The organism is Mediterraneibacter flintii, assembly GCF_055387595.1.
On the sequence record NZ_AP031405.1, the window covers coordinates 2,996,198 to 3,053,868 of the forward strand.

A 57,671-nucleotide genomic window follows, 5' to 3' on the forward strand; every position below is an offset into this window, starting at 1 on the left:
TTGCCTCCGCCTGTAGGGTCTTCCACCTTTACATTCGGCATAGACCCTACTTCCACAATCTCATTCCTGGAAATCATAACTGCTCCCTTCGCACCCTGCCGCAGAAAAATCAATTCCAGTCCCCAACCTTTCAAACATTCAATGACTGCCTCGCAAGAATCTGTCCCAAACAGGTTTTTCGCCTCCGTTATATTGATAGAGAACGCATCCATCTGTTTCGCGATTTTTTCCACTTTTTCCAGGTTTTCTGGAAATGCAGCATCTGCTGCAATCTCCCATATCACTTTGCCTTTATAACCTCTATGGGCTTTCAATGTCTCTGTCCAGAACAATTCATCTGTATTCTTAAAAATGTAGACACCGTCGAACGCATCGAACACAGACTGCATTTCCTCCCCCGTAGTTTCCAGTTTCTGAAAATGAGTAAGTCCGTAACGAGGTGTTTCCTCTCGTTCGCCGTCCTCAAAATACTGAATCAATGTCCAAGGTGATTTTTCATCTTTTATCTTCATTCTATCCATGGAAATGTGGTTCTTTTCATACCATGCTCCGTGAATGGTGCGGTAGTCCTCTCCTACTCCAGTCACAATCTGCACATCATTCTCCCAGAGCCGAATCCCACACATAGCATAGATTCCAGCACCGCCAGGAACGATTCTTTCTCTGCCGTCTGGGAAATGAATCTCATCTGTCGCCACCGCGGATATTACTGCATACTTCATTATCTATCCTCCCCGCCTGCCACAATAAAGCTGTCGCAGGTCATAGTCCCGCCGGAAATCATAAAACCTGCCCCACCTTCTGTATACGTGTCATCTTTGACTTCCAGTATCGTCTCTCCGTTCACGTCCAGCCGCAGGATATTCTGATACGCGGAGAATTTTAGACGGTAGCCTTCGTCCTCCACGTAAGAGTAATCCACTTCGCCGAGCACCTTCTTCTCACGATCCTTCACCAGTATAATCTGTGCTTTCTTCCAGCCACCTAAAAGCGCGGCATAAAAGCGTCTATGTCCCACGCTCCTTAACACCATACCGCCTTCCTTGTGAAGGCTGTAATAGAGCTTCGACTCCACACTGTAATCTTTCCACTCTTTGCTTCCGATAGTGACTACACCATCATCCTCCACATTAGATACGCAGTACGTTCTCTTAAAGTCCGCTGCAAACTGTACTGCAGAGCTGGCAAATCCAGCTAACCACAATGGGTTGGTATTCCAAATGGAATTCATAAGCATTCCACGCTGTGCAAAATCTGTCGGAGCTCCGTTCCAGTCTATCTTATGCAGGATGACCGCGCCGTCAAATCGGGCGTCACTTAAAATCTGATACCCCAGTTTAAAAATAGACATTCCTTTTGTATCCGGTATCTGCCAGATGAACTCCTGTTTTTCCTTTCCTATCTGCCATTCTTCCCCGTATTTTACCTGTACCACATTGTCGATATCATAATATAGAATATACGGACGTACACGGATGTCCTTCCTGTCTTTACTCTTTTCTTCCAGGCTTATCTCGGTATGTACAACCTGTGAAGAATACAGTGTCGGAGATGCCACCGTAGAAAAATTCTGCGCCAGCTTGGAAAAATCGATAAAGACCTGAGTCGCCACATTGCCGGTCACTCCCTTTGCCACATGTACACATTCCACACGCAGTCCATTCTCTCCTGATATTTCATTCTCATTTAAAATCCGCACATCTGCCGCATCCAACGTGTGATATTCACACTTCAAAAAGCCCTGGGTGCTTCCTGGATATTCAAAAGTGTAGCGCTCTTTGGATGGTATATACTCCTCTCCTGCCATCTTCGCCGCTGTGAAAGCAATTTTCTTTGTCTCCAGTACCGCGTCAGTTACAACAGAACCGCCATCGGATGTCACTACATACATGGAATCGGAAACCGGACCTCTGAAATCTGCTCCCGCGTTGATTCCCTCGATTCCCAGACGGATTCCATTAAGCGCGCCCACATTGCCTGCATTACAGTCTGTATCCCATGCCGCAGAAGATGCAATGGTAATAGACTTCTGGAAATCATCTCCGCCTAGGATAATAGATGCAATGACCATCACGTGGTTTGGCACCATATGGCAGCACCCCGGATATACTTCATATCCATATTTTGGATCCAAATAGGCGCGTACCTTTCTCCAGTCTTTTTCCTTCGAACAGATGTCCCTTACATCCGCAATAATTGCCTTTAATTTCTCGTTTTCTATATAGGCAGACGCTTTATCGAGAAGGACATCTATATCTTTTTCTTCAAAAGCAAGGGCCTCCAGAGCTGCCAAGTGGCATGCTGCATCCACTGCCAGCCCGTCATGACTGACACTAGCGGCCGCGCGTACTAGCTTCACTGCTGTCTTGGGATCGTTGGGGCATGCCATCGCAATAGCATCTATGAATATCTGCGCGCCGATCTGCTCTGCCAGAGTCTTTCCATTGACTGCGATAGAACCACTCATAGGAGCCTCAATCCCATTTTTCAGATTCAAAAAAGCGGTATGTTCTGTAGAACGACCCAGACCTCCCCACCAGAGGATCGTCTTGTTCTCTATGATATAGTTAAGCCATGTCCTTCCAAATTCCTCCGCGGTAGTCTCTTTCTTAAAGCCATTGTCCGCAATGGCACGGAAAAAGGCGAAAGTACCGGAAATATCATCATCCGCCACGATCAACGGTACTCCCACTTTGTTATGTACATAGTAGGAGACTTCTCCGAAAGTATCCTGTATCTTCTGATAACTCCAGCCCTCCACAGGTCTGCCTAAATAGACACCAAGGATTTTTCCCAGAACTCCCGCATAGATTTGGTTTTCATACTGTTTTATACTCATTTCACTCTCTCCTGTCAAAAAATCATACCCTAAAGGGCATACCGTAATACATTCCCTTCGGGAGGGCAGGCTTCGCCTGATAAGGTATACCCTAAAGGGCATACCGTAATACATTCCCTTCGGGAGGGCAGGCTTCGCCTGATAAGGTATATATATTCAGAGTCTTGTCACTGAGAATCCATCACCTAGGATTGCACCGGAATCCACCACATACCCTGCCTGTCCGCACTGGTATGTACTGTCCTTCGCGCGAACAACCGGTACATCATCTACAAGGAGTTCCAGACAGTCCCCTTTTACTTTGAAGGTCAGTCTGTAAGTCTGATCTATCTGATAGTCATAGGGTATCTCTGCCAAAGTCTCCCGTTTCTCATTCTTCTGACGATAGATTCTGGCAACTCCTTCTGTGAATACCGCGCCGTAATACTGGCGGTGTCCCTTTGCCCTGGCTACGAGTCCGGCAAGGCTTTGTTGTGAGAAGGTGATGACAGAAGACACCGCATAGTCGTCCCAGTCACTAGTTCCCGTCGCTACCACTCCGTTTGCATATTCATGGCAGATAGAGAAAGTTACGGTATAATCCGGATTAAAATGATCCGCCGAGGAGACAAAAGTCTTCAGCCATGCTGTGGTAGTCGTCCACGGAGTCAGAGTCGGTGTCATCTCCATAGAGCGTCCCATCTTATAGCAAATTGGTGCATTGCTCCAATCCAATGTTTTTAAAATAATACTTCCGTCTAAACGGTCTTCACTAGTCAGACAGATTCCCAGACGGTAAATGGCATGTCCTTTTGTGTCCGGCACTTCCCAGATAATTTCGTTCTCTCCGCGTTTCAGCGCCGTCTTTTCTCCATAGCACATGTCCAACTCATCCTTCTCGTCAAAATACTGAATAAAGAATCGGAAAACAGGATTTTTTTCTTCCTGTGCCTTTACAATCGCCTTCACCTCTTGCCCGCTGTAGAGAGTCGGGGAACAAAGCACATCAAAGTAGCTGGTTCCTTCCTTACCCTTGGGCTTTAAGTCGATAAAAGTATCTACACAACAAGAAGCGTGCACGCCCTTTCCCAGACCTGTATAGGAAATCCGGCATCCATATTCGCCGGTCGTCTCATAACTATTCTCAATACCAGAGAGCACCTGTTCCTCCACATTGCCGTCAAAAGGGACTACCCCCTGTACACTGCCTGGGTATTCAAAAGCATACCGTTCCTTAGGAATGGTGATTTCTTCCCCTTCCAGCGCTGCAGCGGCACGGACAATCTTTCTTGTCTCTAAGACCGCATCGGAAATAGTCTCCCCGCTGTCACTGGTCACCACATACAGCCTATCTGCCACAGGTTTCCGGATGTCCGCCCCTTTCTCAAACCCGTCGAGCCCCAGACGGATACCGTTTAAGCAGCCTACATTTCCAGAGTTACAATCCGTATCCCATCCGGCAGAGCAGGCAATCATACAAGATTTTGCAAAATCATCACCGCCCATGATGAATGACATAAGAAGAGTCAGGTGATTCGTCACCATAGGACAGTTTCCAGGATATTTGTCATATCCGTGCTCTTTAGCTATCCATGCTCTTACTTCCTGCCAGTCCTTCGCCTCTCTACACCTTCTGCGTAGTTCTGCGACCAAATCTTTGAAAAATGTATTGTCTATATATTTCAGCCCCTCGTCCAGCAGACGATCCACGTCTTTTTCCTCAAAGGCTAAAGACTCCATGACTGCCAGATAAACTGCTGCATCGACAGCAAGCCCGTCGTGGCTGACACTGGCTGCCCTTCTCGCCATCTCAGCCGTTCTTTCAGGGTTATTTGGATTCACGAGCGCCCATGTATCAATAAAAATTTCTGAGCCAATCTGCTCTGACATACTTTTTCCATTTAACTTTTCGCTTCCGCTTTCCGGCGCTTTGATACCATTTTTCAATCTTATGTATGCTGTATGCTCTGTACTCCTGCATAGACCGCCCCACCAGAGAATCGTCTCATTTTCCACAATATAATTGAGCCAGGCATTTCCAATCTCCTCCGCGGAAATATCCGGATCATATCCTGTGTCTTCCAGAGCACGGAAAAACGCGAAGGTACCAGAAATATCATCGTCCGGTACAATCAAAGGGGCTCCTGTCTTATGGTTCTTATAGTAGTAAATTTCACCGAAGGTATCTCGAATCTTTTCAAAGGTCCAGCCTTCCACCGGCCTTCCCAGATAAACACCAATGATCTTTCCAAGTACTCCGGCATAAATGCTATTTTGATACTGTTTAATACTCATGTCATCCTCCTTTTATGTTTCAGTCTTATTCTATGCAGGACTCTGGATGTTCACATGACAATACCTGCATGTTGCACAAATCTCTATCCTTTTACCGCGCCGCTGACCATACCGTCTACAAAGTATCTCTGTGTACAGAGGAAGAATACAATAATTGGCCCAATCAAGGTAAACGCTGCTGCCATCATAATTCCCATGTCAGAGCCGTAGGACCCGTTCATGGCAAGGAAGCCTAATGTAGCGGTAAAGTTTTTCGCCCCTTGCAGGAAAGTCGAGGAAATCAGATATTCATTCCAAGATTGCAATCCCACCAGAATTGCCACCGTAATGAGTCCAGGCGATACCACCGGACGCATAATATGCCAAATAACCTGTCGTGTCCCCGCCCCATCAATACGTGCCGACTCTTCTAACTCCCTCGGTACATTGAGGAAGTAAGTCCGCATAAGGAATACAGATAGGGGCATGTACAGAGCCGCCAAGATAACACTGGTCGCCGGTATATTTCCAATCAAGTTCAAATTCGCATATACGTAGTAGAGTGGGAACAAGAACAACTGGATCGGTACTGTCATCGCCATCATAAAATACATCAGAACTGCTCCACTCCCCTTGATACGTTTGCCGGAGAGTACATATCCCGCCAGACTCGCTGTAATCAGGATAATGATAACCGTACAGCCGGTCAGTTTGATACTGTTGATAAATCCCACAGAGAAGTTGCCGGTCTCCCACGCCGAAATATAGTTTTCCAGGTGAAGCACCACCGGAATAGAAAGAGGATTTGCCACAATCTCCGCGTTTTCTTTAAAGCTGTTTATAAATACCAATGCGATTGGTGCAAGACATATCACCGCCAGAATCAGAAGGATGATATGGATCGCCAGGTTTACACCGATTTTTTTCTTTCTCGAAGTCGCCGCCATAACTCTTTTCTCCTCCTATCTTCTGTCTTCTCTTCTGCTTATCCGCGCATAGATAAAGGACGCGATCAATCCGAAGAAACTAATGAATAGTCCGCATGCCGCTGCTTTGCCTACTTTCATGGAACTAAATGCAAAGGTATACGCGTAAGTTCCAAGCACTTCCGTCGCATGGGCAGGCCCGCCCCCTGTCATCAGCTTAATGTAGTCGAATGCCAGGAAAGAACCGATGGTGATCATGACAAACATCAGGCTCACAGTGGACATGATATTCGGAAGATATATATAACGGAAAAGCTGCCAGCCGTTACATCCTTCCACTCTCGCCGCCTCTACCTGGTCGGTAGGGGTTTGCCGTAATGCCGCCAGATAGATGACAGTCAGATAGCTCCAATAGTGCCATATATCTACCGCCGCACATCCGTAAATGGCCGTCTTAACATTTGCAAGCGGAGAGCCAATGTCTATTCCTAAGTTCCGAAGCACAGAAATCACACCGGATACCGGACTAAAAATAACATTTAGCCAAAGCATTGCGTTGACTGACGGAGCCAGCACATAGGGTATCAAAAATGCCACCTGATAAATACTTCTTGTCCTTCTTCTAGAAAGCAGCAGCATCGCTGCCAACATACCGATGCAGACAGGTATCGTCAGAAAAAGAATTGTCCAGATGATATTGTTCGTAATTGCTTTATAAAAAATTTTATCGTGGAACAACTCAATAAAATTCCGAAATCCAATAAAGTTAATTTCCGGAGATAACCCGTTCCAATCCGTAAACGAATATATAACCGTCATGATGCCCGGTACTAAAATGATACACACACTGATGATGAGCGCCGGAGCTATCAGGACATAATTCCAATTAAATTTTCTTGTCTTCATTTCTTCTCCCATCTTTTCGTGAGTTCTGCTCTGTGCAAAAAAGAAGGCTGCTTTTGAGTCCCCCTCTTCAGCAGCCCTTTTGTGTATCTAGTTTACTTCATTGCAGGCGCTGGAATCGGTGGTACCAGTCCCTTTTCGAACTCTTCTGCAAATGCATCCTCCAGCGACTGTACATAGTCATCAACGGTCGTTGTGTCATACCACACCTCATCAATGTTAACGATTCTAGTCTGTGTATCTGCCGGGAAGAATACATTGTCGTAGTAACCAAAGTTCCCCTGGTTTACGGCGTCAGATACACTCTGGACAACAGATACAAATTCAGACGACAGGTACCCCATCTCGCTTGTATCAACTGTTGAAAGGTCTTTTAACGGGGTTCCCCAGTATCCTGGCCATGCCGCTGTCATCTCCTGCATGAATTCGGCATTCATCATCATGTCAATGATTTTCGCCGCCTCATCCTTATGAGATTGTTCTGCATTGGCATTGATGGAAAGTGTACATGCTGCTCCCAGTGTATACGTTGTCTCCGGTACTTGCTCTGTAGCCGGGAACGGAATGAATGCAATATTTTCTTCTTTGTCATCTGTGAAGTAAGAAGCTGCCCATTGGAACGCGATGGATGGTCCTACGAAGAACGGAGCTTTCTCTTCGGACAGAAGCTGCAAGGATTCACTGAAGTTTAAGTTCACATAGTCATCTCCGGCAAGATATCCTTTGTCCCACCAGTCTTTAGATTTCTGGATTGCCGCTTTTACATCGTCATTGACCCAACTTTCTTCTCCTGTCAAAACTTTGTACATCGTTTCCGGTCCTGCAATGTGTGTCAGAAACAGAGAGCCATAGTTTTCATTAACCGGCTGCCAGCCTTTATTTCCTGTAACGGAAGCGTACATCCCCTTTTCCAGAGCCTCATCCATGATAGCTTCCATCTCTTCAATCGTCGTTGGAACTTCCCATCCATTGTCCTCCAGTACTTTTTTGTTATAGAAGACACCCATGGTGCTGACACCGTTTACCAGGCTGTACAGATTACCATTTACTGTTCCAGATTCATAGTACGGTTGCAGGATCTTGTCTTCCCATCCATATTGTTCGGAGTACGCATCTAAGTTTTCCAGTTTTCCTGCTTCTACAAGGGGCATTACAAATGCCGGACCAGATCCGTATACAATATCAGGCCCCTGGTCTGCTGCCAGTGCAGTTGTCATGTCGGAGTCTACCGACGGACGGAACTCTACGACAAGCTGATACTCATCCTGTGAGGCATTGTACTTGTCCACCAGGATTTCCTTCATTGCTTCCTGCGCATAAGGCTCTGCGCCCCAAAACCACATAGTAATCTCTTCTCTGCCTTCTAATTCTTCATCTGTCAGGACCGTGATATCTTCCCCTTCTGTCTCGCCTCCATCTTTTCCACCATCGTCCTTGGACGTGGATACCTTACATCCCGCCAGCATGGTCATCGCCATGGAAGCTACGAGAAACATCGCAATCATTTTCTTTTTCATAAATTGCATTCCTCCTTTTTAATTTTGATAAACATTTATCATATGTTTATCATTTTTCTTATTTATTAACCAAATTATAGTTTAATTTTTACCTTTTGTCAATTTCATTTTTATTTACACTCATTTATGTTTTAGATATTTTTTCTGTTTTTTATTATATTTTTTAATTATTTTCTGTTAATTATATTTTAATTTAATATATAACACCAATTGTTTGCATGATAAAAACAGGTAAATTTTATTTTCTGTACAATCTGCATAAAAATAGCCCTTACTTTTTTGCTATTTCAACCGTAATCCTATCGTCAAAAAAATACTGTATTCCCAATACGCTCCGCAGATCAATACAGTCTTTTGTCCAATAAAAATACGCATGGCTGCCAGCATTGAAATGCTCCACGCAACCATGCGCACTATCTTCTTTTTTTTAAATAGTTTTGTCCTTTACAGACTCTCCTTCTATAAGCGATGGAGTAAAGTAATTTGTTTTGATACCGTCCCCTTCTCCATTCTCCACCTTCTTTATAAGAACTTCCGCTGCTTTCCTTCCCATCTGTTCTCCTGGCTGACAGATACAAGTGAGCCTGGGATTTAACTTCTTCGCCTCCTCCTCATTGGCAAAGCCGATCAGCGAAATGTCCCTACCTATCTGTCTACCCTGCTGCTGTGCGAAAGCGTAGACACCTGCCGCAAGTGTTCTCCCACATGCTACGAAAGCAGATATCCCTTTCTCCGTCAGACAGCGAGCCCCCTCAAGCCCGCCTTCCTCTGTGTATTCGCTATAATATACAAGGGATTCATCAAACGGTATGCCTTTTAGCATCAATCCCTCGCGGTAGCCTTCCACCCGTTTCCTTGTATTATAGATTCCCTGTTTGCCGGCGAGGATTCCAATTTTCTTATGTCCCATGGCAAACAGGTGATCCACTGCCATAGTCCCACCCTGCTTATTATCCGCTGTGACAAAATCACAGAATACATTGTAAATCGCCTTATCTAGCAGCACAAAGGGAAGTCCCGATCTTTTTAGCTTCTCACCCAGCAGGATATTATTATCCCCTGTATTCATATCCAGTGGAGGTATGATAATAAGTCCCGCCGCCCCCAGCTCTGCGGCAATTCCGATTTGCTCTGCGCACTTCTTGGAAAAATTCTGACAGTACATATGAAAGGTATAGTATCCATATATAGACGCATACGCCTCCATCCCTCGGATACATTCCTCCGTCAGTTCATTGTTTAAATCAGAATAAATAACTCCCAGCACCTTTCCTCCTGCCGCTGCCTGTATCCTATGTTTTCTTTTCCGCATTTCGTAGCCCAGTTCAGCTGCCACATCAAATATCTTCTGCTTTGTCTCATCGGAAATCCTGCACTCTTTATTATTCAAGACTAATGAGACACTTGCGGCAGACACGCCAGCCCGTTCTGCTACATCCCGTATCGTTATTCCCACACTGTCACCTCTTTCCTAAAAATGCAAGCACTGCCCTGGCATTCTCCTCATGGGGCATGTTTACTGTCAATGCTGCTTTCGCCCCTTCTATCCCTGCATCAGCCTCCATGCCTGGGATATTTCCTTCTACACTTTGTATCTCACCTACATATCCTGTTTCCTCGTAAAAATCAATCTGATCTTCTCTTCCAATCACAATGTCAATCGTCCCTGATCGCAGCCATGTTGTGGCAATTGCCTCATTTGCCGCCACATCAAAGTCAATAGACTGGATATGGATTTCCTCCCCTTTTCCCACTTCTACCACAGACGAAAGCTCATGCTCCAGCGCTGATGTGTCCATAACAGGTTTTAAGACAAGAACAGAAACCACATCTTTCTTGTTTTTAACAAACATGATATTTACAAAATATCCTACAATTATCAGAGTAATCAAAATGCTTACAATTGCAACGATATGATGTCCGATAAACTTTACCACTTTCCAGTCAGACATATCTCTCAAATACCTTTCCCAGCAAAAATGAATTCACATATGCAGTAAGAGCAAAACCAATAATAACATACACCGGTACTCCATACACTGTGGGCGTACCACCCGCAAACATCGCAAAAACAAAAAGCAGATTCACCGCCGTTACCGGTATCGTGTACAGGATTCGCGTCATAGAGATGATGAGGGCATTCTTAAAAATATTAGGCAGTGTATTCTCAAACTTTGCCATCAATGGGAACACGTAAGACAATACCATTGCCACGAAAAGCCCCGCCGCCAATACCGCTGTGGTGAGCACAACCCCCATTTCCGATTTCATACTCGCCAAAATACTGAAATCCATATAAAATAACAATAGCACCAAGGCACAGAGCCCCCACACCACCGTTGCCTTTTTAAAATTTTGTTTAAAATATTGAACATAGCTCCTCACAATGTAGGATTCCTCATTTTTGCACATTTTAAGTGTCACACTGTACAGTGCTGTACATGCCGTTCCTATAGTAAAGATGGGAATACAGCTTACACAAAATAGGATATTTAAGATAATCAAATCCACTGTTTTCGTGAGGACACGATAGACAAGCCCGTCCTGTCCCAGAATATTTTTCATGGTTTTGTGCTCCCCTCCTATGCCTCCAAAAAACACATCTTATTTACATCAAACATCCCTGCCTCAGTCAGCCGTATCTCCGGAATGACTGTCAGAGCCATAAAGGACAGGGTTGTAAAGGGATCCACCCCTTTACTAATCCCCATTGCACGCGCTTTTTCTACCATCTTTGAGGTTTTCTCCTGAACAACCTCCACCGGCTCTACACTCATGAGCCCACCCAGCGTCAAAGGCAGCTCATCCACAATCTTCCCGCCGGATGTAATGACATATCCGCCCTGCATCTTTTCCAGTTCACACACTGCACAAAGAATATCCTCGTCATTGTCCCCTGCTGCTATGATATTGTGAGAATCGTGGGAAACCGTAGTCGCCACTGCTCCACCTCGTATGCCATAGCCTTTCATAGGGCAGACTCCTACTTTTCCATTCCTTCCATGACGTTCCACCACCACCAGCTTACTGTATTCCTCGTCAGGACGGAACACACCGTCTTCCCCAGGAATTTCCTCTTTTAAATGACGGGTCAAGAGCTGGTCCGGCACAAGCTCTAGCACATCATTTTCCGCTTTCTTTTCCAGATATAAGGACTTCAGACTCAATTTCGTGATTTTCACCGTTTTTAACAGAGACTTATCTTTCAGTTCATAGGTAAAAGACTGAAGCCACTTATCAGTGACAACATTTCCCCCCTTAATAACAAACTCTGGCTCCGCCTTCTCCAAATTCTCAAGTACAACCATATCTGCCGCGTATCCAGCAGCCACTGCTCCCATATCCTTCAATCCATAAGCAATCGCCGCATACCAGGACGCCATTTTATATGCCTGAATGACCGGTGTCCCCACCGCCACTGCTTTGCGGATACAAGCATTGATATGTCCTTCTTTCTCAATATCCTCCAGATGCTTATCATCCGTACAAAACATACAGTTCTCCAGAGATACCCCAGCTTCTACAAAGCCTTTCATCAGTGTCTCTACATTTCTCGCACCGCTTCCTTCCCTCACCAGTATTTTAAGCCCTGCACGTAGTTTTTCCAATCCTTCCTCTGCAGCCGCGCACTCATGCTCATCCATAACACCAGACGCGCGGTACGCTTGCACCTCTTTACCCCTGATGCTAGGTGCATGTCCATCTATCACCATGTCCTCAAAAGCATCCAGCTTTCGCAGCGTCTCCTCATGTCCATTCAGTACATCCACAAATCGCATCATCTCTCCCAAGCCCAGGATTCTCGGATGTCTTTTATAAGGCAGCATATCCTCCGCTAAAATTTTTCCCGCGCCGTTGGTATCTACATCTGTCGCAGGAACCGAGGATGGAATCATGACGTAGGTATCCACTGGAGAATGCTCAGAAGCGTCCAGAATATAATCAAGACCACACATTCCACAAACGTTGACAATCTCGTGAGGATCTGCCACGATAGCGGTAGTCCCCTTACGCACAATAAATCTGGCAAATTCCAGTGGCGTTACCATAGAAGATTCAATATGGACGTGGGCATCAATGAATCCCGGTACAATGTATTTCCCTGTGCAGTCTATTTCTCTGGCCCCCTCATAGCTCCCCACACCGGCTATGACGCCGTCTACAACCGCCACGTCTCCATCGATAAATTCCTCTGTAAAAACATTGAGTACTTTTGCATTTTTCAACACGAGGTCAGCAGGAATCTCTCCTTTTGCGACCTGTATTCTTCTTTTTCTCATAGCAGCCCCTCCGCCTTTATTCCACCGTTCACTTGCTAAACTTCTTATTTTTTTATCATAGTTTATCACATTCAACCTCTTCTGTAAAGCATAGATATAACGCAGGCTGCATGAGAGTATCATTCTTTATATTTCACGTGCCGATAAATCACCATTGCCAGCTTGAATATAATTGCCTGATCAAATATCCTGATGTCCAGTCCGGTCAGCCTTTTTATCTTCTCAAGCCGATACATCAGTGTATTTCTGTGGATAAAAAGCTGTCTCGCTGTTTCCGACACATTCAGATCATTGGAGAAGAAGCATTTTACTGTCTCCAGTGTCTCCTCTTCAAGAGACGCAAAGCTCCCCTTTATGAACACCTCGTTTAAATACCGTTCACACAAAGGAAGCGGAAGCTGATAAATCAAGCGGTTAATCCCCAGATGGTTATAATGGATGACCGTTGTTCCATCTTCAAACAAATACAAAAGCGCCAGCACGTACAGAGATTCTTTATAAGATTCTGTCAACTGCCGTATATCTGTCACAATACTTCCAATGCCAACCACAGGTAAAACACCAAAGAGTTCTTCTGCCTTCTTCTGGAAATATGCCCCCATATTTTCTAAGTCTTCCCTCGAAGTATTCGAACGCACCTCCGCTATAATAATCACATCCGTCTCTGTCATAGAGAAAATCTCGTACTTTCCAGGTCTATCCATTGCCAGAAACAGATGATGCAGCTCCCATTGCGGATCGATATACTCGAACCTGAGAAGATATACTGCTCTTGGCTTCAGCAGATGAATTTTCAGCATATTCGCTCTCACGTTTACATCCTCTGACAAAATATTTTCCAGAAACAAGTTTTTATAAAATAAATGCCGGTTATATTTCTCCTCAAAATAGGACTTCATACCGGTAAAACAAACTGACAAAATGGTCGCATAATCTTTTGCTTCTTTGTCAACTCCCTCTACAAAGACCGCAAACTTCACCAAACTATTCTCATAAAAAATCCGATAGGTATTTTTCCCCACAATAAATCCGTCGTTTTCTTCATTTGTCCGTGACATAAGATTGAATGTATTTTTCTGTCCAATCAGTTCCTGATTGCTGCATGAAATAATCTCCCTGTTGTCTATTACACCAAAGGTTCTCGAGATACTGTTCTGTAACTGATATACATATCCCTGAAAGAATCTGTCTGCCATTTTCACACCGCCTTCAATAATTTAAATTTTACCTCTGCATAGTATTTGATTTTCCAGCTTCTTTTACCCCCCCCCCCGGTATATAGAGCATACTGGAATATTATACCATTTCCCGGGTATAAATCCAATATAAAAAGGCGGAGTTCAAGAGCAAAACAGGCAGGAAGTTCACACTTCCTGCCTGCCCTTTACTGTCTATTCAATATATCCTCTCTCTGCGAGATACTCTTCACTTGCACCGGCTGCCATCCACCATTTTTTCTTATTTCTTCTGAAGGAGAGATAAATCAGAAGGAATACTGCAACTACAAGAATAACACCGATAATGCGCATTGCTCCCTCCGCGGAAAATGCTTTGTACACAAGATAGAGTACTGGATTTGTTCCTACAGTCCATGCCGCGATTCCCAGTCCCTGTGAAAACGCATTTGCCACTGAATCCATCTGAGATGCCACGCCGGCTGATTCTGCCGCTTTTGTAAACGCCGCGCACACGTCGGAGTTCAAAACATTGGCGATATTAAACCAGATCGTTCCTGATATAATCGTCATCAAAATATCGCCTCTAAATACACAAATCAAGCCTGCTGTCATAAATGCCATCGCCGGAATATCTGCCAGCATAAGAATTTTATTTCCCGGCATAATCAAGGATGTAAAGAATACGATCGGGATTAAAATCAATGCCGCTGCCATGTTATCTCCATTTCCAAAGAAAACCGCCGGATCCATTGCAACATGAAAATATTTACGGTTCGACTTTCCTGTCTGCGCCCTTGCCTGCATAGACTGGCTCAGCGGAATTAAGCCTTTTACAAACAATCCAGATACGGACGGATAAATGACCATTACACCTGCGATTGTAATCGCTGTAGTCAGAATTCCCGACCAGGTAGAAGCCTCTGTCAGACCTGTCAAGGAACCTAAAATTGTAATCAGGATTCCGACAATCAGTCCTATAATCAGAGGTTCTCCCCAGAATCCAAATTTATTTTGCAGACTTTCCGCACTGACTGGCTTTGTCTTAATTTTCAGTTTTATTACAATCCATCTGACAATCATGGCAAAGGGAGCTCCACCCGACGGAACACTTGTTAATGTCAGGTTGTCATATCCATTAAATTCTTGGAGAGACGGCGCGATAATATCTGCAATCAGCAGGACAACTAAGTTGCACATCACTGCCGCTGCAACACCCAGGGCAAAGCTTCCTGTTGTAAACTGCACAATCACTGCCCAAAATACAAACTGGTAATAATTCCATATGTCTGTCGGCTGGAACGTATCTACTAATTTCAATCCAAACAAAAGCAGGTTTAATCCAAGACCAAGTACCAGATAAATATAACCTAATGTGTTGGAATACACGACAACCGATGCGCCCTGCCATCCAATATCGATATACGGAAGGGAAATGCCCACAGTATCTGCCATTGCCGTTACATAAGGCGTAATCGCATTCATCAATATTCCAAGAACTGCATTGAAGAGTGTCAGGCCCACCGCCATATAGATAGCGCCTTGAAATGATTTTTTTACCCCAACCCTCATACACATACTGATGATGAAGATGATAATTGGTACGATGATTGTACTGCCAAAAATTCCCATCACATTGTTGACGGCGTTACCTATGTCTATTAATATCTGCATATGCTGCTACCTCCTATCTCATTTCTCTTAACTATTTTCTCTACTATGTATTTATTCCGCCATAATCCTTTTTACCTCTGCCAACAGTTCCTCTGTAAACTTATCTGCCCCTACCCCCGTGAACAGCGGCAATCCCAGCATAACTGGAGCACCGGCTTTGTTCTGCGCATTGGTTTTTCCTGTCACAACAATCAAGTCATACCCTTCTAGATTTGGCACTTCTGTAATCTTATGTGGAGAGATAGAAAACGGAATTTTTTCTTTCTTTAAAATTTCCTTTATCTTATCTGTCACCACTGTGGTTGTAAAAATTCCCCCTCCGCACGCCACAGCCATATTAATTTTTGCTTTCATATTCAAGTCCTCCTTCATTTTTATGATTCATTTCGCATCAGTCTGTCACCAAATACTCATCCAGAAGTCCTTTCATCTGGTTCATCAATTCTTCTGCATCTGTCACATTTTTTAGTTTCTCGAGTGTTTCTTCATCCTGGAATATCGTGCTGAATTTTTTCAGCACTGCCGTCTGATAGCTTGGATCCGTAATTCCGAACAGAAATACAAGCGGCGCCTCCACTGTCTCGTCCGGATCGCCCATGCAACGGAAGGAAACCGGATTTTTTAATACCACCATTGAAAAAAAGGATTTCAGGCACCCGTCATGTATATGTGGGATCGCGATCGGAACAGCGGTGGGAAGTCCGGTCGGATATTCCTTTTCTCTTGCCAGAACCGCCGTGATAAATTCCGGCTCTATCAAATCATTCTCCATTGCTTTTCCAGCGAGCAGACGAATGACCTCCTCTGCGTTTCCTGCAGTTACTTCCGTCAGTATCATTGTCTGATTCGTGTACAACCCTATCGCTTCCATCTGTTCCTCCTTTAATCTTCTCCAAATTTTGTCTGAATCAAGGCGACAAGGTCCTCCACTGCTGCCTGCTCATCCTCACCCTCTGCACTGATTTCTACCGTTGTTCCTTTGCACAGTCCCTGTGCAATCAGCATCACAATCGATTTTGCATTTGCCTTGCAGCTTCCTTCCTCATCCATATTCTGAATAGTTATTTTGCTGTTGTAATTTTTCGCCAGATTTACAAAATCTGAAGCCGGACGGGCATGCAGCCCAGTCTCATTTTCAATCATTACTTTTTTTGCATACATGGTTTTTCACTCCTTTTCGTGCCTTACTCCAAAAACTCGCTGTTCAGATAATTTTCTACCTGGACGGCTGTCGATAACTCCAGCACCGTTCGGGACATCCTCTGCGCTTTGCAGATATTCAGCTGAGAAATCATTTTCTTCACTGACGCTACTGAGGATGCATTCATGCTGAATTTCCGGATGCCAAGCCCTGCCAAAAGCGCAACGGCCTGTGGATTTCCGCCCATTTCACCGCACACACTCACGGGTTTTCCTTGTTTCTTAAATTCCTCTACAATCTGCTTAATCAGTCGGAACATTGCCGGATGAAAACTCTGGTAATACTTCGCCACGCTGGGATTCAACCGATCTACCGCCATTAGATACTGGCACAGGTCGTTTGTTCCAATACTTGCAAAGTCTACTTCAGATGCCGCAATGTCAGCCATCAAAGCGATAGACGGAATCTCCACCATAATTCCTACTTTCACATCTCTGCCATAGGGCACTTTCTCTTCTTCTAATTCACTGCGCACCTCCCGTATGATCTCTTTTGCGAAACGAATATCGCCGATGCTCCCTACCATTGGAAACATAATCCAGATATTTCCGTAGTATCCTGCTCTTAGAATTGCACGAAGCTGTGTTTTAAAAATTGGTTTCATCTCAAAGCAAAGCCTTAGAGCGCGCAACCCAAGAAACGGATTATCCTCCTGCGGCAGCTCTAAATAATCCAGTTTTTTATCTCCACCGATATCCAGTGTCCGGATTACCACAGGTCTTTCGTTATACACCTCCGCAATTTTCTTATATACTTGAAACTGTTCCTCCTCTGTCGGCAGCTTTTGTTTGCTCATATAGAGAAATTCTGTGCGGAACAGTCCCACGCCGTCTGTATACTGCTCCAGTTCCAGCTCGCTCTTGTCGGCGGAGCCAATATTTAAGCATACATCTATCTTGGTTCCGTCTACAGTAACTGGATTTACAGCGAGGTATTGCTTCATATCGCTCATTTTTCTCAAGTGTACGTCCCGCATTACCTGATATTGCTTTTCCTGATCCTGCGTCAGATTTGTAAGTACTTTCCCTGCATGTGCATCTACAGCAATTTTTTGTCCGTTTTCCGTATTTACAAGAATATCCGGCACTCCTAATACTGCCGGTATCCCATAATTTCGTGCAAGAATTGCCATGTGTGATGTGTATCCTCCTACCTCTGTTACAATGGCAAGTACATGTTCCTTTTTCATTGCCGCCGTATCAGAGGGAAGCAAATCGTGTGCAACTACAATCACATCGCCTGGTAACGACGCTAAGGAATTATCCTTCACACCGAGTAACAGTCTGATAATCCTTAAGCTTACATCCTTTAAATCTGCTGCTCTTTCCCGAATCAACGCATCCTTTGCTTTTGAAATAATTTCAATATATCTTTCATAGACTGTCTTGACAGCACATTCTGGCGAAAGCAGATTTTCCCGTATTTCGTCTTCTATTTCCTGTCCCATCTCTTCGTCCCGAACAATGTCGATATGCGCCTGGAAGATTTTTTTCTGTTCCTCATCCAGATCCATATCCTGTGTCAAAGCTTGTAATTCTTCTTCTGCCTTCTTTAGCACATCCTGATATGCACAGATATTTTCTTCTATTTTTTCTTTATTGATGAATGTTTCTTCTACTTTCAGTCCGCCGGGTTTATACTGGAATACACTTCCTATCGCCGCCCCTTCTGAGACTGCCGTTCCCTCGTAAATCATTCCACCACCTCTTTTTCATCAGTGCACTTCCACCTGCACTGTATCCTTACATAAATGTTTCAATCGCAAATGCTACCCCGCTTTTATTGTTGGACAATGTCACCTTATCCGCACAGCTTTTTACATTTTCCATAGCGTCCTGCATTGCTACGCCTAAGCCTGCATATAGGAGCATATTTTTGTCGTTTTCACCGTCTCCTACTGCCACGATTTCTTCTCTTTTGATTCCGTAATAGTCAGCAATCCATTCCAGCGCTCTGCCTTTATCACTTCCTCCGATTTCAAGAGAAAAATCATACGCCAGTTGTGCACTGACACTTCCTTTAAAATATGCTTCCATCCAGTCCTTTATCTGACAAATTTTTTCTGGTTCATCCAACACCAGAATTTTCCCCAGAGGTTTTCCATTATAGCATTCTTCTATGTCCTCCGTGAAGATTACTTTCTGATTCATGCACCGTTCGAAAATACTTAAGTATCCATTTTGCAGCTTCGAATATACCTTATCCCCCTGGTAGATCAGGGGATCGAAGCCGTACTCTCTGCAATAAGAAAAAATTTTTCTACAATTTTCTTCAGAAATCAATTCTTCTCTCAGAACCTTCTTTCCCGTACAGTCTAAAACCAGACTTCCATTCTGTGTCGCCACAGCGTCCTTTAGTCCGAGCTGCTTTATGATCTCTTCTAGCGCCGGATAGCCTCTGCCGGAAAACAAGATTACTTTTACGCCTTCTTTTTGAACTTTCCTGATCGCTTCTATATTCTTTTTGGATAATCTGTGTTCGTCATCCAGAAGTGTTCCGTCCACATCCACTGCCAACAATTTATACTTCACAGGTCAATTCCTCCTGCACGCTGTTTTTTCTTCTGCGTGTGCCTTTTCTATCATCTGTTTCAATCGGAAAAACATTTCCATATCTGCCGCTTTTATCATGCCCATCACATGACCTGGTTTCTTTTGTTCATCATGGTAATCTGAACCGGCAGTCTGGAATAATCCATATTTCTCTGCAAGCTGTTTAAAATACACTTCTTTTTCTACAGAATGATACGGTGTGTACACCTCCATTCCTTGAAGGCCACATTCCAGCATACGCGGTATCTTAGGCTCATCTTTCTTGGTAAACCACTCTCCAGGATGTGCAAGCACAGGCACTCCTTTTGCTTCTCTTATGGCGCGTATTCCCGTATAAATATCTACAATATATTCTGGAACATAGCACTTTCTTCCTGCCACCAGATAATCCTTTATGAAACGGATATACGGTCTGTCAGATTTGCTCCCGCCCTGTCGGTATACACAAAGCTTTGGATTGCCGGCATTGCGTGTGTCGTTGAGTATTGCATTTGCAAAATTTGTAATAACCGGTGGATGCGGATAAGCCAGCCTTTCTACTTCTTCCATGTCTACATAGAATCCCTCTTTTTCCAGATTCTCTTTTATCTTCGGAAGAATATCGATACGGGACTTTTGTATCTTTTCAATTAGTTCCAAAAGGCTATGCTTTCCCTTGGTATCTATTCCATATCCTAGAATATGTACCATCCTGTTTTCATCAATGCAGGAGAGCTCCAGCGCCGGAATTGTCAAAATTCCGGTACGCCGTGCTTCCTCCTCTGCTTCGCCGGCAGCCTCATATGTATCATGGTCTGCAATAACAATCGCCTGCATTTTATTTTCTTTTGCCTGCCTAAAAAGCTCCTGTACACTGAATGTCCCATCGCTGGAATATCCGCTGTGCATATGTAAATCCACCGTTTTTCTTTTCATAGCTTCCTACTTCTTCAAATCAAACAAATCCTGATGAACGCCAATTCCCCAAAGGTCAAGCGCTACCTTCAACGGCTCACAATCTTTTGCCGCTTCCTCAAGCGGGATTCCCTCCGCAGTAGCATCTGCCGCTTTGATTAAGCTTTCTACTCCTGCCGCTGCTCCCATTGGATGTGCGTGCATTGCCGCACCTGCCGAGATAGAGAAGTCCATTCCAAGATCGTTTGCAACATTTGGAATCAATCCTTGGTACACGCCTGCTGCCGGCCCTGGGAAGGTACGCTTCATACCGCGGAAATCCGTCAGCAGAGACTGTGCGATACGGATATAACGCTCTCTTTGAATATTGACTTTTCCGTATGCACATGGATAAATCACAATGTCCGCCCCACTCATACGCATAAATTTTCCAAGTACAAGATGACTGGAAATACCTGAATAATGTGACTCATACATTGCTCCTGCAAATGCCGGATGCGCCAGAATTGGAAGCGCCACCTCGTCATTCTCTGCAATCATCTGCATTGCCGGCCAGCCCACTGTCAAAGTATTGATCATAAGCGCCGGAATTCCAAGCTCTTTACACATTTTTGCCTTGTCTAACATTCTATCCGGTCTGTCAGTAATATTCGGAGAATACAGCACACGTTTTCCTGTCTTTTCGTATACATCTTTTAAAATCTCTGCTGCAATTTTTGCTCTTGCCTTTACTGTGCAGTAGTCCGTATCACTAAACAATTCATCATCCTTGATCCAATCGATTCCCGCCATTGCAAGCTCACGGATCAGTTTTCCTGCATTTTCCGGTGTTGCCCCTGTACACGGCTTAATCATGCTGACAATGAACGGTCTTTTCGGAACGCCTGTGATTTCGCGCAGTCCCTCTACACCAAATCTCGGGCCTTTAAATCCGTCCGTAAATACTTTCGGGAAATCAATATCAATCAGTTTTAACTTCCCTGCCATAGAAATATTTCCAATTACAGAAGTCAGTACCTGTGGAAGATTTGCTCCCATATTCTCAAATGGGAAAGCAATCTGGAATACTGCCATACGTTCTTTACCTTCTGCCTCCGGCATACTGAACTCATAGCATGGAATTTCATGTACCGCTATGACTTTCCCGCCATGGCGTCTTCTTACTTCCGGTGTCTCCAGGGGAACCGGCGCCCATGTTCCTGTTGTCTGTTCAATCGCCATAGAACCTACCAGATTCAGCAAGTCAGATGTATAACCCTGGCAGAAGTATGTACAGATTATATACTTCTCTTTGTCAATCGATTCTGGTAACTTAAAAATGTTCTCATCATATTTCATTGTTATATCCTCCTTATGTTATGAAATATATTTATTTTGTCTTTCACGCTGTGGGCACCCCCTCATGCCTGCCACTGTTATCTGCATATGTATTCCAGCAGTGTCATTACGTTTTCCTTTTCTGCGCAGTTTAAGCCTACCGCTTCGCACGCGCATGGAGTAACAATTACGTCCTGATCCATTCCGCTTAAATCTGTCATTCTGCGTCCTGCTATTGCCAGCAGATTTTCTGGCTCTGCGAGTCCGAGTCCTCCGGCAATCCCAGAATCTGTCACGTCATACCCGCTGCGCTTCGGTAAAAGAAGTTCTGCTTCTGGTAAAATCTCACTATAATTTACCTTTCTCGCAGGATACAGTCTCTGTATCACTCCGCTTTCGTGAAGCACGACTTTTTCTGTTCCAGAGAAGCTTAACTTATTTTCTGCCAGAAATTCATCCAGAAACTTTATCTTCTCTGCCATCTCAGGAAACTGAATCAGCAGCGCATCCAGCACATAGCTGTCATCTGTTATAACACTATCATATTTAGCAAGTCCTTCTTTTATTCCAGCCGCATATGTATTCGCTGCCTCTGTCTGGGCAAGAGCAAGAAGCAAGTACCCACAGTCTTTATATTTGTTTGTGCAGTAAACACTTTTTCCCGCTTTCTTGCAAACAGAAGCCGCCTGTTCTGCTGTTTTTTCGGCATTTGGAGCCGCAGGACTAATCAGAAAAAGTATCTCTGCATTCTCATCCCCCACGCTGCATTCTTTATACTGTGCATAGACACTTTCTTCTTTTAAGACAGTATCTACAAACGCTTTATATTTCTCCGGTACTTTATCTCCTGCAATAATCTCCCCGCGTACATAGCGCATCACCTCCGCAACGGGAGTGTCGTCGATACTCCGCGTATCTGACTCATATCCATCCGTCGCCATAAAAGCTTCCTTCGCCACATACTGCATGTCAAAACGGGTACCCATGGCTGTAAAAACTGCCCCCATACCAGTAGAGGTGTCTACTCCCAGGATACGGCTGACCGGAGCAAAATCTGCAATGATGTCACTTGTCAGACAATTAGATGTCCTGTAATACAATTTCGAAAATTCTTGTGTTGCCATTGCCTTTCCCCCATTTCTTTATATTTTTGCAGCAGCATTTTTACCAGCAAGGTAAGCAGATGCAGCGGCAATTCCCGCGCCGCTTCTCTCGCTTGCGAAATTGTGTCCTGCAAGAACATCTCCGCATGCAAAAACGCGCCCGTTATATTTTGTATCGACAACAGACATATCCGTGTTTACCTGTACGCCCATTCTCATAAAATCTTGGCCGGCAGAGTGTACTGCGTCCCTGTCAAGCTGATCGGTTGTCACTTTTCCAAGATGTTGCTCTAAAAGTTCAATCCATACATCTGTATGTCTGGCTTTGATTCCGCCTCCTACAAATCCACCCGTTGCCAGGACAACCGCCGGAGCCTCGAACATTTCCTTCTTTCCCGGATGATACTGATCGGTCAGCCCGATTACACACTCTACTTTTACTCCATTTTCTGCCGCCTCCAGCTTCTTTGCAGAAGCCCCGCGAAGGAGCTTTGCTCCTTTTTTTTCGAGTCCACGATACACAGCACGTGTAAAACGATACCCGACTACTGAATTGCCAAGCGCTGCCACTTCTGCCACTTTACATCCGCATGCTTCTTTTAATTCTGCCAGAAGCTCATTGTAGGTTAAGTATCCAAGAACCGGTGGGAACAAGATTTTATCAAAGGAATATCTGTTGTTCATACAGAATGTCTGAATCAAAGAAACCAATTCTTCTTTTCCTTCCTTTGTATCCAGATAATCTGCAAGCTCTCCATCGCTTATCTTTCTTCTGTCTCCCCAGCCCTTTATCTGAATCTCCGTAGAAAAATAGTCTGCCTTTCCTCCCAGCTTTTTCTGATACTGCTGATAGGACATTGCCGCTGCCTGTGCGTTAAATGCCACATTTCCTTTTATACCCACAACCAGGACTCTCTCTTTTTCTCCTGGAACAATCGCCCCTTCATACATAGTGGAAGGCACATATGCATTGATAGAAAATGTTCCCAGCATATTCGGCACCCATGCGTTCTTCCCATCAAATCCTTTCAGTATGTATCCCCCCGCTTCTGCCAGAGAAAGCAATGCCTCGACTCCTGTTTCGAGTTCTCCTTTACACTTGGAATAGGTGTGGCCTGGATATTTTTCAAGGAGCTTTTCCACTCCTTCTCTATAATCGTCACAGATAACCGGATGTTCTCCCGGCACAACTCCCATAATATCCAGAGTCCCTGCAGAAATTTCACTGCTTCCTCCGTTTGGGAAAACCATTGTCACACTTTTTCCGGCATTTAAAACTGCATCCGCAGCTACGCAGGCCGCAGTTCCACCGCCTATTACAAGCACATCATTCTTATTTGCATCCATGATTTGCCCTCCTTATTCTAAACTTAATACGTCATAACTGCCCATGCCGACATACATTTCCTGCATAAGCTCTGACAATGGAAGCTGGTCACCGTACTGTGCTGCAAAATAAATACCTTTCCACCGTTCCTGCACGTATCCAAGCACGCACTCTTCCGCTTCTGCCGGCGTCATATCAAGCGCCTGCTGTGCGATTCCGCCCGCTTTATAAATAGAAAAGGTTCCCTGTTCCTGCCCCATTCCAATTCGTGTACGGCGGCGCAGATCTTTAAAGTTTTCTACCTCCTCTTCTTTGAAGGAATAGCAAACTTCCGAGCCAATCATCTGTACTGCATCATCAATGACATATGCCTGATCTGGATATTTCTCTAATATCGTCTTCGCAAACTCTCCGTAGCGTGCCGTAAACTTGTGTGCCGCATAGCGGGAAATATGATATTTCTCGTGGATTTCCTGCGCTTCTTTTTCTGCTTCTTCCTTCGTCGTAGCGCCATAGATTAGCTCCTTGTCTGAGGTACATGGAAGCACTTTTCCTACTAGTTTTTCACACGCCATATCTACCGCTACCTCTGCCATCAGACGCGCTGTCGCATATTTTCCTCCGGTGATCGTAATCATACCGGATACGCCTTCCATCTCTTCATGATCTAAAAGGAACATTCCACGGCTGATATTTCGCCCTGTTTCTTCTCCTGTCGTATAGAGTGGACGTACACCTGTACAGAATCTAAGCATTCTTGCCTCTCTTAAGTCTGGAATAATCTCTGCTACAGAATCCTCCATGATTTTGATTTCATCCATGCCTGGATCCGCATCATCCGGATCGTCTACATCTACAGAGGAGGTTCCAAGAAGCGCTGTATTCTGGAATCCCTGGCTTACCAGACCGTCTCCGTCTGCCGGAGTCCGCAAAATTCCGATCAACGTTTTCGTCGGACGCATACTGTAAATTCCTGTAGATCCTTTATTCGGTTTCATTGGAATTGCGAAGCCTGCCATTTCTGTAATCTGTGAGCACCATGGCCCTGCCGCATTTATAATCAGTTTCGCGTATACTTCATAAATATTATTTTCTGTCTTATCCAGCACTCTCAATCCCACAACCCGTTTTCCGTCCATCAGCGCTCCGATCACTTCATGATGTGTGCGGATCTGCGCACCTTTTTTCTTGGCATCATATGCCTGCGCGATACACAGCCTAAAGGGATCAAAGCCTGTATCGATTGTCCGGAGTGCAAAACGGATATCTTTTGTTAAAAGTGGTTCCTCACTGGTTGCTTCCTCCACTGAAATAATTTCATATGGAAGTCCAATGTCATCCGCATTTTTCATCCACTTTTGTGCAAACTCCATCTGTTCATCTGTTTTTGCCACCCAGATCGCATCTGTCGGGTCAACTACCTGCGGCACAATTTTCCGGTACACTTGATTTTCCTGCAGACACTCCCGCGCCGTCTGGATGTCAGAAACCACATAGCGGGAACCGCCATGTAGAGCAGAATGGCATCCGCCTGAAGTTCCGGCAGCCAGGTCATCCCTCTCCAAAAGCAGGGAATTCTTAAAACCACGCAATACCAAATCACGTATCACGCCAGTTCCAGTAGTTCCGCCGCCGATAACTACCACATCAAAATTTTCTCGCATAAATCGAGCCTCACTTCCTATAATATTTTTCAAGCCGGCTTAAATTGTCTACATAATATCACCGTTGTTTTGCACAATCAAATCTTCATATTTGCATATTTTTTCGTTCTTTTTGCGCAAAAGTATACATACCGCCCTAAATTGATATACGTTTTTTAAGGCGGTATGTACATATTCTTTTCCTGCTCTATAAAAATTATCAAAAAACTTTTACATAGTGCTTTATTCTGCACCCCTGATTTTCTATCCAAAAATTTCCTATTTTTTTCCTTCTTATTTTTTCGATTGTAAACAGAACAAAGTAGACAAGCTCACTTCAACTCCCCTGCCCCTCAATCTTGGGGAGCTTGTACACTTTGCGCACAGTGTGTATCCCCTCGGAGGGTTTTATTGTATAGGGAATGAAGTTTCCTATACATAAAAAAATGGAGTAAACCTTGTTCCTTGTCACAGGCAAAGTTTACTCCTCTCTTCTTTTCTCTCTATTCTCCCATCACTTTTACGCAGATTTTCTTCTTACGTCTCCCATTAAAATCTGCATAAAATATCTCTTCCCAATTTCCCAAATCCAGATGTCCCTCTGTCACAGATACCACTTCGCTGCGGCCCATGATATTTCTTTTTAAATGTGCCGGAGCGTCCTTCTCGCTTTTATTATGACGGTAGTAAGGAACTTTATAAGCTGGTACAAGCGCCTCCAAAAATTCCAGTGTATCTTGTATAAGTCCTTCCTCATCATCATTGATAAAGATAGAAGAGGTCGTATGCTGCGGAGATATGATAATGATTCCCTCTTTAATACCACTCTCCTCCAGAATCATTTCCACATGGTTTGTAATATTTTTCATTGTCTCTTTTTCGTCGAATTTGAATTCCAGATACTTACGATATGATACCAACTATTACGTCCTCCTTCACCTGTTTTACGTAATTATAGCATTAAATAAAAGCATTGCACAATTCCTTTTCTCTTTACTGCCAGCTGTTTTCCCCATACCGCAGCGTCTTATATACTGTCACCGCTATCTCTCCCAGTGCAGCTATACAAATAAGCACTAAAAACAGATTAGACAAAAATTCTAAATTCCACTTTAATAAAAACTGAAATCCTCTGTCCTCTGCTGTAAGTTGATACATCGTTTTTACTTTCTCCGGAAATTCCGGATTCCAAAACGGCAACACCTTTAACAAAATTACAGCAAGGAAAATCTGGAGCGTATTAGCAATCAGATTACTAATCATAACGATTTGGCAATACCTGCCCACCACTAACCTTATCACCTCATCTGTCAAGCTGATAAACAGACTTAGCAGAAATACCGGAAGAATCAGCTCCCACTTCTCCAAATTAAATATACTGACATATTGTAATTCCTCCCCTTTCACAGAATATGCGCTGAATAGCTGCGGTGCGAACGCAAGGAGTGCGCTAAAAAGGACAAGAAATATAATTCCTACAATGCTGTCCCCTCGACTAATCCGCGCTTTTTTTACAGGAATCGGGCTTAATTTTTCCGGACTCCATTTCTTTTTCTCATTTATCTCCACGCGTATCTTTCTCCGCTGTAGCACCGCAAAAATAAGCGTTACAGCTCCCACCGCCGCAAATCCGGCTAAAATCAGGTTTCCCGTCAGTTTTCCAAACAATTCTACATATGCGCCCTCATGCAGCAATATTCCAATGATTCCAGACAATAAAACAGATGACTCTACACAGATGAGGACAACCTTCATCACCCACAGATAATCATCATAGTATTCTGGCCCGATAATATACCCACTATCTTCTCTGTACTGTTTTGCAAAATCTTTCGGACTGCCCATTTTTAATAGTACTTCTTCCATTGGCCTCGTCTCGGACATATCTTCTATCAGCTCTCGCAGTTCCATTTCCATCTCTTTTCTCTGCCGCTTTGGAACCTTTCGTACCGCCTCATAAATATAACGTTCCATATACTCTCTTTCTGAATCTGTCATCTTGCATCCTCCCCAACCAGTCTTTCCATATTTTCAGTCAATTCCGTCCAGTGCTGTTTTAATGCTTTGTATATCTTGTCTCCCAGAATGGTACGTTTATAATATTTTCTTGGCTTTGAACCTTCCAGCTCCCACTGACTATTCAATAACCCTTGCTTCTCAAGCCTCCTTAGAAGCGGATATAATGTATTCGGATCAATCCCTACATTCTTTTCCTCCAGAGACTGCACAAGGGCATACCCGTACTTCGCGTCTTTCAGTTGACTTAATACACTTAGTATCAGAGTTCCTCTTCTCAGTTCAGATACCAGATTAGACAATATCTCTTTTTCATCCGCCATATTATCTCCTCCTTGCAATTACATAATACTGTATATCGCACAGTATTGTCAAGAAAAACCCTTTAATATTTCCATGATAAGGCAAAGAATCCGAGAAGCATCCCAAGAGCTGGGAGCTTTCCCGGATTCCTTTATTTATTATGAAGAAGCAAGTTTAGTTGATTGCGCGTTTTACGAACTCGCGGCTGATTGCGGTACGTTCCTCATTCACCTCTGCGTTGTAAATAGTGATAAAATAGCTGCCTGGCTCAAGGAGTGGCCGGCGTGCCGCACAGAATGCCTTGTGGTGCTCTGTCTTAGAATGGTTGTTGAAAAGCTCCAAACTCTCCCACTTTTCAAAAACAAACATATTGTTCTCATTATTCGGGTCCGGATAATGCATGTAGCTGATATTTCCGGGTTCTTTTCTTGTCCCTTCGATATTCGGTTTTACAATCTCCAAAAGTTCCGGGCGTTTTCCTGGTTTACATGTATAATAAGCTTCTACTAATAACATAATTATTTCCTCCTAAATTAAGAATCTGTTTCCTTGCTCTATCCTCTGCAATCATAATTGACAAAAGAGAGGAGCTAGTTTGTTTCCAAATACTACGGCATCAGCCCCAGTATCTTCCACCACGGAAGACAGATGAGAAGTCCTATGGTGGAGATGACAATATAGATTGTTGACTGCAGCGCCGCCTGACGCTGATTTAGCATATCTCCATTTCCCGCTGTAGCGTTCGCTGTCAGATACAAAGGCATCTGGTAACGCATAAACCAAACATGGACGGACACATATGCAATAAATCCAATTACCCACGGGTTGATTCCCACAGCTGTACCGAACGGCACCAGTGCCACTGTAAACAGTACAGTCGATGTGAGCGTCGAGGCGATTACAAAGCGCGCCAGCACGACAATCGCAACAAACACAATAATAAAGACAACTGGCTGGCTTACCAGAGGTTCCATGACCGGAGTCAGTTTCTCCCCGATATAAGTATCAATCTCAAGATACTTAATCATACTTCCTATGGAAATGACTGCTCCGATAAAAAATACAAGATTCCAGTTGACCTTTTTGTCGAAATCTGCCTTGTCCAGTACCTTCGCCGCCACAAGTACTGTCATGGCCAGCACTGCCACTGCCGCGGAACTGATTCCCAACGTACGCTCCAGCATCCATAGGATAAGACATCCGACCATGACTGCCAGGGTAATCTTTTCATCCCGTTTTACTGGTCCCAACTCTTTGCTCATATTAACAATGGTCTCTTTATCAAATTTCGCACTATTCTTTGGCTTGAAGAAAAATACAATAGCCAGATAGCTGAGCACAATCATCACAATACTCCAAGGTAGCGCATAATACAGCCACTGAAGCCACGTAACACCCTGAAATCCTTCTGGCAGAGCCCCTAGCATAGAATAGGCAATAAAGGAACCACTCATGAAAATAGGACCGAAACAAGTATAGCCGGTAAAGTACGCATAGAACAGACCTGCAGAGCCTCTACTCTGGTTTTCATAGTCCATAGTGTCACTAATCTGTTTAGCAATCGGCCCCATGATCGCCGCTTTCGCTGCTGTACTTGGCACAAGCGGAGAGATAATAAGGCCAGAGGTCAAAAGCGCCAGAACCTGCCCTTGAAAATTTGCAGGGAATATCTTAAGCACGGTCAAAGCGAGCCTTAAAAGCAGTCCACTCTTACTTCCCGCGACACCGATTACCATAGCACCTAACAGAAGCCAGAATGAAGTCCCACTGAATGCACTAAAAGACGTTTCAAATGGCAGAACACCGGAAATCGTCCACACAGACAACATAGCAATCATTACAGCGAAATCTGGGAACACGGCGCCAACCATCCAGATAATGCCGCAAATCAGGATTCCTAACCCCTTCATAGCCCCGGCGGACAGCCCTTCCGGTACCGGCAGAAGAAAGAAGATAACTGCCGCTGCCAGACCGAGGATCAGACAAATACTTTTTTTCTTATTCACATTTACACCTCACCTTTTTCATTCCAGTACAGCCCTCTATTATGAAAAAGAGAACTGTTCCGGTTTTATCACAAGATAGCTTTCGCCTCTCGCATACTGTCAATCTCTGACTGAGCGTATCCGTATTCCTGTAATACCTCGTCTGTATCTTCGCCGACAGCGCCCGGCATCTCCATGCCACACACCTGATATTCGGAAAAACGTACGGGTACAGTGGGGAATGCCACACTCTTCCCGGATGCGGGGAAGGTCACTCTCTCAAGACAGCCGTTTTCCCATGCCTGCTGGTCATCCGCCACGTCTTTTTGATGCAGCAGACGCTCGCATGCGATATCTGCCTTTGACAGTATCTCCATCCACTCATCTCTGTCCTTTTCCATAAAACGAGCATTTATGATGGCGATGAAATCGCGCAGATTGTTTCCGGCGAACAGTCCTTCTTCCGTTCTTCTGCAATACCGTGGATCATCATAGTATGTTTCCAGCCCCATAGCTTCCATGACGCGGTTAAAATTTGCATCATAGTTGGGAACTGTTATGATGAGATACTCTCCATCCCCACATTTGTATATATGGGTAAACGGATTCCGCGCTTCCATAGGAGACGGCGGATATTTGTTCCCGTACTGTGCTGATATAATGCCTGTCTGATTATACCATATACCACAGGCATGAAGCGAAGATGTCACAAAGGTTCCTTTGCCCTCAGCCTGGCGCCCGATGATTGCCGCCAGGATACCAGTGGTAAATGCCGCGCTTGTTGCCGCGTCTCCGAAGCCGCCTGGTGGTTTAAAGGGGAACCCTTCCGGATCGGACCAGTCTCTCATAGCTCCCGACCGAGCCCAGAATGTGGACATATCAAATCCAGGCTTTGACGCCTCCACGCCTTCCGTCCCATATCCTGTAAAATGCGCGTAAATAAGCGATGGATTCAATTCCTTCAGAGCTTCATAGTCGAGCCCCATCTTTGCCAAAGAACGCATACGGACATTGCTGATGAACACATCCGCCTTCTGTATCATTTTCCGAAATACTTCTTTTCCTTCCTCTGTTTTCAGATTAAGACCTATCAGCCTTTTATTGGCATTTTGCTCCTGGAACAGAGGATTTTCTTCTTTCGTCATCGGTGTACAGTAGGAAGGTCCTACCTTTCTCCACTCTTCCCCTGCGGGCACCTCGATTTTGATTACCTTAGCGCCCCAATCCGCCAGAAACCGTCCGGCATTGGGTACCACCACATGGGTCCCCAGTTCGATGACTGTGTAGCCTTCCAATGGCAGTTTCATATGTTTTTCACCTCCTTTATCATTTATTCATTTAACGGCGCTCAAAAATCGTAGCCAATCCTTGTCCGCCGCCAATGCACATTGTCACAAGACCCAGCTCGTAATCCTTGCGAATCATTTCATAAAGCAGTTTTGTCGTCAGTATCACGCCTGTACCGCCCAGAGGATGTCCCATAGCAATGGCACCTCCATTGGTGTTCGTCTTCGCCGGATCCAGACCTAAGTCTTTCACACAGGGAACCACCTGTGCGGCAAACGCTTCGTTGAGCTCTACCAAGTCAATATCTTTTATCGTAAGTCCAGCACGCTTTAGTGCCTTCCGTGTGGCAGGCACAGGACCATAGCCCATGATATTCGGATCCAGCCCGGCTGCCGCAAAGGTTTTAAAGTATCCCATAGGTTCGATGCCCAGAGCCTTCGCCCTCTCTTCAGACATCATAACCACAGCGGCAGCTCCGTCGGACCTCGGGCAAGAATTTCCTGCCGTGCACAGCCCGCCCTCATACAACACCGGGAGTTTTGCCATTGCTTCGAGAGATGCATTGAACCGCACGCACTCATCCGCCGTCACTGTTTGAATACCTTTTTTTGTTTTTACTTCTATGGGAACAATCTGCTCGTCAAACAGATGATTTTCAATAGCGGCAGCGGCTCTGATCTGCGACTGATACGCCCAGGCATCGCACTCCTCTCTTGTGATTCCCATCTTGTTCCCTAGTATATCCGCCGTCTTCGGATAAGGAGGATTACCCGCTTCGTCAGTGGAAACTCTGTTCGTCAGATACTGCGGCGGCGCATAGCTGTAATTGGGCACCTTCGTCACCTGATAAGGGTTCAATGTCATGTGCTCAACACCACATGCCACATATACGTCCCCGTATCCCGCAGCGATATTGAGGGCCGCATAGATAATCGCCTGTGAACCTGAACCACACTGGCGATCCACCGTCACTGCTCCCGCCTCAAACGGCAGCCCGGCGGTAAGGGAAGCAATCCTGGCATGGTTTCCATGATGCCCATGGAGATTTCCCATAACCACATCTTCAATCTCATTGGGGTCAATCCCTGCCCGTTCAACTGCCTCGCGAATCGCCGCAGCCGCAAGCTTTTCGGATGGGGTTGCTACCCACTGCCCCGCATATTTCCCTATTCCTGTCCTGACTGCGGACACAATTGCAACACGTCTCATAATACAAAACTCACTCCAATCTTTTTCTTATTAATTTTTTCTTCCTTACTGTTTCTCTGCTTGCCGGACTATATCTCACATATAGATTGCCGGTACAAGCACAGCAGCGGCAGCCAAAAGGAGGATATTCAATATGCCTCCCACCTTGGTATAATCCGTGAACCGGTAGCCGCCCACAAGCGTCATCGTAAGCGGTGGTGTGGCAATCGGTGTGGCAAACGCCAGACTGGAACCGATAATAATACCGACCACATAGGCAGTAGGAGAAACACCGACTACACCCGCAATGGATATGGCTATCGGCATAAGCACGGCGACCGTAGCAGTGTGGGACATCACGTTGCCGAGAAAACTCGACAGTATGAGTAGTACTGTGCAGAGAAGCACTGGATTTGCCGCCTCGCCGCCCAGGATCCGCAGAATTCCCTCCGCCATATAATCTACTGCTCCGCTGTGGTCCAGCCCTTTTGAAAATCCAAGTGCTCCCGCTAGTATGACAATGGTAGACCAGTCCATCATCTCAAAAGCGCGGCGGTAAGAGATACACCCTGTCAAGATACACAAAACACCTCCCACCAGCGCAGTCACTCCCAGGGAAAACCAGCCTGCCACAAAGCCAATGACACACATCAGCAAAATCAGGGCAGTACAGTTTTGTTTCCTTCTGGTACTATTATGTTCCGATGCAGCCTTTCCTTCTGTCTCAGAACGCTCCTCAAAATCAAAACAGCGCTCTTGCAGCTTGTACCCCAGCGTCGCATAATACAGCACAGTCAGAACTACAAGGGGGATACCGATATATGCTAGTTGAAAAAAGGTAAGGGGCACGGCCTCCGGCGTATCCTCAAGTATCCCCTGTGCGATGAGCTGCGGTGTGGAACCTGCCAGCGTACAGTTCCCACCCAGGACAGAGATGATTCCCATCGCCATGAAAATATTCTTTTTCCGTATTCTTCCCTTTGAAGCATGTGCCACGGAGGAAACCAGAGGGATAAATATGGCAACGGAAGCTGTATTGCTCATAAAGGCAGATAAAAAGCCCACCATGATAAGAATCGCCGCCAGAAATCTTTTCTCTGTCTTTACGACAAATTTCAAGTTCAGAACTGCACAGCCGATTCTTTCTGCCAATCCTGTCTCAAAAACCGCATTGCCGACAATCATTATACCCGCAACCATGATGACTGCATCGGCGCCAAAAGACGCCGCCAGCTCCGCCGGGGAAAGAAATCTGCAGAATACCATACTTATTGCCGCTAGTAGCGCGGTAGCTGACGCCGGTATCCACTGCACAGCAAACGACAGAATCATAAGAAACATAATCCCAATCGCAAGCATAATTTTAATCTCTTCTGCCATCTCGTCCCCCTTCCCCATAAAACATGACTACTTTTGACTGTTTTATCTTTCGTCAAGCAAATCATATCTGATTCACAGCACCACAACAATTACACAATTATACAGTATGTTCAAAATTTAACACTTTTCCCAAATATGTATAGTATAAATTGACCAAAAACCTTGATTTCGATTGCATAAAATGTAAAATATTATCTATAATAAAAAAGTGTGCTTTGTACATTCTCGTACCAAAGCACAACTGCGGAATGAAAATTTCTATGAAAGGGGTAAATCTATGGAACCATTTCTTAAAGACGGCCAGGCACGAATCCGCAAAACTTTTCTTGAATTAATCATGCGCAAGCCAATTGAAAATATCACAGTAAAAGACATATGCACCTATGCCGGTGTCAGCAGACCGCTGTTCTATTCGCATTATGATGGAAAATATGAATTGCAGGAAGAAATTGAAAAACGTCTGATAGACGGTTTTCTTTCCCTGATGCTGGAAATACGCAGTGTCGGAAAGATTCAATTTTATGCCTGCCTGAATCGCCATGACAGCATGTATTTCAAAAAATATTTCGAATATATCAAAGAAAATCACGAAGAGTTTTACCCTCTATTGTGTTCCAATTATTCTAATGGATTTTCCACCCGTTTTGCACGTGCCATCATGAATACGCGGCTGGAGACAAGAAAAGCATGGAAAATCGATGTTTCGCCGGAGCCAAAGGAACTCTCCCTGCGAGAAGATATCTTAAGTTCCCTCTATGTCAGTCTGTTTTCCTCCTGGCTGAAAAGCAATATGGAAATATCCGAAGAGAAAATGTCCCAGCTGCTCATCAGTCTTTGGGAACCCATCAAGAAATTTGAATAAAGTATAAAAAGCAGCTGAAAATCATTATTTTCAAGCTGCCTTTAAACTCTATATATTTATTTACTACATATATAATCACGATAAGCCCAACTCTCTGTTTCCGACACAAATCGCGTTAACTATTCTGGAGTATATTCTTATCTGGCTTCTATTATTCTAATAGTCGGCAATCGCCGTTTCCCCTTTTTTTGCCTGTATACCGGTTTTGTACACCAGATTGTCAAATTTCTCTTCATTGGATATCACCATAATACAAATCGTGTTATATCCCTTCTCTATAATCTTTTTTGTTTCAAAGGAAAGCAGCTTTTGTCCCCGCCTCACAAGCTGCCCTGGCTTTACAAACAGTGTAAAGCCTTCTCCTTTCATATTGACCGTCTCTAATCCGGCATGCAGCAATATTTCCATTCCGTCTGTCGACTGTATGCCTACCGCATGTTTTGTATCCTCCATAACAACTGTCACTTCTGCATCGCAAGGTGCCACCAAGACCTCCTCTACAGGTTCTATTGCTACACCCCCGCCCATCACCTTTTGGGCAAATACAGGATCCGGAGTTTCTTCTATAGGGATGACCTTCCCCGAGATAAATGCAGACAGTATTTGCCCCTTCTCCTCTTCCTTTTCTTTTAATGACATTTCTTTTTTCCTTAAAAATGAAAACATGTATGTCTACTCTCTTTCTAAATACAGCGATTTACAAAACCGCCGGAAATTTTTAGTTTTTCTTCCGCCTCTGTCCGTGTCACTCCAGTCAAGAGCATAACAACAGCCGTTTTAATAGAACCATCCGCACCTTTAAGCACTTCCTCCGCCTGTTTTTCCGAACACTGTGTACATTCCATAACAATCCTTTTTGCCCGATCTGCCAGCTTATAGTTCGTCGCTTTCATATCCACCATATAATTATTATACACCTTACCTATACCTACCATTGCTGTAGTAGATATCATATTCAGGATTAGCTTCTGACATGTGCCTGCCTTCAATCGAGTAGAGCCTGTGAGCACCTCTGGCCCTGCGTCCACCTCTATCGCCACATCAGCATATTGCGAAATAAGGGCATCGTGGTTGCATGCAAGACTCATACACCGCGCTTTCTTCTTTCTTGCCTCTTTTAATGCGCCGATACAGTAGGGTGTCCGGCCTGAAGCTGCAATAGCCAGCACTACATCCTCTTTTTTCAGACCGATGCCTCGAAGATCTTCCACCGCCAGCTCCTGCGAATCCTCCGCACCCTCGACAGCGCGCACAAAAGCCCCCTCGCCTCCTGCCATAATTGCAATGACCTCATCTGTAGTAGAAAACGTCGGGACACATTCTACCGCATCCATAACTCCCATTCTTCCGCTTGTGCCCGCACCTACATAGATAAGCCTGCCGCCATTTTTAAGCGCACAGATGATTTCTTTGACTGCTCTTTCTATCTCTGGCAAAGCTTCCTTAACAGCCTGTACCGCCTTTTCATCCTCTTCATTCATCAGAGTCAGTAGTTCGCGTATCTCCATCCTGTCCATCTGTCTAGATCGGGGATTACACACCTCGGTACTAAGCCTGCCTATTTGTTCCTTATCCATTCCACACGCCTCTCCTCATTTTTTATTCTTCTTGCTGCTCTTTTAATATATATGTCTCCCTTGTCTGAATGACTGCCTCTTCATAATGTCTGTTTAAATACGCTGTATATAAAATATCCACAACATTTAACTGTGCAATACGCGAAGACATTGCCCCGCTACGCAGCAGTAGCTCCGACGCTGCCACATACAGATTAAAATCTGCTATCCGCCGCAGAGGCGAATCTGCAAATCTTGTGATCGCAATCACCGATGCGCCCTTCTTCTTTGCCATTTCGGCACATTGGATCATTTCTTTTGTAAGTCCCGAGTAACTTATAACGACCGCCACATCTTTGGATGTCATATTCTTTGCATATAGTAGCTGTACATGCCAGTCATCATGGCTAAAGCATATCTTATCACTGCGCAGAAATTTCATATAGGCATCCTGTGCCACAAGCTGAGATGCACCGATACCAAAAAACCTGATGCTTTTGCTCTGTTCTAATAATACAGTGCACTGTTCCAGTACTTCTTCATCCATCAGTTTTCTTGTTTTTTCCAAGGAAACAATATTTCTGTAAGTAACCTTTGCAATTAGTTCTTCCTGCCTGTCTTCTTTTTCAATATCCAGACTCTTTTTACTATCGATTTCCTCCCGAATACTATTCTCGGCGATCAGCGCTTTTTGGAATTCCTTGTACCCTGAAAATCCCGTCTTTTTACACAGACGCACAATAGTGGATGCGGACGTAAAAGAATGCTCCGCCAACTGATGGATGCTATAGGCAGAACATTCTTTTGGATGTTCCAATATAAACCGGACAACCGTCCGTTCCGCGCCACTTGCCTTTATTTCATATTCCTGAAATCTGACAAGAACACTTTTCATACTGCCTTACTCTTCCTCCAAATCTGTAAATCCCAATAATTTGCAGAACAAAAACCCTGCTACATAAGAGATTGCAACTGCAAGCAAATATTTCAGCGGACTCGTCGTAATAAGAGAAAGCTGTAAGCCTGACAATTCCGGAATCTTAGCAGCAACATGCATAATTGCCATCGCACTTCCACCTACCGCACCGCCTAAACAGGAAGCAATAAACGGTCTCCCAAGCGGTATTGTCACGCCCCACATAAGAGGCTCTCCAATCCCCAGCATACCGACTGGCAGCGCGTTCTTGCAAACCTTTTTCAGTCGTTTGTTTTTGGTCTTTAATAATACATAGAGAGCTGCTCCAACCTGCCCTGCGCCTGCCATACACGTCACTGGGAGAAGATAAGTAACTCCGAAATCAGCGATAAGCTGCGCATTTACTGCAATAAGTCCATGATGCATTCCCGTCATAACTAATGGAAGATATACAAGTGTCGCCAGGCCCGCTAAAGCTGGAACATTATAAATAATATAATGTACGAAGTTGCCGACCGCATCAGATACAAATCCTGCCACAGGCTGGAATACGATTAACCCTAAAAACGTCATAATAAAAATTGTAAACAGAGGTGTCAGGAACGTGTCTAAAATTTCCGGCATTTTCTTCCGTATCATTCGTTCTAGCTTTGCACCGAGGGCCGCGACAATAAGAACGGAAATTACTCCGCCGCGTCCTGCCGTACATTCGATACCAAGCACATGGACTCCCGTAATATCCGCTGCATTTAGCACAGACGCCAGCACAGCTCCTAGGATTGGAGAACCGCCAAATTCCCTCGCAGCATTGTATCCTACGATAATCGGCAGAATCGTAAATACAGAATATGCAATCGCAGATAAAATCTTTCCGAAATCTGCCTCCTTTAATTCTGGAAAGAATACATAACCTGCCTCATAGATAGCTACCATCAAACCGCAGGCAATAAATGCAGGCAAGATCGGAATAAATACATGTGCTACTTTTTTCAACGTCCGCTTAAAGGGAGTGTTATTCTTTTCTCTGTTCTCCTGTTTGCGAAGCTCTGCTTCATCTCCCTCTATCGTTTTAATTCCTGTAATCTCCGACATTTGAGTAGCAAGCTTTGCACTTTTTCCAGGACCTACGACCAGCTGCACATGATTTCCCTCTACATTCACACCTAAAATATCGTCTAATTTCTTTAATTTATCAATATCGCATTTCTTAACATCTTTTACAGTAATGCGTACCCGCGTCATACAATTCTCAATCGACAGCAAATTTTCTTTTGTTCCTAATTGTTCCACAATTACTGCTGCGTTTCCCTGAGCGCCCATAAAGTTTCCTCCTTTTTATTCACTCTTTTCCTTGTTCTTCTAATCAAAATTCTTTCTTATAAGAGACAAATGTCCGAAATACTTCTAAGCCATGCCTCTCATAGTATCTTCTCCCTGGCTCGTCCGTCGTAATAAAATACATCCTATATATACCCTTTTTACACATCTCATAGCACTGCAGTTCTAAAAGAATACCTCCGATACCTGCATTTCTTTCTGATTCTGCCACCCCTATAGGTCCGAAACGCATTGGATTGCCGTCGATTGCCCGCATGCAAAAGCCACATATTTTCTCTTCCTTATCTAGTACAAGCAGGATCACGTCCTGCGCTGTTTCCTTCTGCATTGCAAGCAAAGCGTTACGTTTCCAGCCTCCTCCAAACTCCTCCTTCAAGAACTCCAGAAGCTCAAGACTATAAGAATAGTTAAACTGAATAAATCGGTAGCCCTTTCTCTCGGCTTCCTCTTTCTTTTCTAATGTCTGATCTGACAGTCTGTATCCATGAAGATTTTTTCCCATTGAATAATGCTCTTCTCCAGGCATGTAGCCCTGTTCTTCAAAAAAGCAAGCCGCAGCTTTATAATTTCCTGTATCTATACCCGGGAAAAAGTAATTGGGAGAATATGCGCCCAGTGTAATATTCCTACACCCAGCTTTTTTCAATTCCTCCTCACATTCTGTCAGTAGCTTGCGTCCAATACCACGCCGCTGATATGCTTCATCTACAAAGAGCACGTTCACCCAGCCGCGTTCCGGCTCGAGCCCCCTCTCGAGATAGGGAAATTTCCTCTTCGTCCCGTAAATAAACCCGACGAGTTTGCCATCCACTTCCGCAACTCGGCTGAAACGCACGTCAAAATTTTCGTCAAATATGGCCTGCCTGCGAAACTTTTTTACGTCAATCGCATCCACCGTACAAGTGCGGTTCCACAGATCGACAATCGCTTCCTCATCCTTTTGTGTATAGCGCCTTATGTTCATTTCCCTACTGTTTCACTCCTTCCATTGCTTTTGTCTGACCGGTCTTAATATGCCCATTATAACACCCAAAATACTTTTATCAATAAATTATATTTTTTATGAAATTAAATTTCATCCTTTGGATAAATCGCCCTGATTTTTATGATTATCTGATTTTTTTTGTACAAAACGCATAATCCAAAAAACTATCTCTAATGTGAGGCCTATAACCCTTAAATTGTTTCATTAATTATGCTTAGCTCATTTATCCAATCGCGTATAATATTAAATTCCTCTTAAATATTGTCCACATTAGCATATCTTAAAAAATTTTCTTATATAATGCCTTAATATTGTCCTTCTACTTTTACCGATTAAATTAGAATCAGCCTTAATGTAAAATAAAGTGTGTAAGTTACAAAAACTTACACACTTTATTTTACACTTCTTTGTGTTACCCTAAAAAATTAGGATTATATGATAAAAAATTACTTGCTGTTCTTTTCGCTCACCTTTCTCCTTTTTACGTTTCCGGCACATCTTTTAAGTTTGGTCCAAAATGTTTAAGAAGAACCAACGGTTCCACTTTACTCATATTCGTAATCTCTACCCCTTCTATCGCTGCTTTTTCAGATACAAAAAATTCGTCTGTACTCTGCTGCCCGAAATGTAGTAATGTCGCTGCCTCTGCATCGTATACGCCAAATGTTCCATGTCCCTGTATAAAAATACACCCATATGCCGCACAGTCTTTTATTATAGCTGTTTGACCAGGATAAATAGTCAGTTCTTTCGCTGCAATATATGGATTTCCGTAAGTAATCCATTTTTCTATGTAATTTTCTGATTCGTTTGAAATAATTGGAGGTCTAAAATAGTGCTTTCTGTAATGTGGATCTACATTTTTGTCCCAATCAAGTAGACCGAAAATATAATCAATATCCCCTTTCTTATCGTCTGGGCACTCTTCATCTAGCATTTCTGGTGGATATACTTCTCCCGAAACTATGTTTTCATATACGGAATTTACATCTGAATTCCACTGTGGTTCGTAGGTAAGGACAGAGGCTGGAGCGTGAATAACCCCCGCCGGTGTATACCATCCTGTTCCAAGCTGAACTCTATACGCACGGGATAATTCTGTGATTCTCGTATCATCATCCGCAAATTTACATATCCGTTCTTTAATTTCTTTTGGAGTCACATCCGGGTCAAATCCAAAATATGTATAACCTGCTTCCCCAAAATGATTGTTTAGTTGTTTTGGAAAGTAGTAGTTTTCTGGTTTCCCTAGCTTTCCTACCTTAGCTGCTGCCTCAAACGTCAAATGTAAATGGTGGAACAGTGGATTCTCATTGTCAAAAAATTTCGAATATATAGGCCAACCATTATATTTATCCATTAATTCTTTTCCTATCAGTTCTTCCTTTAATACTTTCACAGCAGTCCGAAGGGAAAACTTTTCATCACTGTCATAGGACGTACATACATAGCTCATTCCTTCGTCCGCTTTTGCAGTCGGACCGTTCTGCGCCGCAATGGTAGAAGAAAACCATCTCTCTGTAATAGAACCTCTTTCCATCCCAAAAGCAAAATAATCATCCGGATGCAATTTCAGCCTATGCCCTGCTTTTCCAAATCTTCTCGGTACAAATGCCGGAAATAACCTAAAAACTCCTTTCCCTTCCTCGAATGTTTTTCTAATAGTCTTCTCGTCTTCCGTAGCATTTTGTACTACAAGGTTTCCTGTCTTTTTTGCCTCGCAAAGTTGTTTATCTAATTTGTCTCCATTTTTTATAATTAATTCCTTTTCTGTCATTTCTTATCGGTCTCCTTTTAATTTATTAAATTCTTCTTTTCCTTTGATCATTTTTACTTCCATTTTATATTCTACTTCCTCTCCCGGTTCTAAATACTTCATGGATCCATTCTGTATAGCATCTTCAATTCCATCTATAGTTGTATTGCCCGGTTCAAACCCCATAACATAATCCCCTGCTCCCATCATTTTCCACTGCACAAAATGATCCAATGTATCCAAATGTATTTTCAACACAATCCCTATGTCAAGCTTCCGATTAAATACACATATAGATGCACAGTTTTCCTTGTCCGGAATTAATTTGTGATAAAAACACATCTCTTCATATTCCGGATCAGGCAACTCCACCTGACTGTAATTTGAGATACCCTGTTTTGCATGTTCATTACGCGGTATTATTTCACTGGAAGGAATATATATATCGCTTTCCGGAGACAATACAGGATATCCTATATTATAGTGATATAGAATCATATGATGTGTTTTTTTATAGCCTTCGTTTTTTACTGTATCATGAATGATAAATTTCTTTTCCTTGTAACAACATACTATTTTTCTATCCAGACGTAGGCGGTCTTCAAAAATTGACGCATCTTTTACTGTACCAGCAATCCTTGCATAAACACTTTTTTTACTCTCCACAATTTCATACGTTATATTTTCAGCAGGTATATGAGATATATTCCCATGAAGCCCGTATTCTTTTTCTTTATATTTGCATGCCGCGCCGGCAACTTTTAACCCGCATGTAGTCAGAAATCCCGCTGTAAAGCTTTTCAAAAATCCTACACCTTTATCATCAAAATATTGCGGCGCTACAATACCGCATGGAGAAATATATCCTATGTTTTCTCCACAAAAGCTCAGATATGGAATATCCATCCCTCTACTTGTATTTACCGCAAACTGCATTCCTGAACGGTTCCGGATTTCCAACATGGTAACCCCTTCCGCTTTCCCATCTTCTAGTTTTACTTTTTGTACACAAAACAATTGTTCCTGATTTCCCACATATTTTTTTTCTTCCTGATAGTCCATCCCGTCATACAACTCCTTTTTGTAGCATAATATTGGCATATCGAGCTGTCGTCCCTGTCTGTACAATCACATAGGCTTTCTCTGCGTCTTCATAGAACTGCAGCCTCTCTATAAAGCCAAACTGTTGAAAAGCATGAGTGCTGTCGTGTTCCTTCAATATTTTTTCATACACACTCCAAATCTGGGGAACTGGTTCTTCTGGAAGATTCTTCATTAATTTTACAGGTTTTTCCACAAAACTATCCAAGGGAAAAAACTGTAGGACAGCCTGCAAAATTTCAGGTATTTCCACTGTATCCATACGGATTATTTTTCTTGCATGAGAGGCTGCCGGAAAATTTGCATCTGCTAAAATCAAAACATCTGAATGTCCCATTTCCATCATATCTTTCATCAATTCCGGAGCTATCATCTGAGGAATATTTTTAAGCATTTTAACCTCCTTTTATTTTACACAGGTTTACTTGCTGACAGAACTTAGGGTACTAAAACTATTTTTGTCCCCTATAAGATAAAAAGTATCCTGCCTTTCAGGCGGGATACTTTTTATAAAATAACTATTTCAAGAATTCGTCTACGTTGTCAATTGTACATTCCTGAAACGGAATACGTGTATCGTATTCTATATCTTCTCCCTTTGCCGCTTTTACCGCCTGCTGTACTGCTGTTGTTCCCTGGCCTTCTGCATCTTGTACAATAGAAACTCCATATTCACCGTCTTTCACTGCCTGGAGCGCATCGTCAATGCCATCTACACCTCCGATAACAATATCCTCTCTTCCTGCCGCTTTGCACGCAGAAAGCGCACCCATTCCCATGTCATCATTTTCACAGATGATTGCGTCCAACTTGTCACCATATGTAGTAATCCAGTCTTCCGCCAGAGTCATTGCTTCGTCTCTTTTCCAGTTTCCTGTCTGTGTAGCAAGCACATTAAAATAATCTAACATTCCAGCTTCCTCAAAGCCTTCCATCCGGCCAATCTGTCCTGCCTGTCCCATTGGACCTTCTATAATACATACATTGGAGCCTTCCGGAAGGTTTTCCATAAACCATTCGGCGAGCATGACTCCTGATTCTTGATCTGTACAGCCTACAAACCCCGTATAATCTGTATTGGATACATCACAATTGCAGGCAATCAGAGGAATACCTGCTTCCTTTGCCATAGACACACAGGGAGCGCTTCCTTCCATGTCCTGTGCGTTCAATATAATCGCATCTACTCCCTGGGCAATCATATTTTCTACATCACTCACCTGTTTGTTTACATCTCCCTGTGCGTCATTCATAAGAATTTCAACACCCTGTGCCTCTCCTTCCGACTCAATCGCATTGGCAATCCGTTTTACAAATTCGTCTGAATTGTCTTTCATTGTTACGCCAATCGTAATCTTCTCACTACCTTTACCGGAGTCTTTCGACTCCCCGTCCCCCGAACTGCCGCAGCCTACAACCATTGTTCCTACCAATGCTGTTGCCAATAAAACTGCAAATAACCTTTTCTTCATACCATTTGTCCTCCTTTGGTAATTATTTATTTTAATGCCGCCTGGCATTAAGCCCTTTTTGAATATCAATGTTCATTACCTTTTGTCTTCATATCCAAAAATACAGCAAGTATGATAATCAGTCCTTTTACGATATCCTGATAGAAAGAATCAATATTTAAAAGATTCATAGAATTACTGATAAGTCCAATAATAAGGAAACCCAAAATCGTACCTCTAAGTGTTCCTATGCCACCTGTCATACTTGTGCCTCCTATGGCAACAGAAGCAATCGCATCTAATTCATATCCATCCCCCGCCCCAGGTTGTCCAGAGCTAATTCTTGCAGAAAGCATCAGCCCTACAATCCCGCAGCAAAAACCCGACAGTAGATATACCAACATCTCCATCTTTCGTGTCTTAACACCGGAAAGCCTCGCCGCATTCTTATTTCCGCCAATCGCAAATACATATCTTCCAAATGTCGTAGTATTCAAAATGATCAGCGCCAAGACGCAGATAACTATAAGGATAATGACTAACATTGGAATTCCTGCTACTTTTCCCTGTCCGATAAACAAAAAATTCTGTTCCTTAATGATATAAGGCTTTCCATCGGAATATACCATTGCAAATCCACGGCAGATACTCATAGTAGCAAGGGTCGCTATAAACGGTTGGAATCCTATATAAGCAACTAAATATCCATTAACGAGTCCAAAGACGCATGCAGCTCCAACTCCTATCAGGCAAGTCAACGCCGTATTCATACCTCCCTCCAGAAGAGAACCACATATAACGCTTGTTACCGCAACCAAAGAACCTACGGAAAGATCGATACCACCCGTTAAAATTACAAATGTCATTCCCACTGCTAGTACTCCGTTAATAGAAATCTGCCTTAAAATGTTTGTTATATTATTTGCCGTCAGAAATGTAGGTGATAAAAAGCTCATTATAATAGCAATGAGCAGTACAACAGCCGCTAGTCCAAATTCTCTGATGATTTTTCCAATATCTCTTTTTTGCGTCATTTATCTTCTCCTCCCAATGCTAATTTCAAAATGGTCTGTTGAGAAACCGCTTCTTCTCCTTCCAATTCTCCCGTGATCCGTCCTCCCGACATAACAATCACTCTGTCACTCATACCGATCAACTCCGGCATTTCTGACGATATCATAATGATTCCCATCCCTTGCTCTGCAAGCCGTACCATGATCTCATAAATCGCCATTTTTGCTCCTATGTCAATACCGCGGGTAGGTTCATCCATAATCAGAACTTTCGGCTCTGCCAGCAGGCATTTTGCTAAAACGACTTTCTGTTGGTTTCCTCCCGACAAACTCGATACAGCATCGCTTATTCCATTCATTTTCGTCTTCATCTGTTGTGTAACATCTGTACAGAGCTTCTTTTCTTTTTTCTTATCAAGAAATGAAAGCCGGCTTATTTTATCCATATTTTGGATGGATATATTTTCTTTTATATTTCTACATAAAAGAAGTCCCAGTTCCTTCCTGTCTTCCGGAGCCATGATAATATGGTTTTTCTTTGCATCCTTTGGATGCCGGATTCGGATTTTTTTTCCTTCCATATAAACTTCCCCTGAATCCAGTCTGTCATATCCTACGAGTGCACGCATAACTTCACTTCTTCCAGCTCCTACTAAACCGGCCATACCCACAATTTCTCCAGCATGGACTTTTAAATTTATATTCTCAAACACACCCTTACGGTTAAAATTTTTCAACTCGAGAAGAACCGGCCCTTTATCTGCTTTTGTATGTGGATATCCGTTCCCCAATTCACGTCCCACCATCATATTGACAAGTGTCTCTCCTGAGGTCTCTGAAACCCTCTCACATCCAATAAATTTGCCGTCTCGCAGAACAGACACTCTATCAGCTAATTTAAATACCTCTTCCATCCTATGGGAAATATAAATGATCCCAACACTGTTCTTTTTCAACATATCTAGTATTTTGTAAAGAATCTCTGTCTCTTTTTCAGATAAAGAAGAGGTCGGCTCGTCCATGATTATCACTTTTGAATGATAAGATACGGACTTAATGATTTCCATCATCTGAATTTGTGCTATATTCAAGTTTTTCATCTTCATATTTGGCCTTATGTACTGTGAAAGCTTATATTCATCCAACAAGGCTTGCGTTCGTTTATTTAATTCCTTTTTATCCACAAAAGGAAGCCCTTTTACTTTCTTTTGTTCTCTTCCCAGAAATACGTTCTCCGCTACTGTCATCTCGGGAATCGGGCTTAGTTCCTGATGAATCATAGAAATTCCCGCTTCTAAAGCCTCTTTAGGTCTTCTAAATTCTCTTTCCTTTCCATCGAAATATAATGTTCCACTGTCCTTTGTATAAATCCCCATAATGATTTTCATCAATGTTGATTTTCCTGCTCCGTTTTCTCCCATCAGCGCATGAATCTCTCCCGGCATGACAGACAATTCTATTCCTTCTAGCACTTTCACCCCGGAAAACGATTTACTGATCCCTCTCGTCTGTAAAATATATCTTTCTTCTGCCACAAGCTTCACCTCCCCAGATTATTATTGTGTTTTTAAATCTGGATTTTCCGAGAAATGTTTTAATATCACAATCGGATCTGTATCAGAATCATTGATAATAGTCACGCCTTCCTTTGCCGCACTTTCACTCACAAAATATTCATCATGTGTCAGTTCTCCATATCGTATCAATGCTGGTGATTCAATCTGCCATTTTCCAAACTTTCCATGTCCCTCCAGACAGATCAGTCCATATGGCGCCGCATCCTTGATCGTTACAGACCTTCCAGGAAGAACCGTCAGGCGCTTTGCACTGACAATCGGGCATTTATAACAAATCCACTCCTCCATGTAACCGTCTTCGACCATCTCTTTTACTGGCCGTACCGGAATGGGTTTCATAAAATGATGCTCATGGAACGAAGGGTCTATATTTTTCTCCCAGTCAATCACATCCAAAAGATATTCGTAATTTCCCAACTCTTCTTCCGGTGTATTTTTCCAAAGCAACTCATTTTCTACTGTCTGTCCATTCAATAAAACGGATTGGTACATTGCATATACGTCTGACGCAAACTGTGGTTCATATGTACAAAGACTCCCAGGTGCATGCATTACTCCCGGTGGAACATCAAATCCTGTATCTAACTGCAACTTGTAAGCAAAAGAAAGTCCCAATATATCATTATCGCCTTTCGAAAAATTTTTCAAAGCTTCCAGCACTTGTTCTTTTGTCGTCTCTGGATGGAACCCAAAGAAAGTAAAAGGAAATTCTCCTCCATGATTGTTCAGTTGTGAGGGAAAAAAGTACATCTCTGGCTTTCCTTGTGCGCCTACTCTTTTTGCATGTTCATCTCTATGGTGTATGTGATGTGGAAGTGGTCCCGCGTTATCAAAAAATTTTGAAAACATCGCCCAGCCATGATATTTATTCCAAAGTGCATCACCTAATACCTCTGCGCCCAAGATTTCTATAAGATCCCGCAAAAGAATTCTTTCTGTTCCCTTTTCACCTACTACTACATAACTTAACCCTTCGTCTTCCGGTGTATCCGGTCCGTTTTCTGCCCATGTAGTAGAAGAAAACCACCGTTCATCTATCCCTCCTCTTTTTCCCAGAATAAAATAATCATCCGGATGCAATTTTATTCTTTTTCCTGGACGACAGAAAGAACGTGGTACCCATGTAGGTGCTAGCCTTAAAATCCCTGCTCCTTCTTGCATAGCTTTTTCTGCAATGTTTTTTTTCTCCATTTCCATCCTCCTTCAGAAAAACGTTTTTCTACAGAATCAAAAAAAACGTTTCGAAAAATTAATATTTTATTTTCTATGTTTTTTATCATATCTTCAAGCAATACTATTGTCAATATTTTCAACAATAACATTTTTATTTTCGTGGATTTTACTGTATATTTTGTATATTTTTTGTGCACAATACACAGTTACCCCCCCCCCTGTATATTTTCGCTCTTTTCAAAAAAACGTTTTTTGTAATATTAAAAAATATAGTTTAAAACTTTACTAAAAGCTTTAAACCATATTTCACACAATCTTAACATACGCTTTACCAATCTGATAAAATCCAGTCTTCCGGAGCATCTGCCACGGTGGATTTGCGGACAACGAGTCTGCTTTCCATTTTGATCCCAACCGCTTCTTTTTCCCACGGCGTATGCCCTTCAATGCGCCCTAGCAGCAACTCTGCTGCCTTCACCCCTGCATGAAATTTTCTGATGTGGATAGTAGATATCGCCGGCTCCATAACACTAGACACAAACACATCATCATATCCAATCACTTTAATTTCTTCCGGAACCTTTTTCCGATATTCCTTAAGTAATTTCAAAGCACCTACCGCCATTTGATCATTCGCACAAAACACCCCGTCTATATCAGGTACATTATCCAGAAGCTGCTTCATTCCTTTATAACCGCTTTGGTGAGAATAATTGCCATATACGATCTGTTCTTCCAATCCTTCAGCCATTCCATAGTCTCTAAGAATATCTTTATAACTTTCTGTACGTTCCGCTGCTATCTCTATATTCATTGGTCCTGCAATATGCCCTATCTTTCTGCAGCCACAATCAATCAAATGTGTAACTGCTCTTCTAGCATTTTCGTAGCTGTCAAAGTAAACTGAATCAATTCCAAATGTGCTCATATTTCTTTCGACGCTGACAAGCGGTATCCTTTTATCTTCCTGTGACATCCTCAGCAATCTTGCACAGTAATTCTTTCGTTTCTCTGTAGGGACAAGTGTTACAAAAATAATTCCATCTACACGGTTAGATAGCAGATTTTTAAAAATTTCTTTTTCTCTGTCCAACGCTTTTATATCGCCGTATTCTCCCGCTGCATCACATACGATCATCTGGTATCCGGCTTTTTCGAGTACAGAAGCCGCCCCCTTAATAACATAAGGATAAAAAATACCACATAAATCTTCTGTTATAATTCCTATTATTCCTGATTTATTGCTTTTCATACTTCTGGCAATTGGATTGACTTCATAGTTCAACTCTTCTACCGCTTCTTCTACTTTTTTTACAAGATCAGGACTTACAAATTTTGTCTTATTTAAAACATTTGAAACGGTAGATATAGATACTCCTGCACGCCTTGCCACATCTTTAATATTACTACTCATCTTCCACCCGTTATCGTGGCAACTGCCACTGCCTTTTCTTACTTCTGTCCATAATAAGCATTTGGCCCATGCTTCCTGTAATAATGCTTGTCCTGCAGCTCCTGCGGCGCTGGTTTTACATCTGGATTTATCAGTTCTGTCTGTGCCGCCATCTTTGCCACCTCTTCTAAAACAACCGCATTATGTACCGCCTCGTGTGCGTCCTTTCCCCAAGTAAACACTCCGTGATTCTTACACAGAACCGCCGGCATCGCCATATATTCTTTTTCTTTGAAATAATCTACGATTAAGACACCTGTATTCTTTTCGTATGCCTCGTCTATTTCTTCCTTTGTCAGATTCCTTACACAGGGGATTTCTCCATACATATAATCTGCATGTGTCGTTCCATAACATGGGATGCCTCTTCCTGCCTGTGCCCAGCTTGTCCCCCAGGGCGAATGTGTATGTACGATTCCAGTCACTTTTGGCAGCCCTCTGTAAATTTCCAAATGCGTCGGGGTATCGGAGGACGGATTGTATTTCCCTTCGATCTTATTTCCCTCCAAATCCATCACTACCATATCTTCCGGCTTCAGTTTATCGTACTCTACTCCACTTGGTTTAATTACAAAATATCCCGTCTTTCTGTCAATCTCACTGACATTGCCCCATGTAAAAGTCACAAGCTGATATTTAGGCAAAAGCATATTCGCCTCATATACCCTCTGTTTTAATTCTTCCAGCATAATTTTTCTCTCCTTTTCTATCGCTCTTTGTATCCTTGTTTCTCTAAAACATTATTCCTGTCTGTCCAAAATGGCACACATCTTTTGATTGGACTGCGCCAAATCCTGCTTCCAGTTTTCCCCGCCCAGATACCAGAATTCTGTCACATACTTGCGTATTCCCATTTTCCAGGCCTTGTCAATGATTTCTGCAAACGGCACGTGCCCCTGTCCATACAGCAGGTCTCGGAAAACCCCTGGTTTTGTCTCTTTTAAATGCATTGCCGCCATATGTCCTCTTCCCGTTTCTATGTCATCTAATACATTTTTTCCATAAGAAACGGCTGCATTCATAATATTTCCGCAGTCTGGATAGACATTCAGATATGGCGACTCATTTGCCTTTACATATGCCATAGCCTTTTCGACCGTATTCATAAATTCTGTCTCCATCGTCTCAAATCCCATCACAATTCCAAGACTGGAGGCCATCTGTACCGCTTTTGTAAGATTTTCTGCAAAACGTTTTCTCGTTGCTTCACTGCCTTCCTCATAGTAAACATCATATCCGGCGAGCTGAATGATACGGATCCCTAAGTCGTCCGCAAGCTCAAGTGCCTTCTCCATAATCTCCATACCGCGTCTGACTGTCTGCTCATCATTGCTTCCAAGGGGATATTTCCGGTGTCCGCTTAAACACATCGTACGGACAGGTATGCCCACTTCATACATGGTCTTTACTAATTCCAAGCGTTCTTCTTTCGTCCAGTTCAGCCGCGCGAGTTTTTCATCCGTCTCGTCAATGCTGATTTCCACAAAATCATATCCTGCCTCTTTTGCTGCCTTAAGCTTCTCTTTCCACGTCAGAGTGGAAGGCATTGCCTTTTCATAAAGTCCTATCGTATACCTTTTCATAGACTGACACTCCATTCTCTCTTACTTACACCATCTTTTAAGCCCAACGGTGTCCAACATAAATATATACTTTTTTTCAAAATTCTTCAATTAATTCTTAAAATACTTCCATGCAGAATTGAGTCCGTCGATAACCGCCCTGTACCGCTGATACTTCTTGGCATAAATCAAGGCATATTCTGCACGCGGATAAATTGTTTTGCTTATCTTTACGGTTCGTTCTATTGCAGTCTTATAATCCGGATAAATTCCTGCTGCAATCCCCGCTGCCATCGCTGCTCCCTGTGCACCCAGTTCCTTATCTTCTATGACATCTATCGGAATCTGAAGAACATCCGCAAAGATCTGCACCCATACATCAGAATTTGCGGCCCCTCCTGACAGACGGATCGATTTCGGTTTTTCTCTATTCACAAGAAGCTTCTGCACATGTGTATAGTGGGAAAACACAATGCCCTCATATACTGCCCGCAGCATATACTGCTTGTTGTGGTAAGCTGTCAGCCCTACAAAGGTACCCTTAGCCAGAGGATCTTCATTAGAGCCATTTAAGAACGGAAGAAATACAATATCACTGTCCGAAGGAGCGATCGCTTCTACCCATTTATTTGTAATATCATAGACAGATTTCCCGCTTTCTTTTGCTTCCGCTTTCTCATAGGACATTAAGTTTCGGATAAACCACTCCATATTTCCCGCAGAAGTAGGACTGCTCTCCTCTACCAGATAATACCCTGGTATACAGAACATAGAATTCAGTGCGACGGTTCCGTTTGTCACCGGACTCTTCCGTATAAATTCGTTGATGCTCCATGTTCCCGCCACCATACACATCTGTTCCTCGTCCGACAAACCTGAAGCAATTCCACAAGCGTTGACATCAAACATCCCTGCCGCTACAGGGATACCTTCCGGCAGCCCCGTCTTTTCTGCCGCTTCTTTTGTCACATATCCACATATATCAGAGGAATATCTAAGCGGAGGCAGTTTATCGTACACATCTTCCAGACCAAAATATCCCAGCAATTCCTTATCATAAGCCTGCGTTGTCAAATTCACAAAATTTGCTCCGGAAAAATCTGTATACTCTGCATATGCTTCTCCAGTCAGCATGTAACGGATATAATCTTTTACGGCAAAAATATATTTCGTATTGTCAAGCACCTCTGGTTTATTGTCCTTCAGCCAGGCGAGAATGCTGACTGGCTGGCACGCCAAAATATCCTGAAAGGATTTCTTGTAAACTTTCTCTTTCGTCCCGTCTTTTTCCCACTTCTCTACATACTCCCAGGCGCGGGCATCTGTAGAAATGATACCGTTATATGCAGGACGTCCATCTTTTCCAACCAGATAAAGCCCCTTGCCATGTCCTGAGAAAGACACGCCGGCGATGTCTGTCGGATCAATCCCACTTTTCTCAATCGCCGTACGCACCGCCTCTACATTTACATTCCATAGCTCGTCCATATCTCTCTCTGTATAACCCGACTTGGGAGTAAGTGTAACCGTCGGCACACTTGCCACAGAAATCTGCGTACCCTCCTCATCAAACAGCGCAGCTTTGGAAAAAGTTCCTCCGTTGTCGATTCCTATTAAGTATCTCATACCTCCACACCTCCAAAAAACGTTTTTCTATTATATCTAATGTATCATGCTATCCTATAAATGTAAATATAAATCAAAAACAGTAATTCTGTTGACTTTCCGCCACTTAGCTTTTAAACTCTTAAGCTGACTGCCGGACTTTGAAACTATTATAACATGAAATCCGGAATGATACACAAAAGATTAAAATATCCCAAAGCCCTGCCTTTGGGCGGCATTTATATTTCTAAAGTGCCGGGAAAGGAACAAAAGCATGAAAAAATTTATTGAAGAATTTAAAGCCTTCGCGCTGCGCGGCAACATGATGGATATGGCTGTCGGTGTTATTATCGGAGGTGCGTTCTCCGGAATTGTAACGTCTCTTACTGACAATTTTATTAATCCTGTCTTAAACCTTGTAACCGGAGGGAAAGTATACTCTCTTCAGGATTGGGCTGGATTCGCTTCCGCATTCTTATCCTCACTTGTAAATTTCTTAATTATGGCGTTTGTCTTGTTCTGCCTTCTCAAAGCCATAAACAAATTAATGGCATTTGGGAAAAAACCAGAAGTGCCTGCTGCTCCAACTACAAAGGTATGTCCCTTCTGTAAAACAGAAATTGCACTGGAGGCAACAAGGTGCCCTCACTGTACTTCTACACTGGAGGAAACAAAAGCCTAATCAAGTATAGGGAAATAAGAAGTCCAAAACAAAGTGGGCAAGCCCCTCAATCTTGAGGGGCTTGCCCACTTTGCGCGCCGCCGCAATACCGCAAAGCGGTAAAATTTCCTTATTGCGGCGTGTGCATACTGCCCGAAGGGCTTTTATATTATTTTTGCTTCCACAGAACAGGGGCTTTTAAAATTCCTGTCTTTTTGAGCTGATATTCATAAGACCAGCTGTCCAGAGTTGTTCTCCACGCATTTGGATCAAAATAGATTTCCTGTTCATCACAGTCGTGAATCGCACCGAATGTATTGACGCGGTTTCCGTAACTTACAATTTCTATAAGATGTTGTCCTGGTTGTTTTGTCTCAAAAGCCACCCTGTATGGAGCTTTAAAAATTTCTCCTGCTTCTTTTCCATCCACTCTTACTTTTAGAAGCGGTGCGCGGAATTTTGAAACCTCCAGCACATAACTGCCCGACTCTAACTCTACCTCTGTTTTATATACTGCATTTCCGCCATAGAACGACATTCCTTGTTCTGTAAGGCTGCCCCAGAAAAAGTTCTCTCTCTCTTTTTCCAGAACTGCACAGCTTCCTGTCACCTGAACCAAAAAATCTCCTAAAAGATACATGGATTCCAGGTTGACCTTCCCTGTAAACGCTACCTCCAACTTCAATTCATGGAGCCCTTCTTTTAAGTCTGGAAGTGCTATTGTGTGAATACACGGATCTACAAAATATCCTGTTTCTTTCTTTGAGATTTCTTCTTTGTCCAGCCAAATTCGGGATTCCTCTAATGCCTCCAACCCAAGCTGTATGTCTTTTACCGCATCTTGGCAAAAAATCTCATATTGAAGCATAATTTTATACGGTTTTTCTTCCTTTTTCTGCGTCCATGGCTGAGCCAGCGCTGCTCTTCTAAGCGGCAGATGAAGCAGTGTGCGAAGCCGATTGTCCGCCCTTAGAATCTCCTCCGGGCCTTCTAACGTCTTCCCGTCAAAGCAGTATCGCGGCATATCCAGCACAAGAACATTCGGCTCTTCTCTTTCTATCTTTACCGGACTGGCAAATAAGTCCTTTGCCTCCCATTCTTTTCGTTCTGTCGTATAATAGGTTTTTTCTTTTCTGTTTTCAGATCCTCTGTAAATATCCCCACTGGTGCTCGTTGTCGTTTCTGCTTCTTCTACGGGTTCCAGATACAGCAGAAGACTATCATGCCCAAAGAAACGGCGGAAAAGCACTGTCTTATCTCTGCAAACTTCTGTTTCCACCTTTTGATTATCTCCAGTCATTGTGTCAAACTCTGTCACTTTCCATCTTCCGACAAGTTCTATTTTCACATCATCCGGCAAGATCAAGTCCGGATTGTCCTGCGCGCGCCCATTTGCAATAAACAACCAGCGTCCGTTTTCCTCCTGCCTCATCTGATACAGATATTTTTCTGTTCTCTCGCCGTTCCAATTCTTCTTGTGATTCGGCTTTTTCAAGTGTTTTTCTCCATGAAAACGTATATCCAGCAGGCGATATGGTTCCAGCTCTGTAAGAAGCTCCAGTTTGGAAAATCCGATTTGCGTACAGCGTGAAGCAAATTCTTCTCCTGCTATACTTCTGCATGCATCAATGTACTGCGGTGCTTTTCCCATGAATACGATCTTTTTCCCTGCTTTCTTCATCTTCTTTAAGATTGAGAGCGTAGTCCCGCGCAGGGTCAGACAGCCTGGAACAACAATCGCGTCATATTCCATTTTCCCTACCTTACGCCCGTCCCATTCTTCTGGAAGAAGGCTTTCTGATATATAGTCGAAATCCAGATTATTAAACAAAAGCCATTCCGTCACATCCGCAAATCTTCTGTCTAGCTCCTGCCGCTTCTGTCCTGTCTGCTGGTTCGGCCCAAACAGCAGCCAGCAGGATTCCACCGGATGAATGACGCCGATTTTCACAAACGGTGTTCCTCTTCTAAGCGCTGTATTTACCCTTGCAAAATGTGTCTCTATTTTCCCATATTCCTTATACCATGGGGACTGGAAGCCGATTGCCGCCGGATAGTCTCTTTTTGCCTCCCCGCCCATGCTCATCCAGTTTAGATGATGTACGCGGTGTGTAATCCCCAGAGCCGCCTGCCAGTCTCCCTGCAACTTATGCCTGCGGAAATCAAAATCCCAGTTTGTAACGCCATACAACTCGCTTGCCACGCCGTCTTTCTCATACTGATGACACACGCTTTCCGCCTGTTTCGCGGTTGTATACTCCCGCGCATCACAAAGCATGTCAATTCCCGGGAGAGAAAAGCCTCTTAAGCTTCTCATAACCTCTCCCAACGCCTGCGTCTGAGATTGCAGTGTGGGTTCTTCCATCATATGACCTGCAAGCCGGATCCCATTTTCTTTACACCAATTCCCAACCTGATCGGAAAATGCTTCTGCAAACCTCTCTGTCACATGATCGTGATACCAGTAACGGTATTTAGATACCTCTTCGTTTGGAAGCTCCCACAAAAGCTCCGGAATGTGATCCAGCAGATCCTCTCCATAGGCTTTTTTATAGCTTTCTGCGAAGTCCTCTGTAAAAGGCAGCATCACCTCTTCTTCCGATTCTGCCGTTCCTAAGGACTTCTTTCTGCCAAACTGTGGTTCGTCTGTAAAGATAGATGGAATCGTCTGCCCAAACTCTTCTCCAACCACTTTTTTATACGCTTCATGTGTTACCTCTATAAAATACCGGATCGCTTCTGGATTTAAGGAATCTACATAAGACTGGTTATTAAACCAGGGACTATCATGTGCAATTTCCAGATATACATACCATATTTTAGCGCCAGGGCAAGCTTTTGCATTTTCATCACATCTCTCATAAGAAGCAAGTGTCCCGTCTGTATTCAATCTCACATAATATGCTGCAAGAAAACGCCCGTTCCCCTGCGGAGAGGAGGAGGCCATGGAGTCTGTGCTCCTGTGATTATACGTTTTCGTCCCTTTCTTGTATGTGGTAATCAGTATATTTCTGCTGCGGTACTGCGGATGCACTGTCACTTTTCCCCCGCCATAGCCGGATGGCCACCGATCCTCGTCGTACAGGCAGCTGTACAAATCCTTCTCTTTCGCAATCTGCACCGCCTTTTTTACGCACTCCATATACTCTTTTCCCATATACTCTGTATCGAGCCCTACGCGGGTATGCATATAAAATCCGCCCATTCCCATTTCCCGAAACTGCTCTATCTGCTTTTCCAGGCAATCTGCATCCAGTTTTGTATTCCAGGACCAAAAAGGAGTGCCCCTGAATTCTTTCCCTGGATTTTTAAAGGCTTCTTCAAATTCCTGAAACATACTTGTCTTTTCCATCTTTGTCTCTCCTCCATATAAGTAATGCCGCGCCTCTTTCCAGGCACGGCATGCTTTCTTAACCCTTTACAGCGCCTGCGGTAATGGAACGCACGAATGTTTTCTGTGCGAACAGATAAATAATGACAAACACCATCGCGCTGACAGTAAGTGCTGCAAATACCGGAGTATATCCGATCGTCGCAATCTTATCTCTGATAACGGCAATGCCGACAGACAATGTGTATTTTGATGTATCGCTGATGGATACCAACGCCCACATGTACTCGTTCCATGCATTCATTCCTCCTAAGATAGCCAATGTCACCAGCATTGGTTTTACAAGAGGCACCATGATCTTCCACAGAATACGGAAGGTTCCGCAGCCGTCAATTTTTGCAGATTCTATAATTTCATCAGGAATATTGTCCATATACCCTTTGATCAGAATCAGGCCCAGCGGTGCAAATCCCTGGTAATACGGGAATACAATCGCTGCAAGTGTATTCTGGATGCCTAAGTCTACCACCTGCAAATACATAGGAAGAAGAATGATCGGTGTCGGAATCAGCATGTTGATCAAGATCATATAGTAAAAGAACTTCTTGAACTTCATTTTCAGCTTGGAAAATGCGTATCCGAGGCAGGTTACCAAAACCAAATCTACCACAAGGGTTGCCCCCGTATTGATCACTGTATTTTTTAAATACACTGCGAGATTCGCTTCCTCAAACGCCGTAATAAAATTATCAAAATTTAAGGAGGTAGGCAAAGACCAAATGCTCTGCAGGAACTGTCCTTCTGTCTTAAATGACTGGATAATTACCCAGAGCAGAGGATAAACGGAAATCAATGCTACCAGCAGCATAATGATAAAGGTAATGATCGAAGTTCCGCCCTGATCTTCGTTTCCTTTTTTCCTGTTCCATCTCTTGCTTATGCTTTTACTCATTGTTCTTTCCACCTGCCTTTTTTACCACTTGTAAAAGAATCGTAATTCCAATCATAACAACCATCATAATAATGGATGCCGCTGTTGCAGGGCCGAATTTCTGTGACTGGAATGCATTAGAATATACATAGGACGTCAGCACATCTGACGCTCCTCCCGGTCCTCCCTGTGTCATTACCCATACCATATCGAATGCACGCAGGTCGTTCGTAACTGTCAGGATTCCCAATGTTACAAAGGTAGGAATCATATGTGGTATAATGATATAGCGCAGTCTCTGTAATTGAGAAGCTCCGTCCATCTCCGCCGCCTCCAGCTGGTCTTTCGGCAGCGTCATAATGTTCGCATAGCAGATCAGCATGTTAAACGGTATCGTTCTCCATATCCATGTCACGATAATAGCGGGCAAAGCGGTTCCTACCTGCGACAGCCACGGCTGGGCAAGATTGCCAAGACCGATCATTTCCAAGATCTGATTCAATGGCCCAATTGTCGGATCGTAGATAATTCTCCATATACATCCAATGACAACCATTGATATCAGATAAGGAATAAACAATGCTGTGTTAAAAAACCGTTTCAGACGTATTCCTTTAAATAGTATGTATGCAAGAAT

The 57,671-nt window shown here is 43.5% G+C and carries 52 protein-coding genes (2 of these 52 running past the window's edge); 2 read left to right on the forward strand and 50 right to left on the reverse strand.

Going from position 1 to position 57,671, the window contains the following annotated elements; translation table 11 throughout:
- The 31 genes from ACZ5C4_RS14390 to ACZ5C4_RS14540 form a co-directional block, all read right to left on the reverse strand.
- Window positions 1-722, reverse strand: the 5' portion of a protein-coding gene (locus ACZ5C4_RS14390; protein ID WP_464521616.1) for a carbohydrate kinase family protein. Its footprint begins 172 nt before the window's first position; the window shows 722 of its 894 coding nt (coding positions 1-722); it begins with the start codon at window positions 720-722; the stop codon falls past the left edge of the window.
- Window positions 722-2,839 carry an ADP-ribosylglycohydrolase family protein gene (locus ACZ5C4_RS14395; protein ID WP_464521617.1) on the reverse strand — a complete coding sequence of 706 codons (2,118 nt, stop codon included), beginning with the start codon at window positions 2,837-2,839 and terminating at the stop codon, window positions 722-724. Before ACZ5C4_RS14395 ends, ACZ5C4_RS14390 begins: the two co-directional genes overlap by 1 nt.
- 156 nt (window positions 2,840-2,995) lie before the next feature.
- Window positions 2,996-5,113 carry an ADP-ribosylglycohydrolase family protein gene (locus ACZ5C4_RS14400; protein ID WP_464521618.1) on the reverse strand — a complete coding sequence of 706 codons (2,118 nt, stop codon included), beginning with the start codon at window positions 5,111-5,113 and terminating at the stop codon, window positions 2,996-2,998.
- 83 nt (window positions 5,114-5,196) lie between these two features.
- Complete coding sequence (locus ACZ5C4_RS14405; RefSeq protein WP_464521619.1) at window positions 5,197-6,039, reverse strand: carbohydrate ABC transporter permease; 843 nt, start codon at window positions 6,037-6,039, stop codon at window positions 5,197-5,199.
- A 15-nt stretch (window positions 6,040-6,054) separates the two neighbouring features.
- Window positions 6,055-6,924, reverse strand: a complete 870-nt coding sequence (locus ACZ5C4_RS14410; protein WP_464521620.1) for a carbohydrate ABC transporter permease — start codon at window positions 6,922-6,924, stop codon at window positions 6,055-6,057.
- Window positions 6,925-7,016: 92 nt separating this feature from the next.
- Complete coding sequence (locus ACZ5C4_RS14415) at window positions 7,017-8,438, reverse strand: ABC transporter substrate-binding protein (protein WP_464521621.1); 1,422 nt, start codon at window positions 8,436-8,438, stop codon at window positions 7,017-7,019.
- Window positions 8,439-8,720: 282 nt separating this feature from the next.
- Entirely contained in the window at window positions 8,721-8,846 is a 126-nt protein-coding gene (locus ACZ5C4_RS14420; protein WP_464521622.1) for a hypothetical protein, read from the reverse strand.
- 19 nt (window positions 8,847-8,865) lie between these two features.
- A complete protein-coding gene (locus ACZ5C4_RS14425) occupies window positions 8,866-9,894 on the reverse strand; it encodes a LacI family DNA-binding transcriptional regulator (RefSeq protein ID WP_464521623.1) in 1,029 nt (342 codons plus the stop codon).
- A gap of 4 nt (window positions 9,895-9,898) precedes the next feature.
- Entirely contained in the window at window positions 9,899-10,390 is a 492-nt protein-coding gene (locus ACZ5C4_RS14430; RefSeq protein ID WP_464521624.1) for a hypothetical protein, read from the reverse strand.
- Window positions 10,383-11,003, reverse strand: coding sequence for a YesL family protein (locus ACZ5C4_RS14435; protein WP_464521625.1), 621 nt, complete (start codon window positions 11,001-11,003; stop codon window positions 10,383-10,385). The genes ACZ5C4_RS14430 and ACZ5C4_RS14435 overlap by 8 nt, the downstream gene beginning before the upstream one ends.
- Before the next feature lie 17 nt (window positions 11,004-11,020).
- The gene (gene ade, locus ACZ5C4_RS14440) at window positions 11,021-12,718 is read right to left on the reverse strand and encodes an adenine deaminase (RefSeq protein WP_464521626.1); all 1,698 of its coding nucleotides are present in this window, start codon (window positions 12,716-12,718) and stop codon (window positions 11,021-11,023) included.
- 119 nt (window positions 12,719-12,837) lie between these two features.
- A complete protein-coding gene (locus ACZ5C4_RS14445; protein WP_464521627.1) occupies window positions 12,838-13,914 on the reverse strand; it encodes a PucR family transcriptional regulator in 1,077 nt (358 codons plus the stop codon).
- Window positions 13,915-14,109: 195 nt separating this feature from the next.
- Window positions 14,110-15,567 (reverse strand): PTS transporter subunit IIC, encoded by a 1,458-nt coding sequence (locus ACZ5C4_RS14450; RefSeq protein WP_464521628.1) that lies wholly within the window; start codon window positions 15,565-15,567, stop codon window positions 14,110-14,112.
- A gap of 51 nt (window positions 15,568-15,618) precedes the next feature.
- Entirely contained in the window at window positions 15,619-15,921 is a 303-nt protein-coding gene (locus tag ACZ5C4_RS14455; protein ID WP_186876985.1) for a PTS sugar transporter subunit IIB, read from the reverse strand.
- A gap of 37 nt (window positions 15,922-15,958) precedes the next feature.
- Complete coding sequence (locus tag ACZ5C4_RS14460; protein ID WP_464521629.1) at window positions 15,959-16,438, reverse strand: PTS sugar transporter subunit IIA; 480 nt, start codon at window positions 16,436-16,438, stop codon at window positions 15,959-15,961.
- A gap of 11 nt (window positions 16,439-16,449) precedes the next feature.
- Entirely contained in the window at window positions 16,450-16,728 is a 279-nt protein-coding gene (locus ACZ5C4_RS14465; protein ID WP_464521630.1) for an HPr family phosphocarrier protein, read from the reverse strand.
- A gap of 23 nt (window positions 16,729-16,751) precedes the next feature.
- The gene (ptsP, locus tag ACZ5C4_RS14470; protein ID WP_464521631.1) at window positions 16,752-18,464 is read right to left on the reverse strand and encodes a phosphoenolpyruvate--protein phosphotransferase; all 1,713 of its coding nucleotides are present in this window, start codon (window positions 18,462-18,464) and stop codon (window positions 16,752-16,754) included.
- A gap of 46 nt (window positions 18,465-18,510) precedes the next feature.
- Entirely contained in the window at window positions 18,511-19,299 is a 789-nt protein-coding gene (locus ACZ5C4_RS14475; RefSeq protein ID WP_464521632.1) for a Cof-type HAD-IIB family hydrolase, read from the reverse strand.
- 3 nt (window positions 19,300-19,302) lie between these two features.
- Window positions 19,303-20,235, reverse strand: a complete 933-nt coding sequence (locus ACZ5C4_RS14480; RefSeq protein ID WP_464521633.1) for a PHP domain-containing protein — start codon at window positions 20,233-20,235, stop codon at window positions 19,303-19,305.
- 6 nt (window positions 20,236-20,241) lie between these two features.
- On the reverse strand, window positions 20,242-21,552 hold the full coding sequence (locus ACZ5C4_RS14485; protein WP_464521634.1) for a RuBisCO large subunit C-terminal-like domain-containing protein: 1,311 nt from the start codon (window positions 21,550-21,552) through the stop codon (window positions 20,242-20,244).
- Window positions 21,553-21,629: 77 nt separating this feature from the next.
- Window positions 21,630-22,655 carry a (Fe-S)-binding protein gene (locus ACZ5C4_RS14490; RefSeq protein WP_464521635.1) on the reverse strand — a complete coding sequence of 342 codons (1,026 nt, stop codon included), beginning with the start codon at window positions 22,653-22,655 and terminating at the stop codon, window positions 21,630-21,632.
- An 18-nt stretch (window positions 22,656-22,673) separates the two neighbouring features.
- Entirely contained in the window at window positions 22,674-23,981 is a 1,308-nt protein-coding gene (locus ACZ5C4_RS14495) for an FAD-binding protein (protein WP_464521636.1), read from the reverse strand.
- A gap of 12 nt (window positions 23,982-23,993) precedes the next feature.
- On the reverse strand, window positions 23,994-25,625 hold the full coding sequence (locus ACZ5C4_RS14500) for an FAD-dependent oxidoreductase (protein WP_464521637.1): 1,632 nt from the start codon (window positions 25,623-25,625) through the stop codon (window positions 23,994-23,996).
- A 482-nt stretch (window positions 25,626-26,107) separates the two neighbouring features.
- Complete coding sequence (locus ACZ5C4_RS14505) at window positions 26,108-26,524, reverse strand: secondary thiamine-phosphate synthase enzyme YjbQ (protein WP_186876995.1); 417 nt, start codon at window positions 26,522-26,524, stop codon at window positions 26,108-26,110.
- A gap of 73 nt (window positions 26,525-26,597) precedes the next feature.
- A complete protein-coding gene (locus tag ACZ5C4_RS14510) occupies window positions 26,598-27,602 on the reverse strand; it encodes an HAAS signaling domain-containing protein (RefSeq protein ID WP_464521638.1) in 1,005 nt (334 codons plus the stop codon).
- Window positions 27,599-27,943 carry a PadR family transcriptional regulator gene (locus ACZ5C4_RS14515; protein WP_464521639.1) on the reverse strand — a complete coding sequence of 115 codons (345 nt, stop codon included), beginning with the start codon at window positions 27,941-27,943 and terminating at the stop codon, window positions 27,599-27,601. The genes ACZ5C4_RS14510 and ACZ5C4_RS14515 overlap by 4 nt, the downstream gene beginning before the upstream one ends.
- 154 nt (window positions 27,944-28,097) lie before the next feature.
- Window positions 28,098-28,439 carry a putative quinol monooxygenase gene (locus ACZ5C4_RS14520; RefSeq protein ID WP_178057721.1) on the reverse strand — a complete coding sequence of 114 codons (342 nt, stop codon included), beginning with the start codon at window positions 28,437-28,439 and terminating at the stop codon, window positions 28,098-28,100.
- A 92-nt stretch (window positions 28,440-28,531) separates the two neighbouring features.
- Window positions 28,532-29,929: an SLC13 family permease gene (locus ACZ5C4_RS14525; protein ID WP_464521640.1), complete on the reverse strand. Its 1,398-nt coding sequence runs from the start codon at window positions 29,927-29,929 to the stop codon at window positions 28,532-28,534.
- A gap of 68 nt (window positions 29,930-29,997) precedes the next feature.
- A complete protein-coding gene (locus ACZ5C4_RS14530) occupies window positions 29,998-31,215 on the reverse strand; it encodes a CaiB/BaiF CoA transferase family protein (RefSeq protein ID WP_464521641.1) in 1,218 nt (405 codons plus the stop codon).
- Window positions 31,216-31,246: 31 nt separating this feature from the next.
- The gene (locus ACZ5C4_RS14535; RefSeq protein ID WP_464521642.1) at window positions 31,247-32,404 is read right to left on the reverse strand and encodes a thiolase family protein; all 1,158 of its coding nucleotides are present in this window, start codon (window positions 32,402-32,404) and stop codon (window positions 31,247-31,249) included.
- Between the two features lie 75 nt (window positions 32,405-32,479).
- Window positions 32,480-33,763 carry an SLC13 family permease gene (locus ACZ5C4_RS14540; protein ID WP_464521643.1) on the reverse strand — a complete coding sequence of 428 codons (1,284 nt, stop codon included), beginning with the start codon at window positions 33,761-33,763 and terminating at the stop codon, window positions 32,480-32,482.
- 277 nt (window positions 33,764-34,040) lie between these two features.
- Between ACZ5C4_RS14540 and ACZ5C4_RS14545 the strand changes: the two genes are divergently transcribed.
- Window positions 34,041-34,625 carry a TetR/AcrR family transcriptional regulator gene (locus ACZ5C4_RS14545; RefSeq protein WP_464521644.1) on the forward strand — a complete coding sequence of 195 codons (585 nt, stop codon included), beginning with the start codon at window positions 34,041-34,043 and terminating at the stop codon, window positions 34,623-34,625.
- Window positions 34,626-34,781: 156 nt separating this feature from the next.
- On the opposite strand, the gene ACZ5C4_RS14550 is transcribed toward ACZ5C4_RS14545, so the two are convergent.
- From ACZ5C4_RS14550 to ACZ5C4_RS14625, 16 genes are all read right to left on the reverse strand, one after another.
- Window positions 34,782-35,264 (reverse strand): PTS sugar transporter subunit IIA, encoded by a 483-nt coding sequence (locus tag ACZ5C4_RS14550; RefSeq protein WP_464521645.1) that lies wholly within the window; start codon window positions 35,262-35,264, stop codon window positions 34,782-34,784.
- Window positions 35,265-35,308: 44 nt separating this feature from the next.
- Entirely contained in the window at window positions 35,309-36,202 is an 894-nt protein-coding gene (murQ, locus tag ACZ5C4_RS14555; RefSeq protein ID WP_464521646.1) for an N-acetylmuramic acid 6-phosphate etherase, read from the reverse strand.
- A gap of 22 nt (window positions 36,203-36,224) precedes the next feature.
- On the reverse strand, window positions 36,225-37,076 hold the full coding sequence (locus ACZ5C4_RS14560; protein ID WP_464521647.1) for a MurR/RpiR family transcriptional regulator: 852 nt from the start codon (window positions 37,074-37,076) through the stop codon (window positions 36,225-36,227).
- A 6-nt stretch (window positions 37,077-37,082) separates the two neighbouring features.
- The gene (locus tag ACZ5C4_RS14565; protein WP_464521648.1) at window positions 37,083-38,417 is read right to left on the reverse strand and encodes a PTS transporter subunit EIIC; all 1,335 of its coding nucleotides are present in this window, start codon (window positions 38,415-38,417) and stop codon (window positions 37,083-37,085) included.
- Window positions 38,418-38,460: 43 nt separating this feature from the next.
- The gene (locus ACZ5C4_RS14570; protein ID WP_464521649.1) at window positions 38,461-39,399 is read right to left on the reverse strand and encodes a GNAT family N-acetyltransferase; all 939 of its coding nucleotides are present in this window, start codon (window positions 39,397-39,399) and stop codon (window positions 38,461-38,463) included.
- A gap of 502 nt (window positions 39,400-39,901) precedes the next feature.
- A complete protein-coding gene (locus ACZ5C4_RS14575) occupies window positions 39,902-41,197 on the reverse strand; it encodes a hypothetical protein (protein WP_464521650.1) in 1,296 nt (431 codons plus the stop codon).
- Between the two features lie 3 nt (window positions 41,198-41,200).
- Complete coding sequence (locus tag ACZ5C4_RS14580; RefSeq protein ID WP_464521651.1) at window positions 41,201-42,277, reverse strand: aldose 1-epimerase family protein; 1,077 nt, start codon at window positions 42,275-42,277, stop codon at window positions 41,201-41,203.
- On the reverse strand, window positions 42,243-42,671 hold the full coding sequence (locus tag ACZ5C4_RS14585) for an RbsD/FucU family protein (RefSeq protein WP_464521652.1): 429 nt from the start codon (window positions 42,669-42,671) through the stop codon (window positions 42,243-42,245). The genes ACZ5C4_RS14580 and ACZ5C4_RS14585 overlap by 35 nt, the downstream gene beginning before the upstream one ends.
- A 124-nt stretch (window positions 42,672-42,795) precedes the next feature.
- Window positions 42,796-43,749, reverse strand: a complete 954-nt coding sequence (locus ACZ5C4_RS14590; protein ID WP_464521653.1) for a substrate-binding domain-containing protein — start codon at window positions 43,747-43,749, stop codon at window positions 42,796-42,798.
- A gap of 65 nt (window positions 43,750-43,814) precedes the next feature.
- The gene (locus ACZ5C4_RS14595; RefSeq protein WP_464521654.1) at window positions 43,815-44,762 is read right to left on the reverse strand and encodes an ABC transporter permease; all 948 of its coding nucleotides are present in this window, start codon (window positions 44,760-44,762) and stop codon (window positions 43,815-43,817) included.
- Window positions 44,759-46,276 (reverse strand): sugar ABC transporter ATP-binding protein, encoded by a 1,518-nt coding sequence (locus tag ACZ5C4_RS14600; RefSeq protein ID WP_464521655.1) that lies wholly within the window; start codon window positions 46,274-46,276, stop codon window positions 44,759-44,761. The genes ACZ5C4_RS14595 and ACZ5C4_RS14600 overlap by 4 nt, the downstream gene beginning before the upstream one ends.
- A 21-nt stretch (window positions 46,277-46,297) precedes the next feature.
- Window positions 46,298-47,509, reverse strand: coding sequence for a hypothetical protein (locus ACZ5C4_RS14605; RefSeq protein ID WP_464521656.1), 1,212 nt, complete (start codon window positions 47,507-47,509; stop codon window positions 46,298-46,300).
- 310 nt (window positions 47,510-47,819) lie between these two features.
- Window positions 47,820-48,905 (reverse strand): LacI family DNA-binding transcriptional regulator, encoded by a 1,086-nt coding sequence (locus ACZ5C4_RS14610; protein WP_464521657.1) that lies wholly within the window; start codon window positions 48,903-48,905, stop codon window positions 47,820-47,822.
- Window positions 48,906-48,943: 38 nt separating this feature from the next.
- On the reverse strand, window positions 48,944-49,633 hold the full coding sequence (locus tag ACZ5C4_RS14615; protein ID WP_464521658.1) for an L-ribulose-5-phosphate 4-epimerase: 690 nt from the start codon (window positions 49,631-49,633) through the stop codon (window positions 48,944-48,946).
- Window positions 49,634-49,684: 51 nt separating this feature from the next.
- Window positions 49,685-50,527 (reverse strand): L-ribulose-5-phosphate 3-epimerase, encoded by an 843-nt coding sequence (locus ACZ5C4_RS14620; RefSeq protein ID WP_464521659.1) that lies wholly within the window; start codon window positions 50,525-50,527, stop codon window positions 49,685-49,687.
- Between the two features lie 90 nt (window positions 50,528-50,617).
- Window positions 50,618-52,132: an FGGY-family carbohydrate kinase gene (locus ACZ5C4_RS14625; protein ID WP_464521660.1), complete on the reverse strand. Its 1,515-nt coding sequence runs from the start codon at window positions 52,130-52,132 to the stop codon at window positions 50,618-50,620.
- 253 nt (window positions 52,133-52,385) lie between these two features.
- On the opposite strand from ACZ5C4_RS14625, the gene mscL reads away from it, so the two are divergent.
- Window positions 52,386-52,793 carry a large conductance mechanosensitive channel protein MscL gene (mscL, locus tag ACZ5C4_RS14630; protein WP_464521661.1) on the forward strand — a complete coding sequence of 136 codons (408 nt, stop codon included), beginning with the start codon at window positions 52,386-52,388 and terminating at the stop codon, window positions 52,791-52,793.
- A 148-nt stretch (window positions 52,794-52,941) separates the two neighbouring features.
- Here mscL and ACZ5C4_RS14635 read toward each other — a convergent pair whose 3' ends face one another.
- The 3 genes in view from ACZ5C4_RS14635 to ACZ5C4_RS14645 are tightly spaced (at most 58 nt apart) and all read right to left on the reverse strand, a layout consistent with a single transcriptional unit that may run on beyond the window.
- The gene (locus tag ACZ5C4_RS14635; protein WP_464521662.1) at window positions 52,942-56,124 is read right to left on the reverse strand and encodes a hypothetical protein; all 3,183 of its coding nucleotides are present in this window, start codon (window positions 56,122-56,124) and stop codon (window positions 52,942-52,944) included.
- A gap of 58 nt (window positions 56,125-56,182) precedes the next feature.
- The gene (locus ACZ5C4_RS14640) at window positions 56,183-57,055 is read right to left on the reverse strand and encodes a carbohydrate ABC transporter permease (protein ID WP_186877006.1); all 873 of its coding nucleotides are present in this window, start codon (window positions 57,053-57,055) and stop codon (window positions 56,183-56,185) included.
- Window positions 57,048-57,671, reverse strand: partial view of a carbohydrate ABC transporter permease gene (locus ACZ5C4_RS14645; protein ID WP_186877007.1) — the 3' portion only. Its footprint extends 291 nt past the window's final position; 624 of the gene's 915 nt are visible here — the last part of the coding sequence; the start codon falls outside the window, past its right edge; the stop codon is at window positions 57,048-57,050. Before ACZ5C4_RS14645 ends, ACZ5C4_RS14640 begins: the two co-directional genes overlap by 8 nt.

Excerpts from the sequence above, each read along its gene's own strand:
- ACZ5C4_RS14395 (WP_464521617.1), bottom strand. The coding sequence starts at position 2,839 with ATGAGTATAAAACAGTATGAAAACCAAATCTATGCGGGAGTTCTGGGA.
- ACZ5C4_RS14400 (WP_464521618.1), bottom strand. The coding sequence starts at position 5,113 with ATGAGTATTAAACAGTATCAAAATAGCATTTATGCCGGAGTACTTGGA.
- ACZ5C4_RS14405 (WP_464521619.1), bottom strand. The coding sequence starts at position 6,039 with ATGGCGGCGACTTCGAGAAAGAAAAAAATCGGTGTAAACCTGGCGATC.
- ACZ5C4_RS14410 (WP_464521620.1), bottom strand. The coding sequence starts at position 6,924 with ATGAAGACAAGAAAATTTAATTGGAATTATGTCCTGATAGCTCCGGCG.
- ACZ5C4_RS14415 (WP_464521621.1), bottom strand. The coding sequence starts at position 8,438 with ATGAAAAAGAAAATGATTGCGATGTTTCTCGTAGCTTCCATGGCGATG.
- ACZ5C4_RS14420 (WP_464521622.1), bottom strand. The coding sequence starts at position 8,846 with ATGGTTGCGTGGAGCATTTCAATGCTGGCAGCCATGCGTATTTTTATT.
- ACZ5C4_RS14430 (WP_464521624.1), bottom strand. The coding sequence starts at position 10,390 with ATGTCTGACTGGAAAGTGGTAAAGTTTATCGGACATCATATCGTTGCA.
- ACZ5C4_RS14435 (WP_464521625.1), bottom strand. The coding sequence starts at position 11,003 with ATGAAAAATATTCTGGGACAGGACGGGCTTGTCTATCGTGTCCTCACG.
- ade (WP_464521626.1), bottom strand. The coding sequence starts at position 12,718 with ATGAGAAAAAGAAGAATACAGGTCGCAAAAGGAGAGATTCCTGCTGAC.
- ACZ5C4_RS14445 (WP_464521627.1), bottom strand. The coding sequence starts at position 13,914 with ATGGCAGACAGATTCTTTCAGGGATATGTATATCAGTTACAGAACAGT.
- ACZ5C4_RS14450 (WP_464521628.1), bottom strand. The coding sequence starts at position 15,567 with ATGCAGATATTAATAGACATAGGTAACGCCGTCAACAATGTGATGGGA.
- ACZ5C4_RS14455 (WP_186876985.1), bottom strand. The coding sequence starts at position 15,921 with ATGAAAGCAAAAATTAATATGGCTGTGGCGTGCGGAGGGGGAATTTTT.
- ACZ5C4_RS14460 (WP_464521629.1), bottom strand. The coding sequence starts at position 16,438 with ATGGAAGCGATAGGGTTGTACACGAATCAGACAATGATACTGACGGAA.
- ACZ5C4_RS14465 (WP_464521630.1), bottom strand. The coding sequence starts at position 16,728 with ATGTATGCAAAAAAAGTAATGATTGAAAATGAGACTGGGCTGCATGCC.
- ptsP (WP_464521631.1), bottom strand. The coding sequence starts at position 18,464 with ATGATTTACGAGGGAACGGCAGTCTCAGAAGGGGCGGCGATAGGAAGT.
- ACZ5C4_RS14480 (WP_464521633.1), bottom strand. The coding sequence starts at position 20,235 with ATGAAAAGAAAAACGGTGGATTTACATATGCACAGCGGATATTCCAGC.
- ACZ5C4_RS14485 (WP_464521634.1), bottom strand. The coding sequence starts at position 21,552 with ATGAAATATGATGAGAACATTTTTAAGTTACCAGAATCGATTGACAAA.
- ACZ5C4_RS14490 (WP_464521635.1), bottom strand. The coding sequence starts at position 22,655 with ATGGCAACACAAGAATTTTCGAAATTGTATTACAGGACATCTAATTGT.
- ACZ5C4_RS14495 (WP_464521636.1), bottom strand. The coding sequence starts at position 23,981 with ATGGATGCAAATAAGAATGATGTGCTTGTAATAGGCGGTGGAACTGCG.
- ACZ5C4_RS14500 (WP_464521637.1), bottom strand. The coding sequence starts at position 25,625 with ATGCGAGAAAATTTTGATGTGGTAGTTATCGGCGGCGGAACTACTGGA.
- ACZ5C4_RS14510 (WP_464521638.1), bottom strand. The coding sequence starts at position 27,602 with ATGACAGATTCAGAAAGAGAGTATATGGAACGTTATATTTATGAGGCG.
- ACZ5C4_RS14515 (WP_464521639.1), bottom strand. The coding sequence starts at position 27,943 with ATGGCGGATGAAAAAGAGATATTGTCTAATCTGGTATCTGAACTGAGA.
- ACZ5C4_RS14520 (WP_178057721.1), bottom strand. The coding sequence starts at position 28,439 with ATGTTATTAGTAGAAGCTTATTATACATGTAAACCAGGAAAACGCCCG.
- ACZ5C4_RS14530 (WP_464521641.1), bottom strand. The coding sequence starts at position 31,215 with ATGAAACTGCCATTGGAAGGCTACACAGTCATCGAACTGGGGACCCAT.
- ACZ5C4_RS14535 (WP_464521642.1), bottom strand. The coding sequence starts at position 32,404 with ATGAGACGTGTTGCAATTGTGTCCGCAGTCAGGACAGGAATAGGGAAA.
- ACZ5C4_RS14540 (WP_464521643.1), bottom strand. The coding sequence starts at position 33,763 with ATGGCAGAAGAGATTAAAATTATGCTTGCGATTGGGATTATGTTTCTT.
- ACZ5C4_RS14545 (WP_464521644.1), top strand. The coding sequence starts at position 34,041 with ATGGAACCATTTCTTAAAGACGGCCAGGCACGAATCCGCAAAACTTTT.
- ACZ5C4_RS14550 (WP_464521645.1), bottom strand. The coding sequence starts at position 35,264 with ATGTCATTAAAAGAAAAGGAAGAGGAGAAGGGGCAAATACTGTCTGCA.
- murQ (WP_464521646.1), bottom strand. The coding sequence starts at position 36,202 with ATGGATAAGGAACAAATAGGCAGGCTTAGTACCGAGGTGTGTAATCCC.
- ACZ5C4_RS14560 (WP_464521647.1), bottom strand. The coding sequence starts at position 37,076 with ATGAAAAGTGTTCTTGTCAGATTTCAGGAATATGAAATAAAGGCAAGT.
- ACZ5C4_RS14565 (WP_464521648.1), bottom strand. The coding sequence starts at position 38,417 with ATGGGCGCTCAGGGAAACGCAGCAGTAATTGTGGAACAATTAGGAACA.
- ACZ5C4_RS14570 (WP_464521649.1), bottom strand. The coding sequence starts at position 39,399 with ATGAACATAAGGCGCTATACACAAAAGGATGAGGAAGCGATTGTCGAT.
- ACZ5C4_RS14575 (WP_464521650.1), bottom strand. The coding sequence starts at position 41,197 with ATGACAGAAAAGGAATTAATTATAAAAAATGGAGACAAATTAGATAAA.
- ACZ5C4_RS14580 (WP_464521651.1), bottom strand. The coding sequence starts at position 42,277 with ATGCCAATATTATGCTACAAAAAGGAGTTGTATGACGGGATGGACTAT.
- ACZ5C4_RS14585 (WP_464521652.1), bottom strand. The coding sequence starts at position 42,671 with ATGCTTAAAAATATTCCTCAGATGATAGCTCCGGAATTGATGAAAGAT.
- ACZ5C4_RS14590 (WP_464521653.1), bottom strand. The coding sequence starts at position 43,749 with ATGAAGAAAAGGTTATTTGCAGTTTTATTGGCAACAGCATTGGTAGGA.
- ACZ5C4_RS14595 (WP_464521654.1), bottom strand. The coding sequence starts at position 44,762 with ATGACGCAAAAAAGAGATATTGGAAAAATCATCAGAGAATTTGGACTA.
- ACZ5C4_RS14605 (WP_464521656.1), bottom strand. The coding sequence starts at position 47,509 with ATGGAGAAAAAAAACATTGCAGAAAAAGCTATGCAAGAAGGAGCAGGG.
- ACZ5C4_RS14610 (WP_464521657.1), bottom strand. The coding sequence starts at position 48,905 with ATGAGTAGTAATATTAAAGATGTGGCAAGGCGTGCAGGAGTATCTATA.
- ACZ5C4_RS14615 (WP_464521658.1), bottom strand. The coding sequence starts at position 49,633 with ATGCTGGAAGAATTAAAACAGAGGGTATATGAGGCGAATATGCTTTTG.
- ACZ5C4_RS14620 (WP_464521659.1), bottom strand. The coding sequence starts at position 50,527 with ATGAAAAGGTATACGATAGGACTTTATGAAAAGGCAATGCCTTCCACT.
- ACZ5C4_RS14625 (WP_464521660.1), bottom strand. The coding sequence starts at position 52,132 with ATGAGATACTTAATAGGAATCGACAACGGAGGAACTTTTTCCAAAGCT.
- mscL (WP_464521661.1), top strand. The coding sequence starts at position 52,386 with ATGAAAAAATTTATTGAAGAATTTAAAGCCTTCGCGCTGCGCGGCAAC.
- ACZ5C4_RS14635 (WP_464521662.1), bottom strand. The coding sequence starts at position 56,124 with ATGGAAAAGACAAGTATGTTTCAGGAATTTGAAGAAGCCTTTAAAAAT.
- ACZ5C4_RS14640 (WP_186877006.1), bottom strand. The coding sequence starts at position 57,055 with ATGAGTAAAAGCATAAGCAAGAGATGGAACAGGAAAAAAGGAAACGAA.